The following is a 57,671-nucleotide window of genomic DNA, read 5'->3' as shown; positions in this document are numbered from 1 at the left end:
CACATAGGTAATCTCTGCAAAGTCAACCGCGATAGGATCGGTCACACCACTTTCAGTATCAATACGAATAAGCCCAGCTTCGCCTTCGTGGTTATAGCTTGCGATTAACGTATGTTCATTTTCGAATGCGTAATTGTGATGGCCTAGTTGCCAATCAGCAACGGCAAACTCAGCCTCTTGCGTTAGCACCACCTCAGTTTGCTCAAACTCGTTTAGGCGATAGATATTCCACCAGTTAGTGTAATCCGCGACAAAATAAAGCTGTCCATTAGGGCTAAAAAGAGGTTGCGTGATTGAACCCTTTTGCTCTGTCGCGACTTGTTTGACATTGACTACCGCGCCTTTGTTATCCAGTTCTGCAAGCCATAGTTTGGTGTTATCCCACGGCATGTTTGGGTGATCCCATGTTATCCATGCCAATTTAGTTTGGTCTGGAGAGATCACTGGAGTGGAGTAAAAATCCGCACCAGAAGCGAGTACGCTGCCTTCGTCTGCATAACTTAAGTTAATACCCACCAGCTGATTAACCACTTTGTCTGCATCTCGATGATCTTCCCTGACACAGATTAAACGCGAAGCTTTGGAATTGGATATACAGTCAGCATGTCGGGTGCCTGCAGGGGTTAATGGAAACGGCACTTGATTGGGTGCAATGCGGTACAACAGCTGATCTGATTGCTTGGTGGCAAAGAGGCTGTTTCCTATCGCCACAAAAGGGGCTCCACCATATTCATGTACACGACTGCCAATATCAAAACTGGAAGGAATGGCATCAACAACAGTACCCGCAGCTTCTATTCGTTTGACCCCACGTCGCCCTTCATTGCTCGCATCAAGAATGGTAAAATAGAGGCTGCCAGCAGTGACTTGGATTTCACCTATACTGTCTGACAAATCATAAACATGCTCAGCGGTAACGGGAGAGTTCCAACTACCGAAATCCGCTATCTGTACGCCAGCGGGTAATGATTCAGACACGACTGCGTCCGTATGCTTTGGCTTAGATGCATCGCAGCCAACGGTTATCAATAACGTTGCAAACGTCAGTATCGATGCAATTAAAAATCTCATTAGCGGCCTAAGTATTGTCAGAGTAAAATATAAGTAATCGAATGCCATGATGCTTTAAAGCGCTAATAGCAATGATAAAGCTAACGTGACTATGATATCAACTCCATTAGGTATTGGTGAATCCCCCTTACGCTAAATGCGCTTAATCCAAGGCATATCTGCGGCTATCTCAAATACAGTCACTTAGGTCCGCAGAGAATGGGGAAATTGATATAACACTTTCCGTATAGGTTGCACTAAGCGCTGTGTAAGAGCGGCATTACTTACGCGTAAACTTTTTGATAAACCACTGCATGATCTCAAATTGAATACGTTTGTTTAATCCAAAATAGATGCAAACCCAAGGTGATAGTAATATGTACCAGGGAATAATGGCGGTACTTTTGCCGCTAAACATCAAATAAAAAAAGCCTAAATAGATCACTAACACTCCACAGCAGCCGACCACGAGCATCATCACCTTGGTTATTTTCTCTAACCAGTCCATCGTAACCTTGACTCCTCTTTTAAAATAAACGCAATTTGAAGTACTTAATCTTATAAGTACTATTATGACGTAAATCCTCGCTATTGTTCAAATTCAAACGCTTAATCACTCTCATAAAAAAACGGGCAAAAGCCCGTTAGTTGTTATTGAATGAGTCGATATTACAAACGGATACCGCCATCGATCTCAAACACGCGGCCGTTAACATAATCGTTTTCAATAATAAAACGCACGGTAGACGCTATCTCTTCCGCTTGACCTAAACGTCCGACTGGCACCATTTTTTCAAGACGCTCAAGCGCTTCAGGCTTCATTGCTGCCGTCATTTCAGTTTCAATCACGCCCGGTGCTACCGCTGCGCTACGAATATTGTGACGTGCAAGCTCTTTAGCCCAGCCTACACTCATCGCCGCAACACCCGCTTTAGACGCTGAGTAGTTTGACTGACCCATGTTGCCTGCCCGAGCAACACTAGAGATGTTGATAATCACACCTTGTTGCTTGGTTTCAATCATTGCAGCTGCCGCTTCGCGGCCACACAGAAATGTGCCGGTTAAGTTGACGTTAATAACAGATTGAAACTGCTCATAAGACATACGGTCTGTGACTTGGCCATCTTTGGCTTTTACCATTAAACCATCACGTAGAATACCCGCGTTATTTATCAGTACGTTAACTTGGCCGAAGTCTTCTTTAATAAACTGAAAACCCGCTACGACATCTTCTTCATCTGTAATGTCTAATGCGTAACCTTGTACTTCAGTTGTGTCACCAAGGTTTGCACAGGCTTTTTCCAACTTCTCTTGGTCAACATCGATAAGTGCTAACTTGGCACCTGCTGCCGCTAAATTCTCCGCCATCGCGTAGCCTAGTCCGCCCGCACCACCAGTAATAACAACAACCTTATCTTTTAAATCCATCGAATTACCCTTTGTTTTTTATCTGTTGAGAATTAGCAAACTGCTCAAAAATACTCGAAAAATCGCGTTTACCGTGACCGTGACGTGCATGGTTCACATAAAGACTGCGCGCTAAAGCTCCCATTGGCGTGCTTGAATTTGATAACAAAGCCGCTTCTTGAGAAAGTCCCAAATCCTTCACCATCAAGTCGACCATAAAGCCACCTTGATAATCGTTTGAAGACGGTACCGATTCCATAACACCCGGGCAAGGATTATATTTATCTAATGTCCAATTACCACCACTACTGACTTTCATTATATCTGAAAGCACTTTAGGGTCGAGTCCATGGTCAACGCCCATCTGTAAAGATTCAGATGTGGCTACCATCAACACTGAGAGCAGCATATTATTACAAATCTTAGCGACTTGCCCAGCACCTGGGCCACCAGCATGGAATATATTGCCTCCCATAGCATTCAGTGCATCCTGCGCGCGCGAAAATGCGTTATCACTGCCGCCACAAATAAAGGTCAGCGTGCCTGCTGCTGCGCCTGCGGTGCCGCCCGAGACTGGCGCATCGATAAACTCTAGACCCTTGTCTGTAGCATGCTTTGCCACAAAACGTGCACTGTCGGCATCGATGGTCGAGCAATCAATGAGTAATGTCCCTTTTGCAACCACATCCACGATACCTTTATTATCGGCATCGCCAATGTAGAGGCTACGAACATGTTTGCCCGCTGGCAACATAGTCACCACAATGTCTGCGCTAGCGGCTGCGCCACACGCGCTGGTTGCCGTTAGTGCGCCTTGTTCGGCTAGCGCTTGCATTGCAGCGGGAACCAAATCAAACACTTTAACGGTGAAGCCCGCTTTAATCAGATTAACGGCCATTGGGCCGCCCATGTTTCCTAAACCAATAAATGCAACAGTACTCATCTTTTGCTCCTGTGCACTTTGACAAGTGCGATAACGTATCCGTGTAAACCAGTCGTATTATTTAAAGCATAGCGCTTAAAGGATGCTGACTTTCATCCCAAGGGGAGATCATCAGTGATGACACAAAATCGCTCGGTATTGAAGCCACATCGCTAAATAACCATTTAGGGTCTCTATCTTTATCAATCAGTAACGCGCGCACACCTTCAGCAAAATCAGCGCGAGCACAGCAATTAACACTCAAACCTAATTCAAACTTAAACACCTCAGCTAAACTCATCTGAGTGCCAAGTTGTGACTGTTTGTGCACCAACGCCAGGCTGATAGCGCTACCGGCCAACATCACTTTGCAGGCTTTAGCTAACCAAGGCTGCGCCTGTTTAAGTGTGTCATCTAATGCACTTACCCGCTCAACGATGGCTGTTAACTCGCCGTCCATTAAGTCATCAATCAGTACTTGATGTATTTCAAGCTGACTGGGTGCCAGCGGCGTCTCGCAGTCAAGTTGCATGTCATCGATAAGCGCATGCAGCATTTCATGGTTAAACGCTTTATCGTCTGCCCATGCAAGCGTTGCCATTGCATCAAACAGTAACTCTTTGTCATCGCGATTTAAGTAGTGATTACCGATGCCAACATAGTGTGCATCAGCACCATTCATGTTGTATGCGGTCATCCCCAAAAACAGCCCTGCTTTACCTGGCATACGATTGAGGAAATAACTGCCGCCAACATCAGGGTATAAACCAATAGTGACTTCTGGCATCGCGATACGCGAATGCTCGGTCACGACGCGGTGGCTTGCGCCCGCCATGAGGCCAAGTCCACCGCCCATCACAATGCCATCGCCCCAGACCAATACCGGTTTAGCAAAAGTATGTAACAGATAATCTAACTGGTACTCTTGCTTAAAAAAATCCGTGGCTTGGGCAGTCACTTCACCTGGCGTGGCTAACGCGGCATGATAAATAGCGCGTACATCGCCACCCGCACAGAACGCTTTTTCGCCTGCGCCATCTAACACCACAGCGACGATATTGTTGTCACTGCGCCATGCTGTTAACTGGCTGGTTAACGCCTGCACCATCTCAATATTAAGCGCGTTAAGGGCTTTTTCGATATTAAGTGTTGCTACGCCAATGTGTTTGCCTGATGCGGTGCCCAACGTTTGGAACACCACACTGTTGCTGTTTTCGTTTGTCGTCGTTGCCATTAGCCGTTCTTCCAAACTGCTTTACGCTTATTTAAAAAGGCACTTACGCCCTCGGTTTGATCTTCTGTATCAAACAGGTTAGCAAACTCTTCACGTTCTAGCGGTAATGCTTGCGTTCTTGGCATAGTGCGGCCCGCTTGGATCAAGCGTTTACAAGCAGCAACACTGCTAGGGCTTTGGTTCGCCACTCGCTCTGCCAGTGCCATTGCGGCATTAAAGCTCGTGCCTGTGGCAACCACCTCTTCTACCAGACCTATCGCTTCAGCTTTAGCGGATTTAATACGCTCACCGCATAGGATCATCCGCTTAGTCCAGCCTTCACCCACTAATGCGGTTAAGTTTTGGGTGCCACCCGCACAAGGAAGTAGACCCACCGTTGCTTCTGGTAATGCCAATTGCGCTTGCTCTTCGCAAATACGAAGATCACAGGCTAACGCCACTTCAAGACCGCCACCCATCGCGTAGCCATTGATGGCGGCTATTGATACGCCGCGAAAGGCACTTAACGCCTCAAATGCTTCACCAAAATAACGTGCCATATCTGCTGCATTATTTTTATTACCATCGGCAAATAACTTTAAATCTGCACCTGCGGAAAAGAACTTGTCTCCTTCACCAGTAATCACCAGTGCGTAAACAGCTTTGTTATCATTGAGTTTGAGCACTTTTGCTTTAAGTTCTTGTAAGCTTTCTGCAGTCCATGTATTCGCTGGCGGGTTGTTCATGCTAATAACCGCGGTATGGCCGACGATTTTCTCTAATAGTAGTGACATGGAAACTCCTGTTAAATTATCTTAAATCTGTGATGAAACGGTTTTCAAATAAGCGGCTTATAAAATCGCGCCGGCGTTTTCATCCAATAAACGACGAGAAATAATCAAACGCATAATTTCGTTGGTGCCCTCTAAGATCTGGTGCACACGCACATCACGGACATAACGCTCTAGCGGGTATTCACGGATATAACCATAACCACCGTGGATCTGCAGCGCTGCATCACACACCTGAAAACCGATATCGGTAGCAAAACGTTTTGCCATGGCGCAATACGCGGTTGCTTCAGGATCTTGCTGATCCAGTTTAAATGCCGCCAAACGCACTAATTGTCTGGCCGCCACTAACTCTGTTGCCATATCGGCTAACTTAAACTGCAGTGCTTGAAAGGTCGCTAAAGGCTTACCAAACTGTTTGCGCTCATTCATATATTGGGTGGCACGTTCAAGCGCCGCTTGTGCAGTACCAATCGAACAAGTGGCAATATTAATACGGCCGCCATCAAGTCCTTTCATTGCGAACGTAAAACCTTGGCCCTCTTCACCGAGCAAATTGCTCATGGGTACGCGAACATTGTCAAAAGTAATTTGACGTGTGGGCTGCGCGTTCCAGCCCATTTTATCTTCCGCTTTACCGTAGATAACACCCTCAGCGTCCGCAGGAATAGCGATAGCAGAGATCCCTTTTGGACCCGCTTCGCCTGTACGGCACATCACGATTAGCAGCTCTGTTGCGCCCGCTCCTGAAATAAACACTTTAGAGCCGGAAATAAGATAGTCATCACCATCACGCACCGCTTTGGTTTGCAGTGAAGCAGCGTCGCTGCCTGCGCCTGGCTCTGTTAAACAGTATGACGCTAGATTTTGACCGGTAGTCAATGATTCAGACCATTCGCTGCGCAGCGCTTCTGAGCCAAAGCTGGTGACCATCCAAGTGGCCATATTGTGAATCGTCAACATGGCTGTGGTAGCGGTACATCCCATGGAGAGTTGTTCAAAAATAATGGAAGAGTCTAAACGAGATAAGCCCATGCCCCCTTCAGATTCAGGTGAATACAAAGAGCAAAAACCCAGCTCACCGGCTTTTTGAATAACATCTTTTGGAAAGTGGTGTTCGGCATCCCATTGAGCCGCAAAAGGCGCGAGCTCTTCTTTTGAAAATTGAGCGGCTAAGTCGGCGAATTGGCGTTGATCGTCATTCAGATTGAAATCCATCGGGTGCTCCTGTTGTACTGTCGAGTGCCTCAATATTTTAGCGCTAGCTAGTCACTCTAGGGTGGTCAGCGCTAACAAGGCTGTGGGTCTTTGCATGCGTTTATCGCTGCCGACCTCTATTCGTTATTTGAGCGGGTGCGGTGCTAGCCCCACCCTCATTAAAGCTCATTGCCATCTAACGGTGTTAGATGGCAATCTCTGGCATTACTTAAGCTCAATCGTCATATTGGGTGCTGATGCAACCGCAATATCAGACTCAAACCAACGTGCTGTAATGGTTTTAGTTTCAGTGTAGAAACGCACTGCTTGCTTACCGTATGCATGTTGGTCACCATAGAAACTGCCCTTCCAGCCAGTAAATGAGAAGAAAGGTAGCGGCACTGGAATTGGCACGTTAATACCGACCTGACCCACTTCAATTTCATGCTGGTATTTACGGGCTGCGGCGCCACTGGCAGTGAAGATTGCGGTACCATTTCCGTAGGGGCTACCGTTAACAATCTCAATAGCTTGTTCCAATGATTCGGCATTCATACAACACAGTACCGGACCAAAAATCTCTTCTTTATAGACGCTCATTTCTGTGGTGACTTTGTCGAACATGGTTGGGCCAACCCAGTTACCCGACTCATAGCCCTCAACCGTAAAGTCTGTACCATCGAGTAAGCAGTCAGCGCCCTCTTTAATACCTTGTGCAATGAGGCTCACCACGCGTTGCTTAGCCGCAGGGCTAATGACTGGTCCGTATGCCGCCTCTTTGTCATCCCAAAGACCGGGTTTAACTTTTGCAATCGCTGCTTTAAGTTCAGGGATCCACTCTTTTGCAGCGCCAACAAAAATCGCGACAGACAACGCCATGCAACGTTGACCTGCAGCGCCAACCGATGCGCCCACCAAGTTATTGATCACTTGCTGCTTATTAGCATCAGGCATAATCACGCAGTGGTTTTTAGCCCCTGCAAAAGCTTGGACACGCTTAAGGTTATCGGTACCAGTCTTATAGATGTATTGACCCACATTAACGGAGCCGACAAAAGAGATGGCTTTAATGTCTGGATGACGCAAGACAATATCCACTGCCGTTTTGTCACCATGGACTAGCTGTATAACGCCTTTTGGCGCACCGGCTTCGACAAACAACTCAATAAGGCGTTGCGGTGTCATTGGATCTTGCTCTGACGGCTTAAGCACAAAGGTGTTACCGCAAGCAACGGCAAGTGGGAACATCCATAACGGGATCATCGCAGGGAAGTTAAACGGTGTAATGCCCGCACAAACCCCAAGAGGTTGGATGTAGCTATAAGTGTCGATTGAACGCGCCACGTTTTCAACCGTTTCGCCCATCATCATCGACGCGATAGTACATGCGTGCTCTGCCACTTCGATACCACGCCAAACATCACCCTTGGCATCATCAAATGTCTTACCCGTCTCTTGTGCCAGAATGGTGGCGATCTCATCATGATGCTCTTTTAGCAAGTGCTGATACCTAAGCATCACGCGTGCACGCTCAGAAACAGGCACCTCTTTCCAAGTTTTGAATGCTTTTTTTGCGCTGGCAATTGCCGTTTCAACTTCGCTTGGTAGCGCAGCGTTAACGACGGCAATGGTTTCGTTATTAGCGGGGTTTGTGACGGCTATCTGTTGCTCGCCATTACCTAAGATCCATTCGCCATCGATGTAGTGCTTAACTTGAATAGTCATATCGCTTCCTAAATTTTCATCAACTATCATTGGTAGTGATGAGCAAAATGATGATTTAAGCGCGGCCATTATTATTTTATGTTGCGGAACATCACTGATGTATACCGCTGGCTCACACTTAAATCGAGTCTTGTTGATTACTGTCTATCTATCACTTAATGAATAATTTATAACTCAATTGCCATCGCAGTGGCTTCGCCGCCGCCAATACATAAAGACGCAACACCTTTGTTAAGACCGCGCGCTCTAAGTGCATGGATTAGCGTTACCAGCAAACGTGCTCCAGAGCAGCCGATAGGGTGACCTAAAGCGCATGCACCGCCGTTGACGTTGACCTTTTCAATATCAAGTCCAAGTTCAGACACTGCCAACATGGTGACCATGGCAAACGCTTCGTTTATCTCGAATAGATCAACCTCTTCCTTACTCCAGCTTACTTTTTCTAGCAGCTTGTTCATCGCACTTACTGGCGCCGTAGTAAACATTGATGGCTCTTGAGCATGGGTTGTATGGCCTTTGATCGTTGCCATCACGTCAAGCCCGAGCTCAGTTGCCTGTGCACGTGTCATTAGCATCAATGCTGCGGCACCATCTGAAATTGAACTTGAGTTTGCGGCAGTAATAGTGCCGTCTTTAGCAAATGCAGGGCGTAGTGTCGGTATTTTGTCTGGACGAGCATTACCTGGCTGTTCATCAGTATCTACCACGATATCGCCGCGACGGTTTTCCACAGTCACGGGGGTGATTTCCGCTTCAAAAGCACCGGCATTAATGGCGACATTCGCTTTTTCCAGTGAACTCAGGGCAAAGTCATCCATCTGCTCGCGGGTCAATTTGAAATCATCAGCGGTATTTTGAGCAAAAGTACCCATAGCGCCACCGGTATAAGCGTCTTCTAAACCATCAAGGAACATGTGGTCTAACACTTTGCCATGGCCCATTCGCATACCGCTACGGGCTTTGTCGAGTAGATATGGCGCTTGGCTCATATTTTCCATACCGCCCGCAATGACGATGTTGGCACTGCCGGCTTTAATTAAGTCGTGAGCAAGCATTACGGTTTTCATACCTGAACCACAAACTTTATTGACTGTTGTTGCGGCGACAGAAAGCGGCAAGTCAGCTCCCAAAGTGGCTTGACGGGCAGGCGCTTGACCAAGACCTGCAGGCAATACGCAGCCCATGAGTACTTCATCTACCAGATCAGCATTTAAGCCACTGTGCTGTATTAACCCTTTAATCGCAGTCGCTGCAAGTTTTGGAGAAGCGACGCTTGAAAGTGCACCTTGAAATCCACCCATAGGGGTGCGCTTAGCGGCAACAATAACGATGTCTTGGTTTGACAGTTCTGAACTCATATATACTCCAGTAATACTTTAAGGCTTGTTTTTTGTGCTCGGTCAGCGATGTACTTCAATGGTATAAGGAGACTTTATCTACGCTATTACAGCGACTTACCTTAAGGTGATTCGCTCGGTATAAATACCGCAGTGCCGTAAAACCGCTAACCCATTAAATGTGATCTCGCTCAACATTTTCACACTGTGACGTTTACGCGAACGTAAAGCAAGCCAAGTTAGCCAAACATCTACCAAAGTATAAGGTTGAGATGTCACTTAAAATTTACACAAAGCAGAGCGAGGTAGGGAGCAAAGGGATTAATACTGGCGACAAAGCGTAACGGCGGATAATAGTCGGTGATGATGTTTATCAAAGTCGTAAAATTAAGACTTAAACTTGCCTTATGACCTCTCTACGCTAGCCTATTATTAGGTCATTTTATTATGCAATAAAACGTGACATGACCTTAATGGCTAAAATAACAATCGATTAAGAGTAACGACAGCTCAATCAAAAAAGAGAGGTATTCCTATGAGAAATGTATTTTTGATGAGTTTTATCGCGTTATCATTGTGTGCTTGTATCGCTGTAGGCGCTGCAACATTAGGCGCTGTTACCTATTATAAAAGCGCAAAACATGAAGTTGCCACGGTTAATATTAATGCGACACCGGACAATATTTACCGAGTCGCATTACAAACCATCAAGAGTAATTCGTTGTTGAAAATGGTGTCTCAAGACGAGAATGTTCATTTAATTGAGTTAACTAAAGGTGACCTTAGCGCCAGCCTTAAAGTTTCAAGGATTGATCCACAGGTTTCGCAGTTGCTTATCACCTCTGAAGTAAATGCAGACCAAAGTACTCGACTGGTATTAGACGGTGTATTTAAAATTTGCCAACAGTTAAAAGTGGATTGCACCTTAGTGGTGGATGGCAGTTAATTCCCAGTAATATAAACCGCGCCTTTAGTCTTTAGACTCCAAAGGGGTAATGCCAATCATATCGTCCAAATTGTAAGGCGTTAACTGATAAACATAATAGTTTAGCCAGTTGCTGACTAACAAACTGCCATGGCTATGCCAGCGTGCAATAGGCTGTTGACTAGCATCGTCATTGGGAAAGTAGTTCTGCGGTACCTCAGGTGATAATCCTTGCGACAAGTCTCTAGCGTACTCATCTTTTAATGTCGATTTTTGATACTCTGGGTGACCCATGACAAACAAATTACGGCTATTTTTGCTGAGTACCATATACGCGCCCGCTTGCTCTGACTCTGTTAATACCTGCAACTCTGGATGCTCACGCAGTTGTTCTACATTCATCTCAGCAAATCGAGAATGTGGCGCGTAAAATTCGTCATCAAAGCCACGCAACAATGGAAAATGTTCACTGGTACGCTTATGGACAAAGACCCCTGCACGCTTAGATTTTAGCAGTGTGCGATTGAGTCCAAACAGGTGATAGAGTGCTGCATGAGCCGCCCAGCATAAAAACAGTACCGAGGTGACATGCTGCTGTGACCAGTCAATAATCTCTCGTATGTGATCCCAATATGAGACGTCTTCAAATTCAACCTGACCTAACGGCGCCCCAGTAATGATAAGACCATCATAATTTTTATTTCGTACCTGCTCAAAATCGCGGTAGAAATTATTCATGTGATCAATTGAGGTATGCTTTGACTCTTTGTCATGAATACGCAGCAGATCTACATCAACTTGCAGCGGCGTATTGCCCAATAAACGCAGTAATTGGGTTTCAGTTTCAATCTTGTTTGGCATCAGATTGAGAATAAGCACTTTCATTGGTCGTATGTCCTGATTCGCAGCGCGCGTTTCAGACATAACAAATATATTTTCAGACTCCAAGATCTCTGCCGCTGGCAGATTGTCAGGGATTTTAACCGGCATACAGCGCCTCTTATTCAATGAGAGTAATAACAGAAAGAGGCGCTTGTAACACTAGCTAACTAGTTAATTTAGCGCGCTACTTTCTGTAGCAAAACTGACATAGGCTCGGCAGAGTCTAAATCAATTCTATAAGCTTGTTCGTTGATAAACATAAGTTTATCGTTAAGGCTGATACGAGCCCCAACCGTATAAGTGTGCCCTGCCTCAAACTGATCTCGGTTGATCAAAAACTGAAAAGGCGTAGGCGTACTGATATCACTGCGTTCAAATTCTGCTATCACAACTGCAGGTGCATCCATTAACGACACGTCTTGCACTTTAATGCTGATAACAGCTTCAGCTGGTAATGCTATACGCTCTTTGTACCAAACCTCTCCTTGGATCTCTACCACGGCATTTGAGGTCGCACAGCCCGATAATAATCCCGCTGCGACAACAAAAGATAATAAAGGCTTAAAGCAGTTTTTCATGTTAACACTCCTAATAATACATTAAGACTTCTAGAAGTCTATATGTCCGAACTTGAAATTTATATCACTTTACCATTAATATCACTGTTATTAGCTCGTGATCCTCTATTTCGTTTGGCTGAACTCAGCATCCTTGTCACAGCAACAAACAATTAATCTTGTTCTAATACACTTATGTTCCTATGATAAGTGACCTATTTGAAGTCGAATACTTATATGACACAAGCAACTGCAATAATTGTGGGCGCAAGCTCATTGCTCAGCCGTGAAATAGCAAAACAGCTTGCTGACGATGGTGTAGAGCTCGCCTTATTAGCACAAGATCCACAATCTCTTATTGAGTTTAGCCAATCGCTTCCGACTAAGTCTGAAGTATTTCCACTGCAAATAGATGATCCTCAAGCTATTATTTCAACTCTTACCGCAGTTTGGCACTCTCTAGGCGGTGCTCATCTTGTACTGGTCAATACTGGCTTAAATAGCTACGATCCTGAACTGCCTTGGCAGCCTGAGCAAGATATCATCACCGTTAATGTGCAAGGCTTTTCAGCTATATGCAATACAGCCTTTAGGCTATTTCGCGATCAAGGTTATGGCCAATTAGCGGCAATTAACTCGATTGCAGGCCTAAGAGGCGGACCAAACGTTGCCTATCATGCGTCTAAAAGTTACGCTGAGAACTACTTCGAAGGGTTGAGCATGCATGCTCAGCGACTAAAGCTACCCATTACCCTTACCGACATCCAACTGGGTCTGCTCGATAAAGCTGCCTTGCAGCAAAGCCGTATTTGGCTTTCTCCCCCTGCTGAGGTTGCCAGCCAGGTCATTAAAGCGATGAAAGCCGGTAAACGTAAAGTCTATGTCACTAAGCGCTGGCGCCTCGTGGCATGGCTGACCAAATTGCTACCTGAGTTCGTTTACAATACGCGCCATTGGAAAACCAAAGAACAAAAGCAAGCAGAAAAAGCCGCTAAAAAAGAGTAGTCGAGTCACGGGAAGTTCCGTTAATCGATAAAAAAAGGAGCCTGAAGGCTCCTTTTTTTAAGGGGTAAATCCAAGTCAATCTGCTGACTAGAAGGTATAACCTATGCTGACCATGTAAACCCATGGATCAATGTCAGTTTCAATTTTAACCGCGTCAGCACCTAAGTTAAATTTAACGTCAGTGCTAATTTTCGCATACCAAACCGAAGCGTTCACTAACCAGCTTTTATTGATTTGATAATCGATACCCACTTGGCCAGCAAGACCCCAAGAGCTAGTCATGCTTAGATTGGTTAATGCACCGTCTAAGTCATTGGTAAATTCATTATCGTAAAAGTTGGTGTAGTTAACACCTAAACCAATATAAGGACGTAACTTAGACTCGGCATTTCCAAAATAGTACTGTGCCACAAGTGTTGGCGGTAGCTGCTTAGTTTCCGCAATTTTACCTACGCCTTCAAGCGACACATCATGGCTAAAAGGCGTTGCTGCCAATAATTCAATACCAATATTATCGGTGATCATATAGCCAAAGTTCAAACCTAGTTGAGTGTTACTGCTGACAGCAAACTCACCAAAAGTAGCTACATTTTCGCTAGATTCATTTGGCGCTACGACTGCAACACCTGCTCGTATAATAATATCACCAGCTTGGTGTGCTAGTGCAGAAGAGGTAAAACCGGTAGTCAATAGGGCTGTAGCAATCAATCCAGAAACGATATTTTTGTTCATCATATTACTCCATCAATACAACATGAGCTGCTGTTTTTATTATCAATATCCATACATTTGCGTGTACCCTGCCAGAATAATCGAGCCACGAATTTGATCTAGATCAACGCCGCGGCTGAATACCCAATTAGTGGTACCACCAAGTGATCCGGATCACGCTTTTATAAGATACATTGAAGTTGCAGCTTATAGTTGTGTGACAAAAGACCACTTAGACCGTATATCGCACGAACTAACGCAACCGTTTGGATTAACAATTAATTAACCTTTGAATATTATAATAAGTGATAGATATTGAACCATTGATAAAGGTATTAGGCAGTGAATAGGTACTTAATGATGACACTGTTTTTCATTAGTTTTATGCAGATAATTAGGGGTAGATATTAGCGGTAGCCATTAGTGTTAGTCGTTATAGGTAAGCAACTGTTGCAATTATGGCTTGATTTCAACATTCGCACTCATTCACTGACCACTTGCAGTAGAGGATAATCTTGTAACCAGTGTTTGTTATCCACTCGATGTTGGAAGAGTTGCTTAGATTTTTTAGGATTATGGGTTAACGTCAATTGAAATAATCTTTGGCTACAAAAAGGTGTCACGACTTGCAGCGCTAATGGTAAAGACGCTATTGATACGACTGTATTTTCCGCCATTGTCTGATTGATAGTCACGGCAATAGCCGTTTCTTTTTCTGGCCAAAAACTCATCGCATCTAAACAAGAGGTATAAGCTTGGTCATTATTATTAAGGTGCATTCGAGCTTGATTCTTAACCGACCAAGGGTAGTCGGGTGCAAGCGCACGTAACTGCTCTTCATAATCACGGTCTTGGCTCGCACAGAGATTGTTGGCATCAAAGTAGATAAGGTCAATATCGTTAAGCGGTCTAGGGGCAGTCCCATGCAGCTTGTCCCAAACGAGATTGCGCACAAAACCTGCAGCTAACATCCATTGCGGTAAATGCAGTTTTTCCGCCATCAATAGGGCTTGGTAGCGGTATTTATCCTCGCTAAGCCATTGAGCAATTTGCTGGCTCGGCTCAATCATGGCAAAAGCCTTTTATCATTCAGAGTGAATCCACTTAACACGCTAGCTGTTCAACTATCATCATAATAAAAGGAGCCTAAGCTCCTTTTATTAAATAATCAGTATTATGACTTAGGCGCGGGCACAGCTTTCATCAGTACTTCGGTGGTGAACTTATCATTGCTAATGACAGGGAAGCGATCATAGGTTTGGAAAATAACTTGGTTATTGAATTGGATCATTGCTACCACCCCATAATGAATTGAATCATCAATAGACTCCTCGGGTAACAAGAACTTAAACGGGACTGGCGCCCTTACAATGTTAAAGCTCTTCTGTGCAACAATAACCCCTGGAGTGTCTAAATCGATGATAGCGATCGTAATAGAGCATCCCTCTGGCAACGCTATTTTTTCCAGATATCCTGCGGCACCATTAACCATCACAGGGGGCGCTTCTGTTACTGTTACACATGCGGTTAGTGTTAATAAACACAGTAAAATGGTCCATTTCTTTAATGCTGAAATCATCTTTTTATCCTGAATATTTATCTTTAAAATAGCCTAAATTACGCTTTTTTAGTGGTCATGCGGATCAGGCCTTCTTGGGTAGCGGAAGCCACCAATTGCCCTTGTTGATTAAAAAACTGACCCGTTACAAAACCACGTCCACCACTGGCATTGGGACTCTCAATGCTATAAAGCAGCCACTGACTTAAATCGAACGGACGGTGGAACCACATCGCATGATCGATAGTTGCCATACGCATACCAGGGGTGAGAAATGACACGCCGTGGGGTTGAGCTGCCGTGACCAAGAAATTAAAGTCAGATGCATAAGCCAGCAAATAATCATGTACGCACAGATTCTCTGGTACTTTGCCATTCGCTCTAACCCAAACATGACGTACAGGCTCAGTGGCTTTGCCTGCTAACGGATTGCTAGGATTAACTAAGCGCATCTCGATAGGGGTATCTGCCATAAACTTTTCTAACACATTAGCTGGCACTTTATCTTGCAGCGTCATGGCCAGTTCTTGCTGATTAAGCAAGCCTTCTGGTCCTGGCACATCAGGCATAACGGCTTGATGCTCATAACCCTCTTCATGGGCCTGAAATGAGCACGTCATATAAAATATCGGCCGGCCTTTTTGAATCGCTTTGACACGTCGAGCACTGAAACTGCCGCCATCACGCATATTCTCTACGTCATAGACAATGGGCAATGTCTCATCACCAGCACGTAAGAAATAGGAGTGCAATGAATGCACTTTTCGATCGGGAGAGACGGTTTGTTTAGCGGCGCTTAGGGCTTGGCCCATCACTTGCCCACCAAATACATGGCCAAATCCTATATCTTGGCTTTGTCCGCGGAATAACCCCTCTTCAATTTGCTCTAAAGAAAGTAAGGCGAGTAGTTCATCTAATACTTGACTCATTGGAACCTAAAATGTTGCTACCATTATTGGCTAGCTTAACCCAAGACCCCTGCGCTCGCCAGCTTTACTCTATGTCGATATTACGTTGTTCTGCCGAGGCTTTTGCCCATGCTAACACCTGTGCTTCACCCGATGAACGCCCTCTATAAGGCTTAGAACGGTAGATCTCACTCCAGCGGCTATGAATAATTTCTGGTGTACACTGTTCTGCTGTAAACCGGCTTGCTGCAAATTCAACAACTTCCGCGTGACTGATCCCCCCTGCAGCAGCAAAGAGGTGTTTTCCTGAAGGACACTCGGAACTGCATAGATAGAGCATCGCAGATAGGACCGTGGTCTTGGAAAAAAGCGGTCTAACCGCTGGAGCAAGGTGCTCAGCTGTCATTTGAGTGACAGCATGTGGCGTAATCGTGTTAACGGCAATCCCAAACTCTTCGCCTTCTAGGTGCAGGCTATTGACCAGCCCAATCAACGCCATTTTGCTGGCGCTGAAGCTAGACTCGTACATATCGCCAAATATTGAACTGGCACACGTCATAATCACTCGGCCATAGCCGCTGCGCTTCATACACGGCCATACTGCTTTAGTCATGTTAAAACTGCCATGTACATCGACATCAAACTGACGTTTCCATGTCGCTTCGCTTAAGTGTTCAAACGGACATGAGTGATGTATGCCTGCATTGTTGATTAAAATATCGACTCGCCCCCAAGTTGACAGCACTTCATCAACCATCTGTTGCACCACTGAAGAGTCACTGACGTCTAAGCAAAACACTTGCGCCTCGCCCCCCAGCGCTGTAATAGCGGCAGCGCAACTGCGCAGCCCTGAGTCTTTAGTCGTTAATGCTTCATTGTCTATAATCACAACCCGCGCGCCACGCTCTGCTAACGCTATAGCATAAGCTCGCCCTAAGCCTGAAGCTGCACCAGTAACAATGGCAACTTGCTCTTCAAAACGCATATCCCTAGACCCTCAAACGTTATATTTAAGTTTTAGGTGGTGACTTCCCTGTAACACAATCAACAGCTCCAAGTACTCACAACCTATATATCGATACTGCTATTCAAGCTCGAAGCTCAATATTGCATACAATACTCATCGGAGGGTGTGCGCTAGATCTAAAATTTTAAACCGCTCTGCTCACCTAAGCCTCAAGTTAACGATAATGTTAACTTCGCCGCCATTAGCGACAGAAAATCCACTTTTTAGACGCTGTTAATTTTGCTATGCTATGAGGCCAGCACTCCTTTGTTACGTCGTAATCCTGCGATATATCTCTCTGTAAAGTAATTATAAATAATGAATCCATGGATCCTAGCAATACGCCCTCGTACCTTACCTGCGGCGATTGGGCCATTATTGGTCGGTAATGTTTTAGCACTGCAACTTGAACAATTCAGTGGGTTCATCGCTGTCACTTCGATGATCTGTGCCGTGTTATTGCAAGTTGCTGTTAACCTAGCCAATGACTATTTTGACTTCAAAAGTGGTGTCGATACTGCAGAACGTGTAGGGCCTATTCGAGTGACACAAAGTGGGTTGTTAAGCCCCACAGCGGTGCGTAATGCCATGCTCTTATCCCTTGCGTTAGCCCTCATTGTGGGCTCATTTTTAATCGCCCACGGTGGATGGCCTATTGCCCTGCTCGCGGCGGCAGCGGTTTTAGGTGCATTAGGCTATAGCGGCGGCCCTTACCCGCTAGCCTCACATGGGCTAGGCGAAATCGCTGCATTTGTCTTTTTTGGACTTGTTGCAGTGGTCGGTAGCTACTTTCTGCAAGCCAATACAACCAGTACTAGTGCATGGTTACTCGGCTCGGCTATCGGTTTTCTTAATGCAGCTATTATGCTGGTCAACAACACCCGAGACATGGATACCGATATAAAAGCGGGTAAGAAAACACTCGCTGTGCGCATCGGCTTAGCGCAAGCACGGATTTTTTATCAAAGTTTAGTCTACTTACCTTTTGCCATTATTATTACAGGGTATTTGATGGGAGCACTCGCGGGTTTACCCGTGCTGCTTGCCGGTCTTGGATTTATCTTGGCGCGTAATCTGTGCCGTGATTTTAATGAAGTCACTGGCGCTGCGCTAAACCCTTTACTAGGGCGCACAGCTAAACTCACCATGATTTTTAGTGGTTTGTTTAGCATAGGCCTCATTATTGATTTGCTCTTCTAACCACTGTCTCGTCGTAAAAAAGCCAGCTTATCTAAGCTGGCTTTTTTAACGAACACAATCTCAAGTTAATCAGTAATTGATATCTAATTAACTACTCGTAGCCATGACGACTCACTTCAGACCAATTCTCATCCACTTCCTCTTTGATAAATTTCTTCTTCGCTTCAGTCAGCTTGTCAAGCTCAATGCCTACCGCAGCATGGGCCGATGCTTTCGAGCTAATATCAGGGTAGCTAATACTCTTTACATCAAACTTGTTGAGAATTTCAGCTAACGAAGTACGCGCATATTTAACTTGTTTAAGGGCAGTATCAAGCAGTGCATTACCCTCTTCTGGGTTATGGGCATATAATCCATGAGATGCCATAGCAAAATCCCAGCGCCATTGAGAGTGGCGAATAGCCATGATGGCGTCATTCATTAGAGGCCAAGTTGCACCAGCATCCCACGCCGCACCAGCTTCGTAGTGCGCTTTAACCAATAACCCTTCAACTTCACGCGCCTTGGCGTTAATCGTTGCCTTGTTCTTTGCCAGTGAGCTAATGATTTTTTGCTCACTCTTATGGCAGTTTTGACAAACTTGGTCAAAATGTTCCAATGCCTTACCCACTTTATGACTGGTAAAGGTATTGCCTTGCTCATCTTTGGTTTCAGGCATATGACAAGTAATGCATGTAACACCCGCCTCAGCATGTTTACTGCGACTCCAGTGTTCAAACTCTGGATGACGGGCTTTTAAGATGGGTGTTTGAGAAATAGGATGGATCCATTCATAGAAACGGCGAGTATCGTAATATTTCTCTATATCATCAGCACTATTGCCAAAAATCCAGGGGATATTAACTTTGTTACTGCGTTCTGGCTGAAAGTAGTAAGTCACATGGCACTGGCCACACACTTGAGCACCTTTCATATTGTCATTTTGTTTGTCAAAAGGAAGATGAACTTTCGCCATAGCATCTTGTGCATGCGGGCGCGGTAACGCCAACTCTGCTTTACCGTCGACATGACAATCGGTGCAATACACAACGCTGTTTATTTCAGTACCAAGCTCGGTAAAGTTTTTGGCTGAATAACCTTCGATACCGAGTTCATTCATTAATCGCGGTGCATCTGGCGTTTTACAAGTCCAACAACTTGCAGACAAGCCTTTTTCACCCGCTTTGGGTGGCACACCCGTACGCAAAGTATGAGTCACATCCGCCACGGCAAAATGGTGGCCTCGCGGGCTATGGTACTCTTTGGCAAACGATGAACCGGCCCACAAAATGATGGCTGCTGGATAGCTGGCCAACATATCTTCACGCTCTGTTTGCTCTGAAGTTTCTAGCCAGCTTTGATATTGAACTGGAAACTTCTCTTTTAAGTTTGCATCGCGCGCAGCTTGCTCTTTTGCTGCAACACTGGGCTCTGACGCCAGTGCTAAACTCGCAACGCTGGTCAAGGATATAAACAAAAAAGCACAGACCACTTTACCTAACATTTTTACACTCATCTAATTCTCTACTTACCTTAATTAATATTTGAAATTACATTTATAAATAACACTAAAAATAACAACGCCTAGCCTGGACGACCATCAACTCTTGGTTTTGATAGTATCGAAGCATAATTGACGACAAACATTGCAAACGCTAAAGACCAAAATGCGCCAGCCAACCACAACCATAATTGATAATGCTCAGGTGAAATGATTGGCATTAAAGATCTTAATACCGCAGCAATTGGGATACATAAGAAGGCAACCGTCATATTTGGGCCTTGGTAGATATTTCGGCTAGTGTGGCCAAGCGAAACTCTTGAAATCATCGACAGGCAAATGCCCGCTAATGTACCGATACCAAATAGGTGTATCAAATGATGGTACGCCATGGTGTCGTGAATTTTTGCTGCGAGCGCCAACAAGGCTATCGGCAAAAATAGGTACGCAATGTGTAATGACCACAACATAGGTTCTTTAAGGGTTTTATGTGGAAACCAACGTAACCAACGAATAAGGTGTAACACTGCAGCGATAAGTAAAAGCGCTTGCTCAACAGCCACTGGTAGCACTTTACTCATCGCTTGAATAACTAATACAACCATAGCCACAATAAGGCTTTTTTCAATCAAGGCGATTGGCGTGGGTTTAGTTTGCTTAATTCTTATTGCCGTAAAGAACGGAATAACCCGACCGCCAACAATAGTGATCAGTAGCCCTAACCACCATATCATTGCTTGCCAGATCTGTAGGCTAAGTGAAAAGTCTCTCGTGCTTAGCGCATAATAACTAAGCAGGTTTATCGATAAAGCGGCCACCAGCATGATTGGAAAACCAATATTTTGCCATTGTTTCACTTTATAGATGCAACGCCAAAGTTTTAACGCTGTGAGCCCTAAAAATAATGAGTCAAATATTGCCGGCAGCCAAAGTGGAATAGAAACTGGCAACAGCAACATGATTCTTGCTATCAACCAACAGCCAAAGGTCAACGCCAACGCCCAACCTTTCATCCCCGGTTGGTTAGTCCACGTCTGTACTGACGTCAACAAAAAGCCACACACAATGGCAAGTGCAAAGCCAAACAACATCTCATGCGGATGCCACCAAAGCGGCACCACTTTAACCCAAAAGTCTGTTTGGAATAGGCTATGTTCTGGGAAAAACCATGTCAGTAGCCAAAGCGGTACAAACAACATGGCAACCAAAGCGCCGCCTAGAAAAAAAGGTCTAAAACCTAGCCTAAACAAGGCGGGAATTTTTTCTGTCGCTGCTGGGTCGTCAATATTTAACATCGTTTTGCTTTACCTTAAAAATGCATTTTACATATACCTTATGTAATACCTTTAGTGTATCGACCAACAAATTCGATAACAATTGATATCCATGTTGTTTTTTACTTCTGTGAACTCTGTAGTTATCCCTCTGATTTTATTATTCCTTTAGAGGTATTCATTGGATGTTAATAAACATTAAATGAGTAACTACCAGACTGAACCTTGCTTTACCCGAGAACCACTAACAAGTGATCCTCTGTAACTTTTGATTTTTATTAAAATATCGACTAGTAAAACTCGATAATGCAGCGTAAAAGACCAAATCAGCCTTTCTGTTGAGCCACCCTCCTGCAAATATTAGTCTAAACTAGGAGCAGCAGTTCATATACAAGGATGTATTATGTTAATTCTAACCCGCTCAGTGAACAGTGCGATTATTCTCAGCAATATCTACGATGAATATGGCAACTCTTTAGGCGAAATAGAGATCAATATTTTTAAAGATAACCGCATAGGTGTTAAAGCAGATAAATCAATTGATATCATTCGTGCCGAAACCCTAGAAACAGAACGAAACTTAGGCATATAGCCATCTCTAATAAAGCTCAATTCAATAGCACGCTTATCCACGGACAGGCGTAATAAAAATGACCTAAGTATCAATCTACATTCAAAGTTTGTTAATGCTTCTAGTTCTCTGTGCTAAATTAAATAACAGATAGTTAGGATGATTAAATTGGACAAATAATGGTTGATGCTGCAAAAAAGATCCTCGTACTTTACGCCCACCCCTCTCAAGAGCGTTCTGAGATAAATAAACCACTATTTCGTGCCACTCAACAACAGGAACATGTCACCGCAGTTGATCTATATGCCGAATATCCCACATTTAGGATTAACATCGACAAAGAGCAACAACGACTCCGAGATCACGATGTTATCGTATTCATGTTTCCACTGTATTGGTACTCTACGCCCGCGATTTTGAAAGAGTGGCAAGATCTCGTACTTGAATACAACTTTGCTTATGGTGCAAACGGTAATGCCCTTGAGGGGAAAACATTTTTGTGTGCCATTAGCGCGGGAGGTAGTGAAACTGCTTATCAGGCAGATGGTTATAACCATTTTACCTTAAGGGAATTACTCCATCCGCTAGAACAAACAGCGAGCCTCACAGGGATGACTTACCTCGCCCCTTTTGCCCTTTTTTGTGCCCGCAGTGCTTTTGACGAAAACCGCGTACATTCACATATCGAAGATTGGCTGAGAATCTTATCCGCATTAAGCAATAATACCTTAGATATAGCGCTCGCAAAGTCACTCGAAAAACTAAATGAAAATCTCAATATTTTGATAAGGGACTGATAATGACCGCTTATTTTATACAAGCTTTTATCTACCTAGCGGCCGCCGTTATTGCCGTCCCGCTCGCTAAGCGGTTAGGTTTGGGGTCGGTATTAGGATATTTAATTGCCGGAGTCGTCATTGGACCCATAGCGGGTTTAGTGGGCAATGAAACAAGTACCTTGCAACACTTTGCTGAGTTTGGCGTGGTGATGATGCTATTTTTAGTCGGTTTAGAGCTTGAACCCCGCATGTTGTGGAATATGCGTCATAAACTCATCGGCTTAGGCGGTCTTCAAGTTGGACTATCTACATTGGTGGTTATGGGCATTGCATTTGCTTTCGGCTTTAATTGGAGTATTGCACTTACTATCGGTATGATTTTTTCACTGTCATCAACCGCGATCGTGCTGCAAACCTTTAATGAAAAGAACCTAACCAAAACAGAAGGCGGTAAAAACGCATTCTCTGTACTGCTATTTCAAGATATCGCTGTCATTCCTATGTTGGCGCTAATTCCACTGCTAGCGCTGCCAGAACTCATAGAAAAGGCACAGTCAGCCGCAGCCACCGCGGCAGAACATCATGAACAGATGTCTTTGGTCGCTGGCCTACCGGGTTGGGCGTATGGCATTGTTGTTTTAAGCGCTATCGCTATTGTGGTTGTCGGCGGCAATTACTTAAGCCGGCCATTGTTTCGATACGTTGCCAGTTCTAACTTGCGGGAGATTTTTACTGCGACAGCATTAATGTTGGTCATAGGTATTGCGGCGTTAATGAGCCTTGTTGGATTATCTCCCGCTTTAGGTACCTTCTTGGCCGGCGTCGTATTGGCCAACAGTGAATTTAGACATGAACTTGAGTCCGTCATCGAACCTTTTAAAGGTTTATTGCTCGGCCTGTTTTTTATCACTGTAGGGGCGGGTATCGACTTTGATGTACTGGCCAGCAATATTGGCCCAGTAATGGCGATGACTTTAGGTGTTATTCTCATTAAAGCAACGGTATTGCTGTTACTGGCAATGATCTTTAAGATCAAAAATAGCGACCGCTGGTTATTTGCATTAAGCCTTGCACAAGCTGGTGAATTTGGTTTCGTACTTCTGAGCTATACCGTACAAAACCATGTCATTCCGGTTGATTTAGCCCAAATACTGTCTCTAGTGGTAGCTATATCGATGTTCCTCACGCCTGGACTCTTTATTTTGTTTGATAAAGTCATTTTGCCTCGCTACGAGCAAACAGAAAACATGCGAGAGCCTGATGTTATCGATGAGAAAGGGACGGTCATCATTGCGGGGGTTGGTCGATTTGGTCAGATAGTGAATCGCCTTTTAGTGACTAATGGCTTTAAAACCGTGGTGCTTGATCATGAGGCTCAACAAGTTGAAAACCTCAGAAAGATTAATACCAAGAGTTTTTATGGTGATGCAACTCAACCCGACTTGTTGCATACCGCGGGTATAGCAGAAGCCAAGATGTTGGTGATTGCCATTGATAATCCAGACCGAGCGGTTGAACTCACCGAATACATCAAACATACCTACCCTAACGTAATTATCCTTGCCAGGGCGTTTGATAGAAGTAACCTCTATCGACTGCGTAAAGCGGGTGCCGACTTTATGGTGAGTGAGACCTTCCATTCAGCCCTACAACTGGGTAAACACGCATTAACTCACCTTGGGGTTCACCCTTTTAAAGCTGAACAACAACGCGCGATATTTTTTGAAACTGAAATGGCCCACAAAGACACCCTTTACGAATCATGGAAGCAGGTCACTGGTGATGATAAACACCTAGTCCATTACCGAGACATGTTTATTCAATTGGAAGAGACATTAAGCGCTGCGATGAAAGATGAGCGCTACCGTAGCTTTTCGAAAATGGAACGTGGCTGGACGCCACCGCCTAAAGAAAATCATACCGCTTTTTCAAAATCAGAAGCTGACTAGACATAGCGCTGCTTAGGCATTTTTGCAACTAAGCAGTTGCCCTATCTTGTGTCGTTTTTTGAGTGTTTAATCAAAAGTGTAAGACATAAAAAAGCCCCCGCGCTAATCATTTTTAGCAGCGGGGGCGTTATACTTTAAATCGGCAAAGTTACGTTAAGTTCATCTCTTGAACTTTTTCATGAGCAATCTCAGGAGTAGTAACAACAGGCTTTGAATGTAGATCAGCCTTTAGTTGGCCTTTACGATGCTTTAGTGCCGCATCGAGTTTTCTAGCTGCGCTGGTTATCGCTGGGTACATAATGGTATCGCTACCCGACGATGATATTCGACTTCCCTCATAATTGGTTCTAATTTCAACCTGGAATTCGCTATGCTCTTTAGAAATAATAATATCGAGTGCGATCAGGGTTGGAAAATGACTCTCTATCTTCGAAAACTTCTCTTGGACATGCTGCTTAACAACATCAGTAACATCAACGTGGTGACCAGAAAGATTTATTTTCATAGGTTTTCCTTTTTACAATGACTTCTACCTAATACACTTGGGGTTAGCGCTTTAAATTACAAGCTTTATTAATAAAAATTTATCTAATTAATTGCTCATAAAAAACACATAAACCGCTGTAGCCCAGTATCCATCAGTAAAGTCAAAAAAATAATATTTTCAGTTTTTAATAAATTCGTCATCTAGCTATGGTTAAAACATATACTAACTGGGTAATAAGTGACTCACGCGCCAAAAAGCAATAAATCGCGTACTTGATTACCTTCTACAAATTTAGACAAAAAAACCAGCTTTAGCTGGGTTTTTATCACGCTTTTAGCAAAAAAATTAAAATATATTTTCTGGTTGTTATGACATCAATCACTTAGCGCGACATCTGCGCATTATTTTACCTTGTTCACATTAAACACTGGTGCTTTAGGATCTGGGCGCAATAGCGTAAATCAGCGCCTTTTGAGGCGAGAGTTTGTACCATATCGGGCGCCACATCCTCTTTATTTTCCGTCACCGCTAAGTCGATCGTAGACCACTCTCCTGTGGCAACTTTACACTTATTGTCACCGATATATTGACTACGGAGGTAAGGTGGCATCACTCACTATAATCACTTAATTTTTATCGTAAATAGTCTTTCACAATGAAATTTGATGGTTAGCTATAGGCAGATGATGCAGCATTTTTTGCGACACATATCCCAAGATTGTCACCTTTACAGTTAAATACGAATAAAAATAGTTATCAATTAAGTTTATTAATGTAAAATACAGCCCTATTTTATGAAGATTAGGCGCACGGTTAATGACGCCTAACATGTAGGTGTCTGTCTCAGTGGTCTCAATTAACTCTAATTTCAAGCATTTGATTAGCTTGCAGCTATTCAATATTACTTCGCGTGCTCTAGCCGCTATATTCGGTGGTTACCTCGTCGCTGCAACTGCATGTGGGCTATTTGCCATTATCATTCCACTCATCGCAGTTCAGAGCGCATTAACCGCTATGATGCTGTCATTTGCTGTTTATGCTGCTGCAATCATTTGGGTTTTTAGCGTTAAGCATCACCTATTAGCATGGCGAGATCTACTCGGGTTGAGCAGCCTTTTCTATCTGATTATTTTACTGGTAAGCTAACAATGAAAGAGAATTTTTTCCGCAGCATGACTTGGCTACATACTTGGGTTGGCTTGCTTGTATGTTGGGTGCTATTGCTAATATTTTTCGCGGGTACGATGAGCTATTATCGACATGACATTAGCCTGTGGACTAAGCCTGAGCTGCATCAAAACGTGATTCAAGATTATAATGCCAGCAAAGTTCAGTCTGAGCTGAGTAAGGCACAAGGCTATCTCAGTCAGCACGCGAACAATGCTCGCGAGTGGCGCATCAGCTTTCCGACAGATCGTAAACCTTACCTAAGTTACAGTTGGCAGACTCAGCCTGAAGCGGGACAGCGTCGCGGCAAATTCATTGAACATGCGGTGATGCAAGGACAAGATGAAGTCATAACCGATGTTCGTCAGTCAAAAGGCGGCAACTTTTTCTATCGATTGCATTTTGATCTGCATTACATGCCAGCAAAAATTGCTCGCTGGATTGTCGGGTTTTGTAGCATGTTTATGCTGATTGCGTTAATCAGCGGCATTGTCATTCATAAACGGATCTTCAAAGACTTCTTTAGCTTTAGACGTAACAAAGGCAGTCGCTCTTGGCTCGATGCTCATAATGTCAGTTCTGTACTCGCACTGCCTTATCACTTAATGATCACTTATACCGGGCTAGTGACGCTTATGGCAATGTACATGCCTTGGGCGGCTATCACAGCTTACGACGGTGATACTAAGGCTTTTCGTCAGGAGTTAAAAAACCGTCCAGCACAAGTAATACCACTGGGCGAATCCGCTAAAACTATTCAGTTAACCACCCTACTGCCACAAATTAATCAGTTATTTGACAACAAGCCTATTAGACAGATTGTAGTGACTAACCCCGGTGATAAAAACAGTCGAGTCAGCGTCTATAAAGATACCGGTGAGACGGTGACCGACAGAAGAGTAGCCACAATATTTAACGCGGTAGATGGTACTCTTTTGAATAAAGGGATTGAACCTGATTCTGCCGCTCAAAATACCCATGACACTTTAATAGCGCTGCATACCGGACGTTTTTCAGGGCCTGTATTACGTTTATTTTTCTTCATCTGTGGTGTGATGGGCTGTGCAATGATTGCGACTGGGACACTGCTTTGGGCAAATAAAATTCGCCAAAAACAGCATAAACAGATAAACCAAGGCGAGAAAGCCAGTTTTGGTCTGCGATTAGTCGAAGGGTTAAACCTGACTTTCATTGCAGGTTTACCGCTTGCAGCAAGTGTGTTTTTCTATGCTAACAGGCTGTTACCCATCGATATGATCAACCGTGCTCAATGGGAAGCTAATAGCTTTTTCATCGCCTTAACTATAATTGCTTTAGTCGCCTGCTTTAAGCGGACATTAGCGGTATGGCGTTATGTGTTGGCCTTATCGGGCTCTAGCTTGATTGCGATCCCGCTGCTCAATGCAATGACCTCAAATAGTGATCTGCTAAGAAATATTAACCAAGCACAATGGTCTTTAGTGGGTTTCGACATCATGTGCGTAGTGATAGGAGTTAGCATTTTGTTTGCTCGACGTAAGCTTTTGAGTCAGCAACTTAAACTGCCTACTGGTCGCCGCGCAGCGACTCGTTTGAAAGACCCTATTGTAATACAAACAACAGCCACTACTGGCAAAGAGGCTTAATAGATGATGTTAAGTTTATTGGGATTTAGTTACATCGCATTTGGCTTATTAGCGTTAGCCATGTTCTCTCACCATCGAGAAGTCTTAGGCAAAGCACCAAGCGATAAGCAAAGCCGCAGATTGTCTATCACAGGTTGGCTTGGACTGGCGCTCACTTATTGGGGTTGTACTCTTGACCAAGGTGTTGCTTATGGCAGCATTATCTATTTTGGTTTACTAGCCGCATCGGGGCTACTAGTGATTATGACACTGAGTTACCGCGCGAAATTTATGCCCTATGCTATGGCGTTAAGCGCGATATTTAGCACGACACTGTTTGTGATCCGCTAATTTCCCCGCCAGCTTAAGATCCATACTCCCAGCCAAGATAATTGGCTGGGTTTTACCTCTAAGACAAATTCTTGAGCCCTAAACACATCGTCTCTGTTCGCATAATCACTGAACAATCGGCCTTAAAGTTTCACCGCGAGTTAAACTAATGCCTTGTTATGGGATCAAAAAATTGCCTATCTTCTAACTGGTTCAGTTCACATTCAGCTTTAATCGCTTAAAATCTTGCCTATTAAGACATGTTTTTGATGATTGAGGTTTTATGCAAGTTTCACAATCGCTCTCCAATACTGCGGCTCAGTCCAAAACACTAAACAGTCAAAACCTACAGCAAAGTACTGCGGACAGTCATTCTCAACTTGCCAATACCAGCAGCGCTCAACCAATTTCCCCTGTCGCATCAAGCGATACAGTGACATTATCTGCCAGTGCCATTGAGCTAGCCGCTCAAGGTCGTTCCGCTGAAAAAACGAGTTCAGTCGCCAATGAAGCAGAAATATTACCTGTAACACCAAAGTTACCCAATGAAGGTGAGAAAGTTGACGACTACGTTGACTATAGAAAGGCCAAAGCTCAGTATCAGTTTTATGCAGATATAGCAGGAGTGGCTACAGGCAGCAGCAATCTAACCCCAGCGTCAGCTTATTATCTATCAAACAATGATGATGCACGAGCCGCTGTCGTCAATAATAAAGCCCAACAGCAGCAAGCAGCGGTTATGCAGACCTATGTAGAAACATCGCAAAGTATTAACGTTTACAGCTAACATTTTATTTATAGATAGCAAAGAAGCCGCATTAAGCGGCTTTTTTGCTATCTATAATTTAAGTTGGACAATATGACAAGCAATACAGATTTAAACAGTCTATCAATAACCTAGAAATTTAATCTACTCTTAATCGGTCTTCTCTATATTACCGACTTTGTGAGCTTAATAGCTGCTAATCATTTAAGGGTTAGCCCGCTTTAATACTATCCATGTCATACCATGGCGTTGGGTTAATTGGACATCTAAATCGAACACCTTCAGCGCTGACTTCAACCACGTCGCTACGAAGCGTTTTTCCTGGTTCAATTGGAAACATATCTAACGCTTCATGAGTGGTGAAGTTTTGCAGTTGAAAACCCACCAGCTTGCCAGCCTTATTGGTGATAATAAATTGATACTTTCCGGGCTTTAGTGATGCGAGTGTATCTTTAGCACTGAAATAGCCGCCATGCTGGTCGAGATAGATCTCGACAACCCCATCTGCATTTTGAGTCGGAGTTGCGGCAGAAGTTGCAAAGCTAAACACGAGTGCCGTCATTAGCATTATCTGAGTGATGAACTTATTCATTTTATATTCCTTAATGATGTGTTTGAACTAACAGAATAGGTAAATTAACGTCAGCTTTGTATGCCTTAGCGTCTGCGCTTTATGTCTCATCGTCTAATCTTATCATTAAGGTCTTCTGGCATAGTGCTAACGTCTGTATCAATGGAACAGTCATTCGTTAGTGGGTGAGCTAACAGCACCAAATAACAAGATGAATTGCCACAATAGATGGGGAACCATGTTTAACATTAATAGCTTACTTTCAAATTTTCATCTTCACGCCACGATATTTCATCGTTCGTTACTGTGTAAAACATGGAGTACTGACACCTCAGGAAGCGGTCTGGCGAGTTTTCATTTGGTCAGTCAAGGGCAAGCATTTCTCTATTGCGGTGATATTAAAGCGCTAGAGCTTACCGCTGGTGACTTAGTGGTATTTCCCCATGATGCGCCGCACATTATCAGCAGCAGTAATAGTGAGCAGGCCGCTGCAACCATTAGCCGTTTTGTGGCATATCCTATGGTTGATGAGCCATCAGATTCGACGGGGTTAATCTGTGGTTATTTTGATTTTAGTGAAGACAAAAATCACCCGCTTATTTGCCAGCTACCCGCATGTATGGTGATCCGTAAACAGGAACAAAGCGGTGCACTCACTGGAATTACGCAGAGTTTGATTGAAGAAGCCAAGCTAGGTTCACTCGCTAATGATGTGATTTTGTCTCGTCTTAGTGAGGTATTCTTTCTAAGTTTATTACGGAAGTTATCGAATGATGAACATAGTAATATTGGCTTATTTAAAGCACTACAAGATCCAAAAATGAGTAAAGTACTCAATGCTATTAGCCAAGACTTGTGTCAATCATGGAGTGTAAATACCTTAGCCGAACTGGGTGGTTACTCACGAGCCAGCTTTGCCAGCTATTTCAAAGCCTATCTCGATATGACACCGATAGAGTACATAACTCGTTTACGTTTATCACAAGCGCAAAAACAACTACGCGCTGGGGACAGTGTGTATAAAACAGCGCTTGATGTGGGTTATCAGAGTAATATCACTTTTGCTAAAGCATTTAAACGCTATTTCGGCTATGGCCCAGGCTCTAGCAGAAGAGCCAATACCGAAGCTTAATCGAGAAAAACATCATATTTCAATAATGCTTATTGACCCAACAAGAACGCAGCATTATTTTCATTTTTTATAAGCGAGCAATAAGTATGAGCTTTAATATACACTTAAACTGGAGCAGCGAAGCTGCTGTAAACGAGCCAACTGCATTTTGCCGTGACCATACAATTAACTTTGGTAGTGGCCAACAAGTTAATGCATCATCAGCACCTGAGTACAGTGGTAATAGCCAATTTATTAATCCTGAAGAGAGTCTACTGGCGGCATTATCTTCCTGCCATATGTTGACGTTTTTAACGATTGCTCACTTAAAACGTTTGGCTGTTGTCTCTTATAGTGACCACGCTAAAGCTGAGTTAGGTAAAAATGCACAGGGGAAGTTATTTGTAAATAAAATGACGCTAAACCCCAAAATCGTATTTGCTGCGGGCATTGAAGTCAGTGATGAGGTCATTAAAAAAATCCATGAGAAATCTCATGCCAATTGCTTTATTGCCAATAGCCTTAACAACGAAACCCTTGTAGAGATCACGACCGACAATACCGCAAGTACCGATAACGAGTGAAGATAACGAGTCTTGAGTCATACACAGACCCCACAATTCCCTCAAAAACACTCAACGACTATGACTGATATTATTAAGCTGCTAACGAACAGATTATCGCGTTAGTAGCAGCTCGCGGTGATTCATCATCGCTACTTTCCAGCAGAAAATGACATAATCGACACTTTGATATCCCCCGTTTACTGTTGCCGATATAGCACTCATTCAATTTGTTATTTCCAACTCAACATCAACTTTGACGGTTAATAATTTAAGCTAATTAAACCCATTCCATGTTGTAAAACTCAGCACAACACTCATCACCTCCCTTGATAAAAATGTCTCATCACAGGCTTAATTGGCAATATTGTTATACCCTTTCCTGTCAGAAAACGATCACTAATCATCAAATAATATTGATTTAAATCAATTAATTCATATCACTATGAAAATAATTTAATTCCAGCGTACACGCGTAAGCTTATGAAATTTTTATAGTTAATTTTATTATTTAAATAAAAATCCAAACAAGTGTTTAAATTTATCGTTTGAAAATTTGATCTATGGCGCATTTTGTGACGTAATGTGACTCATACTTCTGGTCGGATGAGCATCAAAATGAGCATAAGAACTAAACTAAAAAAAGTACTACCAAGCATTTCTACCACTGAGCAAGAAGCACTCGACGCTGGTGATGTATGGCTAGAGGGTTCTATCTATCAAGGTGTTCCTGATTTTGCTGCGCTACGTGACATTCCGGTTGCAACACTATCCGCTGATGAGCAAGCCTTTCTCGATGGCCCAGTGCAGACCTTAATTGAAATGGTCGACGACTTTGAAATTCAGCGCAGTAAACATCTACCAGAAAATATTCTTAACTTTTTAAAAGAGAATAAATTTTTCTCTCTTATTATCCCAAAATCATTTGGCGGTCTTGAATTTAGTCCTTATGCCAACTCAACCATTGTTGGCACCATTGCTGCTAAAAGCTCGGCCGTAGCCGTTACCGTTATGGTGCCTAACTCATTAGGCCCTGGCGAATTGTTGATGCATTACGGTACATCACAACAACAAGATTATTGGTTACCCCGCCTTGCTAAAGGCCAAGAGATCCCTTGTTTTGCCCTAACGAGCCCAGAAGCGGGCTCAGACGCTGGCGGTATTCCAGATGTCGGCACTGTGACTATGGGTGAATATGATGGCGAGCAAGTACTCGGTTTGAGTGTTACATGGGACAAGCGCTATATCACGCTAGCCCCTATCGCGAGTGTGTTAGGCCTCGCCTTTAAAGTCGAAGATCCAAACGGAATACTCGGCGGTAAAGAAAACCTTGGTATTACCTGTGCCTTAATCCCTAAGTCTCACCCAGGTGTGCAACTAGGTAATCGTCATGACCCAATGGGGATGAGTTTCTACAACGGTACTACGCGTGGCGAAAATGTCTTTATCCCAATGGATTTCATCATTGGTGGCCAGAAAAATATCGGTCGCGGCTGGGCAATGCTCGTAGCATGTCTAGGTGCTGGTCGCGGTATTTCACTGCCTGCACTGGGTGTCTCTGTTGGCCAGTGCTCATTTAAATCATCGACTGAGTACGCAGCAGTGCGTGAGCAATTTGGTTTATCGATTGGTAAATTTGAAGGTATTCAAGAAAAGCTTGCTGACATTGCTGGCAAGACTTACTTACTAGAATCAATGCGTGTATTAACCACCGAAGGATTAGGTTTAGGCCTGAAGCCATCGGTTGTGACTGCAATTGCAAAATATCACATGACAGAGCTTGGCCGCGACGTACTTGATTCAGCAATGGATATTCAAGCCGGTAAAGCGATTCAAAATGGCCCACAAAATACATTGGCTTCTGGTTATATCGCCCAGCCAATTGCCATTACCGTGGAAGGCGCCAACATTCTTACCCGTAACCTGATGATTTTCGGTCAAGGCGTTATGCGTTGTCATCCTTATTTGCAAAGCATGGTTGAGTCTATTCACTCAAACGAAAAGCATGCAGATAAAGAGTTCAACAGTATTTTACGCAAAACCGTTGGTTACAGTGTTGGCAACAGCCTACGTGCATTCAAATTAGGTTTACTGCCTTTCACTGCTGGCGCGAGTTCTCAACTTGCAGAAGTTAAACCCTATGAGCAATCTGTTCATAAACTGGCATCAAAACTAGCCGTTTATGCAGACTTTTCACTACTGGTGCTTGGCGGAAAGTTAAAGCAAGCAGAGATGCTGTCAGCCCGTTTAGGCGATGTGATGAGCTATCTTTATGCTGCAATGGCTTCTATCCGTTATTACGAGCAAAAGCTACCTGCAGAGCAGCGTGCTGAAGCGGCGCCATACTTCCACTACGCCACTCGCTGGTCACTATGCCAAGCCGAAAAAGCGCTATTGGACTTTTTGGACAACTTCCCATCATCATCGACACGTAAGTTTATGCGCCTGATCACTGTAACTTATTCACCTAAGATGCAGAAAATAAACGATAACTTAGTGCGCGAACTTGCTGAACAAGCACAGCTAAATACAGCGTTTAAGAAAAACCTAACCCACTTGGTTAAACCTGTTGCGGGCGACGGTAACTACATCAATGAACAAGCCTATCTGGCTAAGATGGAATGTTTGCCAATGTTAGCTAAGGTAAAGAAAGCCATTAGAGCACGTACCTTTAAGCCTGGTATCAAGTTCTCGTTAACACTTGATGCAGCGTTAACCGCTAAGGTGATTAATGACAGCGAGCACAAGCAGCTGCAAGACTATAACTTGAAGCGTGAACGTGCTATCCGTGTTGATGAGTTTGATTTTGATATGAACTTAATCACAGAAAAAGCCGACCTAAAAATCGCTAACTAAATCTAAAAAAATCAAAAAAGCGGTTGTATTGCTCATGTAGCAAACAACCGCTTTTTTATATCCGTTATCTAAGTGACTCGCTATACGTACAAATAAGCACCGACACAAACATCTCATTAACCAGAAGTTAGCCGCCAAAGCGGCTAGTATATTGCAGTCCTATTACCCATACATCTTCAGCGTAAGATACCCATTCAAGTGCCAAACCATTATCTTGATTAAATCCATAATATAGCCCAGCACCGGCAGCAAACTGCTGATCACTATTATCATCAATATTGATCGGCCCACTACTTTTAGTATCTAACCAGCTAACTCCAGCCAAACCATAAATTTCAAAGCCTGAGTCAGTAAAGATAGGCATCTGGTACTGAGCAAATAGCGCTACACCTTTATAATCAATCTCAGCACTAACACGGCTATTTTGACTCAAATCCACTTGGCCAAGATCGACACCTCTTAATTTAAGCCACCAGTTTTTTGAAAAACCATAGCCAAGCTCAAGATTGTAAGAGAAGTCGTAATCATTATCTTTGTCTATCTCAGTGTAAAATGTAGGTTCAAGATTAACAGCCCCAAGTCCAGCACCTATCGAGTACTCAGCCTGGGCAGGTAAAGCCACACCCATTGTAATAAGCACAAAAATCGGCACTATTTTTAAAACATATACTTTTCGTTGACGTAGCATCGCAAGCAGAACAAGTACCATAAGACCCGAGTACCCCATAGAACCACCACCGGTAATTGTTTTACCATCGATCCCATTATTATTAGCCAGATCATTAGTATCCTTGATACCGTCGCCATCTGAGTCAATATCTAAATGATCGGCCAAGCCATCATTATCAGTATCTAACATTTCTCTATCATCCCTGACTCCATTACCATCATTATCAGTGCCTGAAATAACACCGTTGACATCATAATCTACCCCATCGTCAATCCCGTCAGCATCTGCATCAAACCCAGTGAAGTACTGCTGTTGTGGATTCTCTTCAATATCAGGGATTCCATCTCCGTCATCATCATCATCAGCATGGTTTGCGTAACCATCGCCATCGAGATCCGGTAAGCTACCAAATGCCCCAACGGCGCCATCAATCACATCCACTAAGCCATCGTTATCCATATCGATGGTGTCATCAAGGATACCATCTTGATTTGTATCTAATGATTCCGGCAAACCCGCATTAATTAAATCAAATTGCTCACCGTCGCTACTCAACTGCAATAGATCCGGATGACTATCGCTATTAGTATCAATCAGCTCGCCTATTGTTTTTATCAGCTGATCAGAATAGTCATTGAAACCATCACTGTCAGCATCTTCTAGCCCTGCTTCTAATACGTCTGCAACACCATCATTATCAGAGTCCAGATCAAGATGATTTGGGCTTAAGTCTATGTCCATATCCAACTTAGCCAACTTTTTAATGACAGCATCAAGTGAGTTTAACCCGTCATCGACGCCATCAAAGTTAATATCCACTCGCCCTTGATCAATGACATTATCGCCATCGACATCCGCATCGAAGAAATCAACAATACCATCTTGATCGCTATCAGATGTTCCACTATTACTTTCTGCTGCCCTTGTACTGGACTGCTGCACTTTTGCTATCGATACAGAACTCGCACTGCTTTGCTCAAGTACCATTACAATCGAAAATTCAACCCCATCACTCACACCATCATTATCTGAATCCTCATCATTAGCATCATCGATTCCATCACCATCGGTATCGACATCTGTTTCCACCAAGTTAGGCATACCGTCACCATCACTATCTTGCCCAAGCATAATAAGCATAATCAGTGCCTCGACTTCAGCCACTTCGTCAATATCTGCTGTTGCATAGTGTGCTACTGCATTATTTAGCAATGCCAAGATTGCATTCAATTGTTCTAGTGAAACACTGCTTACACCTGCATCAATATAAACTTGCGCAATGAGATCTACGGTTTCACCGCCAAGCTCGGCATATTCACTAATCAATGACAATGCATACTCAGGTATCGTTTGCACAATTGTGGATGCCTCCGACATAACAATTTCAGCCCTACCGGCATCATCAACATAATTAGCCTCGACAGATAGGCTACTACCAACATCTTCAATCGATAACACATAGAAATCATCATCGGTGCCTATCAATGATGTCTGTTCATCTGAATGTCTAAACCATTGATAGCTATGTTCTGTTGCTGTCGTTCCATCAATGTCGTCAATCACAGCAGTTATCGTTTGCTCTTCAACCAGATAACCGTCAATACGGACACTACCAGGGCTGTTGGTTGCGTAGGCAAAATTAGTTGATGCCAGATTACCGTTCTCTGCACTATCTTGAACAGCATCAGCAGGTAACTGGACCAGTACATCACGACCAACAGTCAGTACAGAGCCTTTCAGTACATATTCCTGTTCATCACCCGTCAAACTCACTGCCGTACCGTTTTCTACTTGTAGGTCCTCTAGTGTCAATCCTGTAACTGGCTCACTAAAGTGCAGATCTAAAGCAAACTCTTCACGCACCTCCATTTCAAGTATTGCTAATGTCACTTCAGGTTGAACACTATCAAAATTAACTTTAAAAATATCTGAGGCTAAATTGGTTCTACCGCTCTTATCTGTTGCAACACTCTCTTTGACTTGCAATGACACCTCACCTTGCTCTATCGGAGTCACTAGAACGGTAAAGTTTAATCGCTCAGCACTCCACTGAGATAATGTCGCATTGGTAAGTTCAATATCGGTAATATCAAAATCTTCAACGTCCTCGCTAAAGCTAAATGTCGCGATAAACGCCGCATTGATATAACCCGAAGCACCACTAATAGTGAGGCTTGGCTGGCTGGCATCATAGATGGCGGTTAACTGCACAGCTGCGGTATTGCCATTACTGGCTGAATCGACGGCTATATTAGCTGCCACATCGACTGTGACACTGCCTGCTGCACTTGGTGTGATCAGCGCGCTATAAGCTTTACCCGAACCACTGAAGTTTGACACGCCAGCATTGCTGGCAGCGATATCGATAGCATCAAAACCAGTGACCGAGTCACTGAAAGTGAAAGTTGCGGTAAAGGCGGCATTGATATAACCCGAAGCGCCACTAATCGTGACACTTGGTTGACTGGCATCATACGTTGCCGTTAATTGTACCGCTGCGGTATTGCCGTTACTGGCACCATCGATAGCGGCATTAGCTGCCACATCGACCGTGACACTGCCTGCTGCAGTGGGTGTGATCAGCGCTGAATACGTTTTACCACTTCCAGTAAAGCTTGAAATTGTTGCATTGCTCAGCGCAATATCAGTAGCATCAAAACCAGTGACAGACTCACTAAAAGCGAATGTCGCGGTAAAGGCGGAGTTGATATTGCCGCTTGCCCCCGCAATCGTCAGGCTTGGCTGGCTGGCGTCATAGGTGGCGGTGAATTGCACCGCTGCGGTATTGCCGTTACTGGCACCATCGATAGCGGCATTAGCTGCCACATCGACCGTGACACTGCCTGCTGCAGTGGGTGTGATCAGCGCCGAATACGTTTTACCACTTCCAGTAAAGCTTGAAACTGTTGCATTGCTCAGTGCAATATCTGCAGCATCAAAACCAGTCACTGATTCACTAAAGGCGAATGTTGCGGTAAAGGCGGCGTTGATATTACCGCTTGCCCCCGCAATCGTCAGGCTTGGCTTGCTGGCGTCATAAGTGGCGGTGAATTGCACCGCTGCGGTATTGCCGTTACTGGCACCATCGATAGCGGCATTAGCTGCCACATCGACCGTGACACTGCCTGCTGCAGTGGGTGTGATAAGCGCTGAATACGTTTTACCACTTCCAGTAAAGCTTGAAATTGTTGCATTGCTCAGCGCAATATCAGTAGCATCAAAACCAGTGACAGATTCACTGAAAGTGAAGCTCGCAGTAAACTCTGCGTTGATATAACCCGAAGCACCACTAATAGTGAGGCTTGGCTGGCTGGCATCATAGGTGGCGGTGAACTGCGCCGCTGCAGTATTGCCATTACTGGCACCATCGATAGCGGCATTAGCTGCCACATCGACCGTGACACTGCCTGCTGCGGTGGGTGTGATCAGCGCTGAATACGTTTTACCACTTCCAGTAAAGCTTGAAATTGTTGCATTGCTCAGCGCAATGTCAGCAGCATCAAAACCAATGACAGATTCACTGAAAGTGAAGCTCGCAGTAAACTCTGCGTTGATATTACCTGAAGTACCACTAATCAAAACACTCGGCTTACTGGCATCATAGGTGGCGGTGAACTGCACTGCTGCAGTATTGCCGTTACTGGCTAAATCCATTGCGGCATTGGCTGCCACATCGACCGTGACACTGCCTGCTGCGGTGGGTGTGATAAGCGCACTATAACTACCACCCGAACCACTGAAGTTTGAAACACCTGCATTGCTAACAGAAATATCTGCAGCATCAAAACCGGTTACGGATTCACTAAAAGCGAATGTCGCGGTAAAGGCGGCGTTGATATTACCTGAAGCACCACTAATCAAAACACTTGGCTTGCTGGCATCGTAAGTCGCGGTTAATTGCACCGCTGCGGTATTGCCGTTACTGGCAGAATCGATAGCGGCATTGGCTGCCACATCGACCGTGACACTGCCTGCTGCGGTGGGCGTGATAAGCGCACTATAACTGCCACCCGAACCACTGAAGTTTGAAACACCTGCATTGCTAACAGAAATATCTGCAGCATCAAAACCGGTTACGGATTCACTAAAAGCGAATGTCGCGGTAAAGGCGGCGTTGATATTGCCGCTTGCCCCCGCAATCGTCAGGCTTGGCTTGCTGGCGTCATAGGTGGCAGTTAACTGCACTGCTGCAGTATTGCCGTTACTGGCTAAATCCATTGCGGCATTGGCTGCCACATCGACCATGATACTGCCTGCTGCGGTGGGCGTGATAAGCGCACTGTAACTGTCACCCGAACCACTGAAGTTTGAAACACCTGCATTGCTAACAGAAATATCTGCAGCATCAAAACCAGTTACGGATTCACTAAAGGTGAATGTTGCGGTAAAGGCGGCGTTGATATTACCGCTTGCCCCCCCAATCGTCAGGCTTGGCTTGCTGGCGTCATAAGTGGCGGTTAACTGCACTGCTGCAGTATTGCCGTTACTGGCAGAATCGACGGCTATATTAGCAGCCACATCGACCGTAACACTGCCTGCTGCGGTAGGCGTGATAAGCGCACTGTAACTGTCACCCGAACCACTGAAGTTTGATACACCTGCATTGCTAACAGAAATATCTGCAGTATCAAAACCAGTTACGGATTCACTAAAAGCAAAGGTTGCGGTAAAGGCGGCGTTGATATTACCGCTTGCCCCCGCAATCGTCAGGCTTGGCTTGCTGGCGTCATAGGTGGCAGTTAACTGCACTGCTGCAGTATTGCCGTTACTGGCTAAATCCATTGCGGCATTGGCTGCCACATCGACCATGATACTGCCTGCTGCGGTGGGCGTGATAAGCGCACTATAACTGCCACCCGAACCACTGAAGTTTGAAACACCTGCATTGCTAACAGAAATATCTGCAGCATCAAAACCGGTTACGGATTCACTAAAAGCGAATGTCGCGGTAAAGGCGGCGTTGATATTACCGCTTGCCCCCGCAATCGCCAGGCTTGGCTTGCTGGCGTCATAGATGGCGGTTAACTGCACAGCTGCGGTATTGCCGTTACTGGCAGAATCGATAGCGGCATTGGCTGCCACATCGACCGTGACACTGCCTGCTGCGGTGGGCGTGATAAGCGCACTATAACTGCCACCCGAACCACTGAAGTTTGATACACCTGCATTGCTAACAGAAATATCTGCAGCATCAAAACCGGTGACGGATTCACTAAAAGCGAATGTCGCGGTAAAGGCGGCGTTGATATTACCTGAAGCGCCACTAATCAAAACACTTGGCTTGCTGGCATCGTAAGTCGCGGTTAATTGCACCGCTGCGGTATTGCCGTTACTGGCACCATCGATAGCGGCATTAGCTGCCACATCGACTGTGACACTGCCAGCGGCCGTTGGCGTAATGAGCGCACTATAACTTGCGCCACTGCCAGAGAAGTTCGTCACTGAAGCATTACTCACTGCGATATCTGCCGCGTCAAACCCTGTGACTGACTCATTGAATGTGAAACTCGCAGTGAAGGCGGCGTTGATATTACCGCTTGCCCCCGTAATACTGAGACTTGGTGCGCCATCATCATTAACATCAATAGAAAATGCGATTTGGTAAGTAGAAAGAGCATCGCTCACTTGCAGGCACAATTTATAACTGCCTGAATCTACAGCAGCTGCAGTTTCAAGAGCCGTACCCGTAACTTGGAACAAAACGTTATTGACATCATTACCCGTACCACAACTGCCCGAATCCGATACTCCCTGAGCAACCAAACTGTAAATAAAACTGACATCATCAACGTCGACAGCATTGATGGTGCCAATATCTGCACCTGCAGCGGTATCACTTTGGTTGATGCTAGTGCCCGTCAAGCTGATATGAGTCGGTGCATCGTTTACCGCAGTGATGTCTATATTAATGCTGCCAATAGTGATATTGCCACCACCGCCGCTGCCAGTATTACCGCCATCGTTTACCTCGAGGGTTAATACCGCAACATCATTCCCTGCCGCATTCAATATCCCTAAATACTTTAGGTTGCTGGCTGTATCGAGGTAAGTATTAACGTTGGTCGGCGTACCGGTTAACGTTATGATATTTGTACCACTGCCGGTTTCAGTAACACTGCCTGCAGCCCCATCGGCCACTAATAGAGTGCCAGCGTCTGTAGTAAAAATTAACGTCAGACTAGTGCCATCGGCATCGCTTACATTCACAGCGCTTAAATCCAGATTACTGGGCACATCCTCTGTCACGCTAAGATCAGTCGGTAAAGAACCTGTTTGCAGCGGGTCATCATTTTGTGCTGAGACGCTAATAGTGCGGGTAGCACTTGCGGTGCCAGCATTGGTATCGGTGGCGGTTACCGTAATAGTCCGATTATTGGTACTCGGATTATCAGAAACATTACGGTAATGCAGTGATTGCAGTACTTCCTGTACCAGTGTGTTGGTAGCATGACTGTTGAAGGTGATGGTCAAAGCGGCGCCATTATTCACGACCCCTCCAGATACACTCAAACTACCAATGTTTGTACCATTACCCAGTATGTCATAGTCATTAATGGTTATTACGCTGCCATCGCCATCTAAATCACTCACACTAAACTCATCTGCTGACTCAGCGGTAAGCTGTATTTTGAGCGTACCGCCATCCCAATCCGCGTCACCGTCACTGTCTAACACTGTGGCCGCAGGATCGATTTGGGTTACAGAGTCATTTTCAGTGTAACTCAGCGTTGAGCTTGCAAGAGAAATGGTAGGAGGGGTATTACTCACCACAGCAGAGACTATACCGGTTTGAGACAGAGTTGGATTGCTACTACCACCAGGAAATGTGCCGCCATGCCCCCCCGTATCATCGCTATCAACCAAAGGAGCAACGACATCATTCATTTTCCAATAGGAAATTAACCCTGCGGTATCTGCAGCAATTTCTTGTGGATTAGCGCCATTATAGAGCGAGCTAATATCCGCAGCTGATAAAGTGGTGCTGTATATTTGGAAGTCATCAATATCACCGGAAAAACTAGAATACCCCGCTGTAACGCTATAGCTTGACGGCTTACCAAGATGTACAATTTCACTCGCTAAAATGTCTATGAACGTCGCTCGAGAATACTGGCCGTCATCACTTAATAATCCTCCGTTACGATAGATTTTAAAATCTCCGTTTCCAGCTACTTCGAAAGTTATCGCAAATTGGTACCAAGTTCCTACTGCCCAGCTTAGAGCAGGGCTCTTACTTAGAACTCCTGGTTCAGAAACTACGATCGCATTGGCTAAATCATCTTCACCGTTAAAATCGACACACAACTCCAAACCGGCATCCGAACTAGAGAAGAAACACTGTGATTGGCTGACATTATCAAACTTAACCCAAGTCACTATCGATAAACTCGTTACCTCTGTTAACTCCGGAACAATACCAGTCATTTCGACATAATCACCACCATCAAAACTGATAGCCTCCGTTACTGCATGAGCCTGTGTCATTAACATTAACGATAATAATAATAACGCGCAGTGAGCAATAATAAGTTTCATAATTCATTCCGTTGAAAATAGAGTTACATTCCGTTGAGCAATTTGAACCCGTTTAAATCCATTTATTTTTACATTAGTTCAATCAAAACTCATCCCAGCATCAAAGCAAAAGTGCTCAGCAAAATTTAGCCCGCTAAACACTCCCTCTTTCAAATTCATTACATCTAACCGAATAGCCCCATCGAATGTGGCGATAACTAACCCATGAGGTTCACCGACATACACTACCGTTCCGGCATTGACACCAAACGTCGGCAATGCAATCTCAGTGGCTTGATATAGCCCTACCGTGACACCGTTAAAACATAAAAGCGCCCCGCCATACGTGGGATTACAAGCTCTAGCTAACGCACATATTTGTGCACTGCTCATAGTCGCCCAATTGACCTGCACATCTTCAGCCTGAGGCCGGTGCGCGTGGCAACCCCGCCCCAGCTGCAACCTCGCATCAATTGCGCCGTTGGCCAGTTGCTGTAAAAAGCTAACCACCACACTTGGCACTATCGACATCACCCGGCTGGTCAAACTGTTTAAGGTATCTAAAGGGGTTATCACTAGCGGCTGTTGCCAAACAATCGGCCCCTCATCTAACTTTTCCTCCACCTTAATGATGCTTATACCACTGTTAGTTTGCTGATTTTTTAGCTGCCAAAATAGGGGGGCCGATCCCCGATAATCAGGCAACAAGGACGCATGAACATTAAATAATGCCCCTGAAAACAGTGCTATTATTGATGGAGGCAGTCTGTGGGGAAATGAAAAAATGAGACCTATATTGGCTTGCCAGCTCTGTATTGACTTTGCCACTGTGGGATTTGAGCCCTGTACGTAGGCGAGCGTCTGAATATTGGCCTCACTTAATGTGGCCAATAACTGCTGGGCATCGCCGTCCTCACGATTAGACACCACAACACCGACTAACATTTCTAGCTGATGTAATTGTTCTATCAAGGGAAGACTGGCGCAACTTGAAGCAAACAAGACGATACGATAGCGAGGAGAGATAGTCATTGCTAAGCATTACCTTTTGTTGCAAGAAAGCCAGGTAAGCCATTTAAACGGTAGTAAAACTTAATCTGATCACCGCTTTCTAAAAGTAAATCTCCCGCCTTGGGGTCGCTGGGCGTAAAGTTAATGCAGACCTGAGAGTCTGGCAGTGGATGGGTGATCCCAGATTGATATTCATCAACTTTGTCTAAACCAAAGGTAAATACTTGGGTACACACAAGCAGCAGTTGCGGGCCAAGATCCGCGGCGATTATGGGAATGGTCACTTGGTTACAAGTCACTAGCGACGAATCAACGCCCAAATTCAAGGTTTGCAGCTGTAAGACACTCTCTTTAGTGAGACTCAAGATCTCCCCCAGCTCAATCCGCTCCACCGACAAAGGCAGTTCATTAGCACTGCGATTACGCCAGCGCTCGATGAACTCATATTGCCCCACAGCCAACTGCGCTGTGATCAACACCCTCGCAGGGATCATCAAACCATGAGGAGATAATTGCGAGACAAGGTGTTGAACGAGTGGCAAGTGACCTTCTCGGCTAAAGCCGTGTTGCATAGCCTCTACCACGAGCAGGTCAAAAGGTCGTTCACTGTAATAATCACATCCATCCATACACAATATGGACTCGATAAATGACTCAATTTGCAGTTCTTGCACCAAAGTTTGTAAGCTAGCCACAGCCCCAGGTTGCATATCGATAAGGGTAACCTGCAATCGCTGCCGCCCAAAACGCTCGTTAACTCGATAGTAAGTTAACAATGGCAGCAGTAATGGTGCAAATGGGCCACACGCAGGATACAACAACCGCAATGAACCTTCTGGTTGTTCTCGATCCAGTTTGGTCAATGCAGCATCAATACCGCGAATAAATGCCTGCACTCGGTGAGTATCAGTTTGGGTGGTGACACATTGATCCGGCGCCATGACCAAACCGTGGGCTGCAATATACTGTCGTTTGCGATCGGCGATGCTTATATCGGCTTGTTGATATATGACTAATAATTTTTCAAACAGTTGCTGAAGCTGGATTTGCACTTTTTTATCGTCATTGGCCAACAACATTGAAGTGACGACCTCTGTCGCGCAATCGCTTACAGATACCGTGGTTTGGCTGGGCTCCGTAACGACAACCGAAGACGGTGTCGGGGAGGCATCATCTTGAGCGAGCTGCTCACGCAGTAAACGATTGAGTTCAGCCATGGAGTCCATTGGACTCAATAACGTAGCAGGTCCACTTTGAGCCAATATCAACTCACCATTCTGCCGTGTATCTTTTTCCATCATCTTTGATTGTCATCCTTGACTTGAAGATCCATTTTTAAATTGCTTCACGGCTTAAACAGCAAGCGAAATTTAAACGACCTTGTATAAAACGATTTTTAGTGCCAAATTTAACGAACTGACAACATTATCGTCTAAGAATTCATCATTAGCCAGTGGGGAATCAAACTGAATTATTATAAAGTTCAAACGAGCCTGCCCTTTAAGCGACTGTTCCTAGAAAGTTTTCCAAATGGGTTGGCAACAGATATTGCCCGCATAACCCATGAGCATTGGCACTGTCATGTTAATAAAAGGCAATATCAAGGCCAATGGCAGGCCATCGCTCTGCGGTGCCAACAGCAACATCAGCAAGCACACCCATTGTTGCAAAACTTTTCGATCGAGGCTGATAACGAAAACTGGGTCAACTTGCCAGCTTTAAAAAATAGTCCCAATGTCTTAGCTCTTCTTAACGCTATTACAGCGCCTATTCGAAGCGTTCGACTGATGAAATTAGCGCCTAACAGCAGTATTTTGCCTCATTGTGACTCTGAGTTAGGTGCTCAATTTGGTGCTGCACGATTACATGTGCCGATTAGCGGACAACTGGGAGTAGAGTTTTGGTTAGAGGGGGAGTTAGTCCCCATGCGCACCAATGAATTGTGGTACCTCGATACGAATAGACCTCATTGGGTCGACCACAGAGGTTCAGAACCACGCATTAATTTAGTTATCGATTGTTTGATGTCTCCTTGGTTGCAACGTCAACTCGATGGGTCAAAGACAATCTCCCCCACAGTGCCTTAGGCACTTTTAAACAAGGAACGTTTATGGAAATCATGTTAGGCACCAGTATGATCTTCGCTGGCAATTTTGTCCCAAGGGGCTGGGTTGGATGTAATGGACAAATGCTGTCCATTTCCGATAACCAAGCGATATTCTCAGTACTGAGTAACACCTATGGTGGCGATGCCCGCACCACATTTGGCATTCCGGATCTTCGTGGCCGAGCCCCTGTGGGTACGGGACGAGGACCAGGCGCACAAGTAACGGTTAATTTAGGTGACAAACTAGGCCGCGACACCATTGCGCTCGACCTACAGCATATGCCTACCCACAACCATAGCGCATCGTTTAATCCTCAAACCTCACCAGGATCAAAGCTCTCCGCTACGGCAACTACCACTGTCAATGCCGCAAATGGCAAGGGCAGCCAAGATGATGCAGAAGGCGCCTACTGGGCGACGCCTCAAGTTTCAGGTAGGCCTGCTACCGATACTTATGCTGCCACAAAAACCACCCGGATGGCGAGTGATGCCGTTGAAGTTGACGTACAGATCACAGGCTCTGGAGCAGGTATAACAGGTGGAACTGTTACCGTCGAGAATAATGGCAGCAGTGTGCCATTCCCGGTTTGGCAGCCCACATTAGGGCTTCAGTACATTATGTCGATAACGGGTATTTACCCCAGTCGCAACTAAGCGCTTCCAACACATAAACGCCGCTCTATCTGCGGCGTTTATGTGTTTATATAGACACGTTGTTAAGGGGCAATACAGCCTTGACGGCACCTATCACTAGTGATTAATCGTCGCGTCTTACAGCTTGCTCAATGTCCGCTCTTCACTGCTCCAGTTAAGATGATATTTCTCACCGACAGGTTTATCGGTACGCTCAAAGGTGTGTGCACCGAAAAAATCGCGTTGACCTTGAAGCAGACTCGCCGGCAGGGTCGCACAGCGATAACTATCGTAATAACCCAATGCAGAACTTATACAAGGCGTTGGAATACCACTTAATACCGCGTGAGATACTGCAATGCGCCATTCGCCTTGCTTACGCGAAAGAGCCTCAGCAAACACATCTGCCATCAGTAAGTTTTCAAGATCAGATTCTTGCTCATAGGCTTTAGTGATTGACTGTAAGAAGGTCGCTCGAATAATACAACCGGCACGCCAAATCTTAGCGATGGCAGCAAAATCTAACGTCCAATTTTGCTCTTTTGCCATCATCGTCATCAGTTGGAAACCTTGCGCATAACTCGATATTTTGGCGCAGTAGAGTGCACTTTCAAGTTGGTCGATGAAGGTCTGCTTATCAACCGCTTGTAACTGTGTCTTGCTCGGCCCTGCAAGTATTTTACTCAGTGCAACGCGCTGTGTTTTTTGAGTGCTCACCGCGCGGGCGTAAACCGCTTCTGCGATTGTTGGCGCTGGGCAGCCTATTTGTAGGCTACTAACCGCCGTCCAAAGCCCAGTGCCTTTCTGCCCCGCTTTATCTAAAATCATATCCACTAACGGTGCCCCGGTTAATGGATCGGCTTGCTTTAGCACATCGGCGCTAATTTCCATTAGATAGCTATTAAGCTCGCCTTTATTCCAGCGTTCAAACACCTCACCCACTTCAGCGGGGGTGAAGCCAAGTCCATCTCGAAGTAACTGGTAAGCTTCACAGATCAACTGCATGTCGGCGTATTCAATGCCGTTATGAACCATTTTCACATAATGACCGGCGCCAGCAGGACCGATGTAAGTAGTACAAGGTTCACCCTCTTTAACAGGGTTGCCGGGTTCAAAACGCTCTATAGGTAAACCCGTTTCAGCATCGACTTTGGCCGCGATTGCTTGCCAAATAGGCTCGATACGGTCCCATGCCTTTAAACTGCCGCTTGGCATTAATGAGGGGCCAAAACGCGCACCGACTTCACCGCCAGACACGGCGCAGCTAAAAAAGAGGAAATCGTCTGCGTAACGCTTTTCACGCTCGACCGTATCAGTCCAAAGACTATTACCTGTATCGATAACGATATCATCGGACTCTATGCCCGCTTCGATTAATGATTTACACACGCCGTCGACTGGAGCGCCTGCGGGAACAGAGAGTAAAACAATCCGTGGTTTTTCTAATTTAGACAACATTTCAGAAAGATTATTACAGCCATCGATACGTGCCTTGACTGTACTGTCTAAATATTTAACGCGTTCTAATTCTTCTTGCCCTACAACGTCTTGTACTTTGGCAGTATCAAGGTCGAATGCTGCAACTCGGTATTGGTTATCCGCTATATTGAGCGCTAGGTTCTTACCCATAACACCTAAGCCAATCACACCAATATCGTAAAGCTCGTTTTGGTTATTCATTTAAGTTTTATTCCGCAGGTCACAGAGGATTTTCCTATCTATTTTAGTCGTAAATTCAAACTATTTTACTCACTTGATAGGGTTTGTTTTGTTGTAGATTATACAGACTTTGGTAAGTAAATTACTAGCAACCTTAATCTTAGTCACGAGAAATTTACGATGTTGACGCTATCAACTTTGTACAAACCGCAGTCATACTTTATTGTTCACGAGTAAAAAATTACCGCAATAAGATACTGTTCCTTCGCATTCTCCGTCTGATAACACAACAAAAACGTTCTATTGATAAAATTTAAAATTTACAGAAGTGGGTTCTGGGAATAAGTACAAGCATGAACATAAAAAATGGCAAAGCCGTTTAACGACTTTGCCATAGAGTTTACTATTTAAATACCCATCCGCTTATATGTGCGCGTCGGCATACCCCATACGAGTCAAGGTGTTACGAACAATATCTAATGTGGCTGGATCTTCAATTGTGGCAGGCACATTGTATTTTTTGTTGTCGGCAATATTTCGCATTGTACCTCGCAAAATTTTACCTGAGCGTGTTTTAGGTAACTTTTGTACCGCGCTGACTAACCTAAAGGCGGCAACGGGGCCAATTTCTTGCCGTACTAGCGCCCTTAATTGTTGATTCAGTTCAGCTTCATTTAGGGTGACACCTTTTTTTAGTACCACTAATCCTAACGGCACCTGGCCTTTAAGCTCATCAGCGACGCCAATCACTGCAGCCTCGGCAACCGCCTCATGCTGGCATAACACCTCTTCAAATCGACCCGTCGATAAACGATGTCCAGCCACATTAATGATGTCGTCAATGCGACTCATGATATAAAGATAACCATCCTCATCTTTATATCCTGCATCTCCAGTGAGGTAATAACCCGGATACATCGACAAATAACTGTCTTTATAGCGCTGCTCGTTTTGCCAAAGCGTGGTTAAAGTACCTGGGGGCAATGGCAGCTTAATCACCACATTACCAGACTCGTTCGAGGCGACTTGGTCACCCATCATATCAACCACTTCAATTTGATAGCCAGGTACGGCCAGTGCAGGTGAACCCGCTTTTACCTCAACAGGCGCATATCCCATCAAGTTTGCCGCAACAGGCCAACCCGTTTCTGTTTGCCACCAATGATCGATAATCGGTTTTTTAAGCTTTTCTTCTGACCAATGCAGAGTGTCTGGATCGCAGCGCTCACCGGCCAGAAACACATATTTCAGACAGGATAAATCAATACCTTCAAGGTACTCGCCATCAGGGTCGTCTCGCTTAATGGCTCTTATTGCGGTCGGCGCTGTAAAAAAGCTTTTCACATTGTAGTTTGCAATCGTGCGCCAAAATGCTCCAGGATCGGGCGTACCAATCGGCTTACCTTCATACATTAAGGTCGTAGCGCCTACCAGCAATGGCCCATAAACAATATAAGAGTGACCCACTACCCAGCCCACATCTGATGCCGCCCAAAAGCTATCACCAACGCCAATGTCATAAATATTTTTCATCGACCAAGCAAGCGCTACACTGTGGCCGCCATTGTCGCGAACAACACCTTTAGGTTGCCCCGTCGTCCCCGAGGTATAGAGGATGTAGAGTGGATCGGTGGCCTCTAACACCACGCAGTCGATGTTTGGCGCTGCAGCAACGCCTAGCTGCCAGTCAACATCTCGGCCTTGCTGTAATGAAGCTTCTAACTGGCTGCGGTTTAAGATTAAGCAGTGCCCTACTTTATGAGTCGCCTGCTCAAGCGCGTTATCCAGTAGCGGTTTATAAGCAACAACGCCTGACGGCTCAATACCGCACGACGCTGACAAAATCAGTTTAGGTTTGGCGTCGTTTATCCGCGTCGCCAGTTCATTGGCAGCAAAGCCCCCAAACACCACTGAGTGAATAGCACCAATGCGCGCACACGCCAGCATCGCATAGGCCGTTTCAGGCACCATCGGCATATAAATCAGCACTCGGTCGCCCTTTTTAACGCCGATAGAATCCATATAGCCTGCTAAGCGGCTGACTTGAGCTTGTAGCTCTAGATAAGTAATCCCATATTCAGTCTCTGTCACAGGGCTGACGTACTGAATAGCAATTTGAGATCCGCGCCCGGCAATCACGTGTCTATCAACCGCATTGAAGCAAGTATTCATCTTGCCGCCTTTAAACCAATGGTAAAAAGGCGCTTCGCTGTCATCAAGGATGACATCCCAAGGTGATATCCAATCAATTGCTTGTGCAGCTTGCCCCCAAAACTGTTGTGGATTTGAGATTGAACTTGCATGTAATTGCGTGTTTTTATCTTTCACTATGCATACTCCAGTTAACGTCACCGCAGCGTAAACGTTGCCACATCGCGATGAGCCTTGTCCTTTTATTGCCTTTGAAACATTATGCTCCGCCGCTCATAAAATCCCCATTAGACCTTAGAATGAGTGGGTAAAAGAGTCATCCACAGCAATTTAAAGCAAATATAAAAATAGTTAACAACATGTTAACTAAGGGTTTACCGAGCGATAAACCCACTTAAAATCAAACGTATGTTTATCGAATGTGACTGTTATGGCACGCACAATTGACATGAAAACAGCGGTTACACCGCACCGCAAACTTTACCTTTACGTAAACTTCCTATATCGTGCAAGAAAAGTTAATAAATATGGTGTTATTAATGACTGAAAAACAGTTACCCCAAACGACGTACTCAATTAGTGATCTATCAAAAGAGTTTGATATCACGACTCGTAGTATTCGTTTTTACGAAGATCAAGGTCTTCTAAAACCTAAACGTCGTGGTCAAACTCGGATCTACAATTTGACCGAACGGGTCAGACTCAAACTCATTTTACGAGGTAAGCGTTTAGGTTTTTCATTAGCAGAAACAAGACGCTTATTCGAACTATACGATGCAGACAAAAACAGCAGCACACAGCTGCACACCATGCTCGAATTAGTGGAAGACAAAAAAGTCGCCCTACAGCAGCAAATGGACGATATAAAAGTGGTATTGATGGAGCTCAACTCGGCAGAACAGCAATGCCGTGATGCACTCGTGAACAATAGTCAGTAAAAACAGCACTTGATAACACCAACAAAATAACAAGCCTACGAGTATCACGACATAGATCAGTGAACTTGAATAAATGGACACATTGACAGGACACAAGCACATGACTCAACTCTACTCATCTCTAAATTTCGACCTTGGCGAAGACGTCGACATGCTACGCGACGCGGTACAAAATTTTGCTGCTAACGAAATAGCACCAATAGCCGCCAAAACGGATATCGATAACGCGTTTCCTAACGAGCTTTGGCCAGTACTCGGTGATATGGGTCTGTTAGGGGTCACCGTTGCAGAAGAGTACGGTGGTGCTAACATGGGCTACCTAGCGCATGTCGTTGCCATGGAAGAGATTTCACGCGCATCAGCTTCTATCGGGCTCAGCTACGGCGCTCACTCAAATCTTTGTGTTAACCAGATAAACCGTAACGGTAGTAAAGAGCAAAAAGACAAGTACCTACCAAAACTGGTGACAGGTGAACACATTGGCGCCTTAGCCATGAGTGAGCCCAATGCCGGTTCAGATGTGGTTTCAATGAAACTGCATGCACGTAAAGAGGGTGACAGATACATTCTCAACGGCAACAAGATGTGGATCACTAACGGCCCAGATGCCCACACCTATGTTATCTACGCAAAAACGGACCTCGATAAAGGTGCACACGGAATTACCGCTTTTATTGTCGAACGCGGCTCTAAAGGCTTTAGCCAAGCACAAAAACTCGACAAGCTCGGCATGCGTGGTTCAAACACTTGTGAGCTTGTTTTTGAAGATTGTGAAGTCCCAGCAGAAAACATTCTTGGCGGCCTAAACAATGGCGTTAAAGTGTTAATGAGTGGGCTTGATTATGAGCGTGTGGTGTTGTCTGGTGGCCCACTTGGGATCATGACGGCGTGTATGGATATCGTCATACCTTACGTTCACGAGCGTGAGCAGTTTGGTAAATCTATTGGTCAGTTCCAGCTAGTACAAGGCAAACTTGCCGATATGTACACTGGCATGAACGCCGCAAAATCTTATATCTACAACGTCGCTAAATCATGTGACCGCGGTGAAACAACCCGTAAAGATGCCGCCGGCGCTATTTTGTATTCTGCGGAACTGGCGACCAAAATGGCACTCGATGCGATTCAACTGCTCGGCGGTAACGGTTACGTCAATGACTACGCCACTGGCCGCTTGCTGCGTGACGCTAAGCTTTATGAAATTGGCGCAGGTACATCAGAAATTCGCCGTATGCTCATTGGCCGCGAACTGTTTAACGAGTCAAAATAAACCAATAATAAGACTCGTTTAGCGAGTCATTAGAGCCCTAATTTGGAATACGGGCGACAGCCACAACGTCGCTCTGGTTCCAACTTCAAAAGGATTGAAATTGTGACTCAACTCAGCAGTCGTATTAATTCCCGCAGCGATGAATTCAAAGCCAAATTTGATGACATGGCCGCCGTCGTTCAAGACCTAAAATCAAAACTACATCAAATTGAACAAGGTGGCGGCGACGTTGCTCGTGAACGTCACCTTTCACGTGGAAAGCTACTGCCGCGTCAACGTGTTGAGAAACTACTCGATCCTGGTTCTCCTTTTTTAGAAATATCACAGTTTGCCGCTTTCGAACTCTATGAAGACCTCGTCCCTGCTGCCGGCATTATTGCCGGTATAGGCCGAGTGAGTGGTGTTGAATGCATGATTATCGCCAACGATGCCACAGTTAAAGGCGGTACTTACTACCCTGTGACGGTGAAAAAGCATCTGCGAGCGCAAGAGATTGCCAGCCGTTGTCACCTACCCTGTATTTACCTTGTCGATTCAGGCGGCGCAAACTTACCCCGTCAAGATGAAGTGTTTCCAGACCGAGAGCATTTCGGGCGCATTTTTTATAACCAAGCGAAAATGTCGGCTAAAGGTATTCCGCAAATTGCCGTGGTGATGGGGCTTTGTACCGCAGGTGGTGCGTATGTTCCCGCGATGGCAGACGAGTCAATTATCGTTAAAGAGCAAGGCACCATCTTCCTAGCAGGTCCTCCACTGGTAAAGGCTGCCACCGGCGAAGAGGTCACTGCTGAAGAACTTGGCGGCGCTGAAGTACACACTAAAATATCGGGCGTTGCCGATCATTTGGCCCAAAACGATGACCATGCTTTAGAGCTTGCTCGCAAAGCCGTCACTCGACTCAATCATCAAAAACGGATTGAAGCACTACTGACACCAACCAAACCACCAAAATTCGATATTAACGAACTTTATGGCATTGTCGGGACTGATCTTAAAAAGCCATTCGATGTTAAAGAGGTCATTGCACGTGTTGTCGATGATTCTGACTTTGACGAATTTAAGGCTAATTATGGCGCCACCTTGGTGTGTGGTTTCGCGCGTATTCATGGCTACCCCGTCGGCATCATCGCTAACAATGGCATCTTGTTCTCTGAGTCTGCACAAAAAGGCGCCCACTTTATTGAGCTTTGCTGTCAACGCAAAATACCACTGTTGTTTCTACAAAATATTACTGGCTTTATGGTCGGTAAAAAGTACGAACATGAAGGTATCGCCAAGCATGGTGCCAAGATGGTGACCGCAGTGTCATGTGCCAATGTGCCTAAGTTCACTGTCATCATCGGCGGCAGCTATGGCGCCGGTAACTACGGCATGTGCGGCAGAGCGTTTGATCCAACCATGATGTGGATGTGGCCCAATGCGCGCATATCGGTCATGGGCGGCGAACAAGCTGCCGGGGTGCTAGCCACCGTTAAACGTGATGGTCTTAAACGGAAAGGCATGGATTGGTCAGCTGAAGATGAGCAAAACTTCCGCAAGCCCATCGTTGAGCAATACGATAAAGAGGGTCACCCGTATCATGCCAGCGCGCGTTTATGGGACGACGGTATTATTGACCCAGCACAAACTCGAGATGTTGTTGGTTTAGCCCTTTCTGCCGCATTAAATGCGCCAGTAGAAGACACTAAATTTGGGGTGTTCCGTATGTAATGGCTCGGCCATTGCTGCGACAGAAAGCAGAAGCTAAACCTTGGACCTAAACTGGGAACAACACAATGACTAATGAAACCCTACAAATGACCACTGAAAGACTTGCGCAGCAATGTCAGTATGTCAGCTGCACACTCGATAATGGCGTCGCTGAGCTTATCCTTGATCGCCCCGACAAACATAATGCGTTTGACGAAGTGATGATAAGCGAGATGATCCAAGTGCTTGAATACTTCGCTCACACTCCGCAATGCCAAGTGCTTGTCGTTAAAGCCAATGGTAAAAACTTCAGTGCTGGCGCCGATCTAAATTGGATGCGCAAACAAGCAAAAATGGATTTCGCGCAGAACCTTAGCGATGCCAACGAGCTCGCCAAGTTAATGTCAGTACTCGACAAATTCCCTAAGCCGACTATCGCTAAAGTACAAGGCGTCGCTTTTGGTGGCGCACTTGGCCTCATTTGTTGCTGCGATATCGCCATTGCCAATCCACGAGCCAGTTTTTGCTTAAGCGAAGTGAAGCTTGGACTCATGCCTGCAGTGATCAGCCCTTATGTCACTCGCGCCATGGGTCAACGTGCAGCGCGTCGCTATATGCTGACCGCCGAGCGATTCAACGTACAAAAAGCCATTGAGCTGCAAGTGATCCACGAAGTGGAAGATGACTTAGATGCTGCAGCAGCCCCTATCATTGCTGCGCTGCTCAGTAATAGCCCCCAGGGGATGGCATGGGCTAAGCGCTTACTGTCAACACTTGAAGACGGCGTAATAGATCAAACCACACTCGATTACACCAGTGAGCGTATTGCTAGCATTCGAGTTTCCATTGAGGCTCAAGAAGGCCTCAATGCATTCTTTGAAAAGCGCAGTCCCGACTGGTCTATCAGTCAAAAAGATGTACTCGATAACGCTGCTACCGCGCCAGGAGCCAAATAATATGTTTACCAAATTGCTAATTGCCAACCGTGGTGAAATTGCTTGCCGTATCATTAAAACAGCTCAAGTAATGGGCGTACGCACTGTGGCGCTGTATTCAGATGCCGACATTGACGCTCGTCATGTTGCCATGGCCGATGAGTCATTTTATCTCGGTGGCAGTGCGCCAGCGGATTCGTACTTAAAAGCAGATCTGATTATCGAGATTGCCAAGAAATCTGGCGCTCAAGCTATCCACCCAGGTTATGGTTTTCTATCTGAAAACGCCGAGTTCGCTTTAAAATGTGAACAAAGTGGTATTGCGTTTGTGGGCCCAAGTGCCGCAGCCATTGATTCTATGGGCAGTAAAAGCGCGGCAAAAGAGATTATGGGTGCCGCAAATGTGCCGTTAGTGCCGGGTTATCATGGCGATGCACAAGATGATGCCTTACTGATCGCCGAAGCCAACAAAATGGGATTTCCGCTGCTTATTAAAGCGGCCTATGGGGGTGGCGGTAAAGGCATGCGCATTGTTGAAAACAGTGGTGAAGTGCTTGAAGCAATTCAATCAGCAAGGCGCGAAGCCATAAGCTCATTTGGCAACGACAAGCTATTAATGGAGCGTTATTTACGCCAACCTCGCCATGTTGAAGTACAAGTGTTTGCCGACAGCCAAGGTGACTGTATCTACTTATCCGATCGCGACTGCTCCATTCAACGTCGCCATCAAAAAGTCGTCGAAGAAGCGCCCGCACCAGGCCTTAGCGATGCACTGCGCGTCAGCATGGGCGAAGCCGCCGTTGCTGCAGCAAAAGCCATTAATTACGAGGGTGCAGGCACGGTCGAGTTCCTACTGGATACCGACGGCAGCTTCTACTTTATGGAGATGAACACTCGTCTGCAAGTAGAACACCCAGTCACCGAAATGGTCACCGGCCAAGACCTCGTCAAATGGCAGTTGATGGTCGCCAGTGGCAGTAAGCTGCCGTTAACACAAGATGAAGTGCGTATTCACGGCCACGCGTTTGAAGTGCGTATTTACGCCGAAGATCCACAAAATGACTTTTTGCCAGCCAGTGGCAAACTCAACTTTTTACGTGAGCCAGAGCAGAGCAAGTTTGTCCGTATTGACTCAGGTGTACGTGAAAATGATGTGATCAGTAACTTTTACGACCCGATGATCTCAAAGCTTATCACTTGGGATGAATCGCGCCCGCGTGCACTACAGCGCCTTGTTCATGCCCTTGCCTCATATCAAATTAGCGGCTTAAAACACAATATCGAGTTTCTGGCCAACATTGCTGAGCATGACGCCTTTAGTGACGCCAATTTTAGCACCGACTTTATTGCGCGTTATGGCGATGCATTAATTGGTCATGGTCTTAGCAACACTAAAACCAATGAACGCCAAACAGCCTTGGCATTAGCCGCGCTTTATCAGTTATGCGCCCGTAAAGAGGACGCTAAACGCTGTGCTATCAATAGTCACGACCCTTATTCACCTTGGGGAGCCGTCAGTGGCTTTAGACTCAATAGTGCCAGTGTGCATCAAGTCGCCTTGCTCGATGATGAGCAACAAGTTAATCACCTTGAGCTCACTGAAACTCAGCTCGGCGGTCAATCGGTCTACCAGCTCAATTTGAATGATAGCCAGTTAACGCTATCTGGTGAGCTCATCGGCGAAACCCTGCATGCTGAAATAGCCCTGAGCAGCAACTGCGCTCAAGCCATTAAGCGCACAGGGCATAAGATAAAAGTGCCCGTCAGCCAAGTAAGTGAAGACTTTACCCTATTTATCAACTCAAGCAGTTATCACTACCGCGCCATTCAGTCTGAAGTGGTCGAAGAGCAAGACAACTTAGAAGATAAGCTCAAAGCACCAATGAACGGCACTATCGTGACCCACCTAGTTGAAATGGGTGATAGCGTGGTTGCCGGACAAGGCATTATGGTGATGGAAGCGATGAAGATGGAATATACCATTGAAGCGCCATTTGATGGCACCGTCAGTGCGTTCTTCTTTAAAGCCGGAGAGCTGGTCAGTGACGGCATGTTACTCGCCGAAGTTGAGCCCACCTTTGTTGAATCGTCTTTAGCAGAGGAGCCAGCGTAAATGGCCTCTAATTCATACGCTAAACAAGTCAGCATATTTGAAGTCGGCGCCCGTGACGGTTTGCAAAACGAAAAGCCCGTCACCACGGCAGATAAGATTGTCTTGATTGAAGGTTTAGCCGCAGCGGGTGTAAAACGCATCGAGGCCGCAAGTTTTGTGTCGCCTAAATGGGTACCGCAAATGGCCGACTCGGCTGATGTGCTTAAAGGAATTACCCGTAACACTGGCGTGACCTACAGTGCCCTCACCCCTAATCTTAAAGGCTTGGAACTTGCACTTGCCGCCGGCGCCGACGAAGTTGCCATTTTTGGCGCGGCGTCAGAAAGCTTTAGCCAGCGCAATATTAACTGCTCGATAGAGGAATCAATTGAGCGCTTTATCCCAGTAATGGAGCTGGCTAAAGCCAATAATATCAGGGTGCGCGGTTATGTATCGTGCGTGCTGGGTTGCCCTTACGAAGGTCATATCGCCGTGAGTGAAGTGGCTCGGGTGTCTGAATTACTTTACAAAATGGGCTGTTATGAAATTTCGCTCGGCGACACCATAGGTGTTGGTACTGCGCATAATGCCCGGAAGATGGTGGAAGCAGTCGCCACTGTTGTGCCCGTTTCGCAACTGGCGCTGCATTTCCATGACACCTACGGTCAAGCACTCGCTAACATATTGGCCTGTTTAGAGACTGGCGTCAGCGTCATTGACTCATCGGTGGCAGGTCTTGGCGGTTGTCCTTATGCCAAAGGGGCATCGGGTAATTTAGCCACCGAAGACCTCGTCTATATGCTCCATGGTCTCGGTATTGAAACCGGTATCGATCTAAACAAACTTGCACTTGCAGGTAACAAAATTAGCCAAGCACTTGGGCGCACGAATGGCGCCAAGGTCGCACAAGCACTCGCCGTTTAACGCAGAGTTGCTTACATATTTTAAAGAACTAGATTTTAGAGAACTAGATTTTAGAGAATAGTTTTAGAGAGCCGCCTACCCTACAGGTTTTAAAAGTGGCTCTTTTAATAAGGAGATTATAACAATGGCAGGACTAAACAAGGTTGTCGGTAGTTATGAAGAGGCATTAAAAGGC

48 protein-coding genes (2 of these 48 only partly in view) are annotated in these 57,671 nt (G+C 45.2%); 22 read left to right on the top strand and 26 right to left on the bottom strand.

Annotated features, from left to right (window positions below; translation table 11 throughout):
- The 9 genes from CXF86_RS15320 to CXF86_RS15280 form a co-directional block, all read right to left on the bottom strand.
- On the bottom strand, window positions 1–1,071 hold the 5' portion of the coding sequence (locus CXF86_RS15320; protein WP_102039415.1) for a S9 family peptidase. The gene continues 966 nt to the left of window position 1, outside the view; 1,071 of the gene's 2,037 nt are visible here — the first part of the coding sequence; the start codon lies at window positions 1,069–1,071; its stop codon lies beyond the left edge, outside the window.
- A 259-nt stretch (window positions 1,072–1,330) separates the two neighbouring features.
- Window positions 1,331–1,558 carry a hypothetical protein gene (locus CXF86_RS15315; RefSeq protein WP_101092263.1) on the bottom strand — a complete coding sequence of 76 codons (228 nt, stop codon included), beginning with the start codon at window positions 1,556–1,558 and terminating at the stop codon, window positions 1,331–1,333.
- A gap of 161 nt (window positions 1,559–1,719) precedes the next feature.
- On the bottom strand, window positions 1,720–2,478 hold the full coding sequence (locus CXF86_RS15310) for an SDR family oxidoreductase (RefSeq protein WP_102039414.1): 759 nt from the start codon (window positions 2,476–2,478) through the stop codon (window positions 1,720–1,722).
- Window positions 2,479–2,482: 4 nt separating this feature from the next.
- Window positions 2,483–3,400 carry a 3-hydroxyisobutyrate dehydrogenase gene (gene mmsB / locus CXF86_RS15305; RefSeq protein ID WP_102039413.1) on the bottom strand — a complete coding sequence of 306 codons (918 nt, stop codon included), beginning with the start codon at window positions 3,398–3,400 and terminating at the stop codon, window positions 2,483–2,485.
- 61 nt (window positions 3,401–3,461) lie between these two features.
- The gene (locus tag CXF86_RS15300; protein WP_102039412.1) at window positions 3,462–4,613 is read right to left on the bottom strand and encodes an enoyl-CoA hydratase/isomerase family protein; all 1,152 of its coding nucleotides are present in this window, start codon (window positions 4,611–4,613) and stop codon (window positions 3,462–3,464) included.
- Window positions 4,613–5,386: an enoyl-CoA hydratase gene (locus CXF86_RS15295; RefSeq protein ID WP_101092267.1), complete on the bottom strand. Its 774-nt coding sequence runs from the start codon at window positions 5,384–5,386 to the stop codon at window positions 4,613–4,615. The genes CXF86_RS15300 and CXF86_RS15295 overlap by 1 nt, the downstream gene beginning before the upstream one ends.
- Before the next feature lie 57 nt (window positions 5,387–5,443).
- The gene (locus CXF86_RS15290) at window positions 5,444–6,601 is read right to left on the bottom strand and encodes an acyl-CoA dehydrogenase family protein (protein WP_101092268.1); all 1,158 of its coding nucleotides are present in this window, start codon (window positions 6,599–6,601) and stop codon (window positions 5,444–5,446) included.
- A 204-nt stretch (window positions 6,602–6,805) separates the two neighbouring features.
- Complete coding sequence (locus tag CXF86_RS15285) at window positions 6,806–8,305, bottom strand: CoA-acylating methylmalonate-semialdehyde dehydrogenase (RefSeq protein WP_102039411.1); 1,500 nt, start codon at window positions 8,303–8,305, stop codon at window positions 6,806–6,808.
- A gap of 167 nt (window positions 8,306–8,472) precedes the next feature.
- Window positions 8,473–9,663, bottom strand: a complete 1,191-nt coding sequence (locus tag CXF86_RS15280) for a thiolase family protein (RefSeq protein WP_102039410.1) — start codon at window positions 9,661–9,663, stop codon at window positions 8,473–8,475.
- Between the two features lie 514 nt (window positions 9,664–10,177).
- Here CXF86_RS15280 and CXF86_RS15275 point away from each other — a divergent pair.
- The gene (locus CXF86_RS15275) at window positions 10,178–10,588 is read left to right on the top strand and encodes a DUF3568 domain-containing protein (protein ID WP_102039409.1); all 411 of its coding nucleotides are present in this window, start codon (window positions 10,178–10,180) and stop codon (window positions 10,586–10,588) included.
- Between the two features lie 24 nt (window positions 10,589–10,612).
- On the opposite strand, the gene metA is transcribed toward CXF86_RS15275, so the two are convergent.
- A complete protein-coding gene (gene metA / locus CXF86_RS15270) occupies window positions 10,613–11,557 on the bottom strand; it encodes a homoserine O-acetyltransferase MetA (protein WP_102039408.1) in 945 nt (314 codons plus the stop codon).
- Window positions 11,558–11,625: 68 nt separating this feature from the next.
- Complete coding sequence (locus tag CXF86_RS15265; RefSeq protein ID WP_102039407.1) at window positions 11,626–12,027, bottom strand: YbaY family lipoprotein; 402 nt, start codon at window positions 12,025–12,027, stop codon at window positions 11,626–11,628.
- A 216-nt stretch (window positions 12,028–12,243) separates the two neighbouring features.
- On the opposite strand from CXF86_RS15265, the gene CXF86_RS15260 reads away from it, so the two are divergent.
- The gene (locus CXF86_RS15260; protein ID WP_102039406.1) at window positions 12,244–13,011 is read left to right on the top strand and encodes an SDR family NAD(P)-dependent oxidoreductase; all 768 of its coding nucleotides are present in this window, start codon (window positions 12,244–12,246) and stop codon (window positions 13,009–13,011) included.
- Window positions 13,012–13,098: 87 nt separating this feature from the next.
- On the opposite strand, the gene ompW is transcribed toward CXF86_RS15260, so the two are convergent.
- The 5 genes from ompW to CXF86_RS15235 all read right to left on the bottom strand — a co-directional run bounded on the left by ompW (window position 13,099) and on the right by CXF86_RS15235 (window position 17,173).
- Window positions 13,099–13,746, bottom strand: coding sequence for an outer membrane protein OmpW (gene ompW, locus CXF86_RS15255; protein WP_180961081.1), 648 nt, complete (start codon window positions 13,744–13,746; stop codon window positions 13,099–13,101).
- A 458-nt stretch (window positions 13,747–14,204) separates the two neighbouring features.
- Window positions 14,205–14,792, bottom strand: coding sequence for a nucleotidyltransferase family protein (locus CXF86_RS15250; RefSeq protein ID WP_102039404.1), 588 nt, complete (start codon window positions 14,790–14,792; stop codon window positions 14,205–14,207).
- Between the two features lie 104 nt (window positions 14,793–14,896).
- A complete protein-coding gene (locus CXF86_RS15245; RefSeq protein ID WP_102039403.1) occupies window positions 14,897–15,301 on the bottom strand; it encodes a YbaY family lipoprotein in 405 nt (134 codons plus the stop codon).
- A 38-nt stretch (window positions 15,302–15,339) separates the two neighbouring features.
- The gene (gene tesB, locus CXF86_RS15240; RefSeq protein WP_102039402.1) at window positions 15,340–16,209 is read right to left on the bottom strand and encodes an acyl-CoA thioesterase II; all 870 of its coding nucleotides are present in this window, start codon (window positions 16,207–16,209) and stop codon (window positions 15,340–15,342) included.
- A 64-nt stretch (window positions 16,210–16,273) separates the two neighbouring features.
- On the bottom strand, window positions 16,274–17,173 hold the full coding sequence (locus CXF86_RS15235) for an SDR family NAD(P)-dependent oxidoreductase (protein ID WP_102039401.1): 900 nt from the start codon (window positions 17,171–17,173) through the stop codon (window positions 16,274–16,276).
- Between the two features lie 339 nt (window positions 17,174–17,512).
- On the opposite strand from CXF86_RS15235, the gene CXF86_RS15230 reads away from it, so the two are divergent.
- Window positions 17,513–18,394, top strand: coding sequence for a 1,4-dihydroxy-2-naphthoate polyprenyltransferase (locus CXF86_RS15230; RefSeq protein ID WP_101092280.1), 882 nt, complete (start codon window positions 17,513–17,515; stop codon window positions 18,392–18,394).
- A gap of 91 nt (window positions 18,395–18,485) precedes the next feature.
- Here the strand turns inward: CXF86_RS15230 and CXF86_RS15225 are convergent, their stop codons facing one another.
- On the bottom strand, window positions 18,486–19,889 hold the full coding sequence (locus CXF86_RS15225; protein WP_102039400.1) for an ammonia-forming cytochrome c nitrite reductase subunit c552: 1,404 nt from the start codon (window positions 19,887–19,889) through the stop codon (window positions 18,486–18,488).
- Window positions 19,890–19,957: 68 nt separating this feature from the next.
- A complete protein-coding gene (locus CXF86_RS15220) occupies window positions 19,958–21,169 on the bottom strand; it encodes an NnrS family protein (RefSeq protein WP_102039399.1) in 1,212 nt (403 codons plus the stop codon).
- Between the two features lie 382 nt (window positions 21,170–21,551).
- On the opposite strand from CXF86_RS15220, the gene CXF86_RS15215 reads away from it, so the two are divergent.
- From CXF86_RS15215 to CXF86_RS15205, 3 genes are all read left to right on the top strand, one after another.
- Window positions 21,552–21,740 carry a carbon storage regulator gene (locus CXF86_RS15215; RefSeq protein WP_101092283.1) on the top strand — a complete coding sequence of 63 codons (189 nt, stop codon included), beginning with the start codon at window positions 21,552–21,554 and terminating at the stop codon, window positions 21,738–21,740.
- Between the two features lie 158 nt (window positions 21,741–21,898).
- The gene (locus CXF86_RS15210) at window positions 21,899–22,516 is read left to right on the top strand and encodes an NAD(P)H-dependent oxidoreductase (protein WP_102039398.1); all 618 of its coding nucleotides are present in this window, start codon (window positions 21,899–21,901) and stop codon (window positions 22,514–22,516) included.
- A gap of 2 nt (window positions 22,517–22,518) precedes the next feature.
- Window positions 22,519–24,447, top strand: coding sequence for a monovalent cation:proton antiporter-2 (CPA2) family protein (locus tag CXF86_RS15205; protein ID WP_102039397.1), 1,929 nt, complete (start codon window positions 22,519–22,521; stop codon window positions 24,445–24,447).
- 148 nt (window positions 24,448–24,595) lie between these two features.
- Here the strand turns inward: CXF86_RS15205 and hpf are convergent, their stop codons facing one another.
- Window positions 24,596–24,952 carry a ribosome hibernation-promoting factor, HPF/YfiA family gene (hpf, locus tag CXF86_RS15200; protein WP_101092286.1) on the bottom strand — a complete coding sequence of 119 codons (357 nt, stop codon included), beginning with the start codon at window positions 24,950–24,952 and terminating at the stop codon, window positions 24,596–24,598.
- Between the two features lie 397 nt (window positions 24,953–25,349).
- Window positions 25,350–25,544, bottom strand: coding sequence for an early set domain-containing protein (locus tag CXF86_RS15195; protein WP_102039396.1), 195 nt, complete (start codon window positions 25,542–25,544; stop codon window positions 25,350–25,352).
- Window positions 25,545–25,780: 236 nt separating this feature from the next.
- Here CXF86_RS15195 and CXF86_RS15190 point away from each other — a divergent pair, with 236 nt between their 5' ends.
- The 4 genes from CXF86_RS15190 (at window position 25,781) to CXF86_RS15175 (ending at window position 28,822) form a co-directional block, all read left to right on the top strand.
- Window positions 25,781–26,080: a hypothetical protein gene (locus tag CXF86_RS15190; RefSeq protein ID WP_102039395.1), complete on the top strand. Its 300-nt coding sequence runs from the start codon at window positions 25,781–25,783 to the stop codon at window positions 26,078–26,080.
- A 2-nt stretch (window positions 26,081–26,082) separates the two neighbouring features.
- Window positions 26,083–27,726: a PepSY-associated TM helix domain-containing protein gene (locus CXF86_RS15185; RefSeq protein ID WP_102039394.1), complete on the top strand. Its 1,644-nt coding sequence runs from the start codon at window positions 26,083–26,085 to the stop codon at window positions 27,724–27,726.
- A 3-nt stretch (window positions 27,727–27,729) separates the two neighbouring features.
- Window positions 27,730–28,056: a DUF3325 domain-containing protein gene (locus tag CXF86_RS15180; RefSeq protein WP_101092290.1), complete on the top strand. Its 327-nt coding sequence runs from the start codon at window positions 27,730–27,732 to the stop codon at window positions 28,054–28,056.
- A 262-nt stretch (window positions 28,057–28,318) separates the two neighbouring features.
- Window positions 28,319–28,822 carry a hypothetical protein gene (locus CXF86_RS15175; protein ID WP_102039393.1) on the top strand — a complete coding sequence of 168 codons (504 nt, stop codon included), beginning with the start codon at window positions 28,319–28,321 and terminating at the stop codon, window positions 28,820–28,822.
- A gap of 190 nt (window positions 28,823–29,012) precedes the next feature.
- Here the strand turns inward: CXF86_RS15175 and CXF86_RS15170 are convergent, their stop codons facing one another.
- Window positions 29,013–29,393 carry a hypothetical protein gene (locus CXF86_RS15170; protein ID WP_101092292.1) on the bottom strand — a complete coding sequence of 127 codons (381 nt, stop codon included), beginning with the start codon at window positions 29,391–29,393 and terminating at the stop codon, window positions 29,013–29,015.
- A gap of 217 nt (window positions 29,394–29,610) precedes the next feature.
- Here CXF86_RS15170 and CXF86_RS15165 point away from each other — a divergent pair, with 217 nt between their 5' ends.
- From CXF86_RS15165 to CXF86_RS15155, 3 genes are all read left to right on the top strand, one after another.
- The gene (locus tag CXF86_RS15165) at window positions 29,611–30,504 is read left to right on the top strand and encodes an AraC family transcriptional regulator (protein WP_180961080.1); all 894 of its coding nucleotides are present in this window, start codon (window positions 29,611–29,613) and stop codon (window positions 30,502–30,504) included.
- Window positions 30,505–30,590: 86 nt separating this feature from the next.
- On the top strand, window positions 30,591–31,067 hold the full coding sequence (locus CXF86_RS15160; RefSeq protein WP_101092294.1) for an OsmC family protein: 477 nt from the start codon (window positions 30,591–30,593) through the stop codon (window positions 31,065–31,067).
- Window positions 31,068–31,664: 597 nt separating this feature from the next.
- On the top strand, window positions 31,665–33,902 hold the full coding sequence (locus CXF86_RS15155; RefSeq protein WP_101092295.1) for an acyl-CoA dehydrogenase: 2,238 nt from the start codon (window positions 31,665–31,667) through the stop codon (window positions 33,900–33,902).
- 127 nt (window positions 33,903–34,029) lie between these two features.
- Here the strand turns inward: CXF86_RS15155 and CXF86_RS15150 are convergent, their stop codons facing one another.
- From CXF86_RS15150 to CXF86_RS15140, 3 genes are all read right to left on the bottom strand, one after another.
- Entirely contained in the window at window positions 34,030–42,108 is an 8,079-nt protein-coding gene (locus CXF86_RS15150; RefSeq protein ID WP_102039391.1) for an Ig-like domain-containing protein, read from the bottom strand.
- Window positions 42,109–42,186: 78 nt separating this feature from the next.
- Window positions 42,187–43,119, bottom strand: a complete 933-nt coding sequence (locus tag CXF86_RS15145) for a methionyl-tRNA formyltransferase (protein ID WP_102039390.1) — start codon at window positions 43,117–43,119, stop codon at window positions 42,187–42,189.
- 2 nt (window positions 43,120–43,121) lie between these two features.
- Complete coding sequence (locus CXF86_RS15140) at window positions 43,122–44,399, bottom strand: SAM-dependent methyltransferase (protein ID WP_102039389.1); 1,278 nt, start codon at window positions 44,397–44,399, stop codon at window positions 43,122–43,124.
- Between the two features lie 234 nt (window positions 44,400–44,633).
- Here CXF86_RS15140 and CXF86_RS15135 point away from each other — a divergent pair, with 234 nt between their 5' ends.
- Window positions 44,634–45,185, top strand: a complete 552-nt coding sequence (locus CXF86_RS15135; RefSeq protein ID WP_157822933.1) for an aspartyl/asparaginyl beta-hydroxylase domain-containing protein — start codon at window positions 44,634–44,636, stop codon at window positions 45,183–45,185.
- 23 nt (window positions 45,186–45,208) lie between these two features.
- Window positions 45,209–45,859, top strand: coding sequence for a phage tail protein (locus tag CXF86_RS15130; protein WP_102039387.1), 651 nt, complete (start codon window positions 45,209–45,211; stop codon window positions 45,857–45,859).
- Between the two features lie 117 nt (window positions 45,860–45,976).
- Here the strand turns inward: CXF86_RS15130 and gndA are convergent, their stop codons facing one another.
- Both gndA and CXF86_RS15120 read right to left on the bottom strand, forming a co-directional pair.
- Window positions 45,977–47,518: an NADP-dependent phosphogluconate dehydrogenase gene (gndA, locus tag CXF86_RS15125; RefSeq protein WP_101092301.1), complete on the bottom strand. Its 1,542-nt coding sequence runs from the start codon at window positions 47,516–47,518 to the stop codon at window positions 45,977–45,979.
- A gap of 402 nt (window positions 47,519–47,920) precedes the next feature.
- Window positions 47,921–49,825, bottom strand: a complete 1,905-nt coding sequence (locus CXF86_RS15120; protein WP_102039386.1) for a propionyl-CoA synthetase — start codon at window positions 49,823–49,825, stop codon at window positions 47,921–47,923.
- A gap of 362 nt (window positions 49,826–50,187) precedes the next feature.
- Here CXF86_RS15120 and CXF86_RS15115 point away from each other — a divergent pair, with 362 nt between their 5' ends.
- The 7 genes from CXF86_RS15115 to CXF86_RS15085 form a co-directional block, all read left to right on the top strand.
- On the top strand, window positions 50,188–50,586 hold the full coding sequence (locus CXF86_RS15115; protein WP_101092303.1) for a MerR family transcriptional regulator: 399 nt from the start codon (window positions 50,188–50,190) through the stop codon (window positions 50,584–50,586).
- Window positions 50,587–50,686: 100 nt separating this feature from the next.
- The gene (locus CXF86_RS15110; RefSeq protein ID WP_101092304.1) at window positions 50,687–51,856 is read left to right on the top strand and encodes an isovaleryl-CoA dehydrogenase; all 1,170 of its coding nucleotides are present in this window, start codon (window positions 50,687–50,689) and stop codon (window positions 51,854–51,856) included.
- Window positions 51,857–51,958: 102 nt separating this feature from the next.
- A complete protein-coding gene (locus CXF86_RS15105; RefSeq protein ID WP_101092305.1) occupies window positions 51,959–53,566 on the top strand; it encodes a carboxyl transferase domain-containing protein in 1,608 nt (535 codons plus the stop codon).
- Between the two features lie 86 nt (window positions 53,567–53,652).
- A complete protein-coding gene (locus tag CXF86_RS15100) occupies window positions 53,653–54,501 on the top strand; it encodes an enoyl-CoA hydratase-related protein (RefSeq protein WP_101092313.1) in 849 nt (282 codons plus the stop codon).
- A gap of 1 nt (window position 54,502) precedes the next feature.
- A complete protein-coding gene (locus CXF86_RS15095) occupies window positions 54,503–56,593 on the top strand; it encodes an acetyl/propionyl/methylcrotonyl-CoA carboxylase subunit alpha (RefSeq protein WP_102039385.1) in 2,091 nt (696 codons plus the stop codon).
- The gene (locus tag CXF86_RS15090) at window positions 56,594–57,496 is read left to right on the top strand and encodes a hydroxymethylglutaryl-CoA lyase (protein WP_101092307.1); all 903 of its coding nucleotides are present in this window, start codon (window positions 56,594–56,596) and stop codon (window positions 57,494–57,496) included.
- Between the two features lie 124 nt (window positions 57,497–57,620).
- On the top strand, window positions 57,621–57,671 hold the 5' end (the start) of the coding sequence (locus tag CXF86_RS15085; protein ID WP_101092308.1) for a CoA transferase subunit A. The gene runs 666 nt beyond the window's last position; 51 of the gene's 717 nt are visible here — the first part of the coding sequence; its start codon is at window positions 57,621–57,623; the stop codon falls past the right edge of the window.

Source organism: Shewanella sp. GutCb (assembly GCF_002836135.1).
Classification (GTDB): domain Bacteria; phylum Pseudomonadota; class Gammaproteobacteria; order Enterobacterales; family Shewanellaceae; genus Shewanella.
The sequence above is the reverse complement of the archived record's forward strand: the minus strand, read 5'-3'. Positions and strand labels throughout refer to the sequence as shown.

Bases quoted from the DNA above. Each gene is read 5' to 3' on its own strand.
- CXF86_RS15315 (WP_101092263.1), bottom strand. From the start codon at position 1,558: ATGGACTGGTTAGAGAAAATAACCAAGGTGATGATGCTCGTGGTCGGC.
- CXF86_RS15310 (WP_102039414.1), bottom strand. From the start codon at position 2,478: ATGGATTTAAAAGATAAGGTTGTTGTTATTACTGGTGGTGCGGGCGGA.
- mmsB (WP_102039413.1), bottom strand. From the start codon at position 3,400: ATGAGTACTGTTGCATTTATTGGTTTAGGAAACATGGGCGGCCCAATG.
- CXF86_RS15300 (WP_102039412.1), bottom strand. From the start codon at position 4,613: ATGGCAACGACGACAAACGAAAACAGCAACAGTGTGGTGTTCCAAACG.
- CXF86_RS15295 (WP_101092267.1), bottom strand. From the start codon at position 5,386: ATGTCACTACTATTAGAGAAAATCGTCGGCCATACCGCGGTTATTAGC.
- CXF86_RS15290 (WP_101092268.1), bottom strand. From the start codon at position 6,601: ATGGATTTCAATCTGAATGACGATCAACGCCAATTCGCCGACTTAGCC.
- CXF86_RS15285 (WP_102039411.1), bottom strand. From the start codon at position 8,305: ATGACTATTCAAGTTAAGCACTACATCGATGGCGAATGGATCTTAGGT.
- CXF86_RS15280 (WP_102039410.1), bottom strand. From the start codon at position 9,663: ATGAGTTCAGAACTGTCAAACCAAGACATCGTTATTGTTGCCGCTAAG.
- CXF86_RS15275 (WP_102039409.1), top strand. From the start codon at position 10,178: ATGAGAAATGTATTTTTGATGAGTTTTATCGCGTTATCATTGTGTGCT.
- metA (WP_102039408.1), bottom strand. From the start codon at position 11,557: ATGCCGGTTAAAATCCCTGACAATCTGCCAGCGGCAGAGATCTTGGAG.
- CXF86_RS15265 (WP_102039407.1), bottom strand. From the start codon at position 12,027: ATGAAAAACTGCTTTAAGCCTTTATTATCTTTTGTTGTCGCAGCGGGA.
- CXF86_RS15260 (WP_102039406.1), top strand. From the start codon at position 12,244: ATGACACAAGCAACTGCAATAATTGTGGGCGCAAGCTCATTGCTCAGC.
- ompW (WP_180961081.1), bottom strand. From the start codon at position 13,746: ATGATGAACAAAAATATCGTTTCTGGATTGATTGCTACAGCCCTATTG.
- CXF86_RS15250 (WP_102039404.1), bottom strand. From the start codon at position 14,792: ATGATTGAGCCGAGCCAGCAAATTGCTCAATGGCTTAGCGAGGATAAA.
- CXF86_RS15245 (WP_102039403.1), bottom strand. From the start codon at position 15,301: ATGATTTCAGCATTAAAGAAATGGACCATTTTACTGTGTTTATTAACA.
- tesB (WP_102039402.1), bottom strand. From the start codon at position 16,209: ATGAGTCAAGTATTAGATGAACTACTCGCCTTACTTTCTTTAGAGCAA.
- CXF86_RS15235 (WP_102039401.1), bottom strand. From the start codon at position 17,173: ATGCGTTTTGAAGAGCAAGTTGCCATTGTTACTGGTGCAGCTTCAGGC.
- CXF86_RS15230 (WP_101092280.1), top strand. From the start codon at position 17,513: ATGAATCCATGGATCCTAGCAATACGCCCTCGTACCTTACCTGCGGCG.
- CXF86_RS15225 (WP_102039400.1), bottom strand. From the start codon at position 19,889: ATGAGTGTAAAAATGTTAGGTAAAGTGGTCTGTGCTTTTTTGTTTATA.
- CXF86_RS15220 (WP_102039399.1), bottom strand. From the start codon at position 21,169: ATGTTAAATATTGACGACCCAGCAGCGACAGAAAAAATTCCCGCCTTG.
- CXF86_RS15215 (WP_101092283.1), top strand. From the start codon at position 21,552: ATGTTAATTCTAACCCGCTCAGTGAACAGTGCGATTATTCTCAGCAAT.
- CXF86_RS15210 (WP_102039398.1), top strand. From the start codon at position 21,899: ATGGTTGATGCTGCAAAAAAGATCCTCGTACTTTACGCCCACCCCTCT.
- CXF86_RS15205 (WP_102039397.1), top strand. From the start codon at position 22,519: ATGACCGCTTATTTTATACAAGCTTTTATCTACCTAGCGGCCGCCGTT.
- hpf (WP_101092286.1), bottom strand. From the start codon at position 24,952: ATGAAAATAAATCTTTCTGGTCACCACGTTGATGTTACTGATGTTGTT.
- CXF86_RS15195 (WP_102039396.1), bottom strand. From the start codon at position 25,544: ATGCCACCTTACCTCCGTAGTCAATATATCGGTGACAATAAGTGTAAA.
- CXF86_RS15185 (WP_102039394.1), top strand. From the start codon at position 26,083: ATGAAAGAGAATTTTTTCCGCAGCATGACTTGGCTACATACTTGGGTT.
- CXF86_RS15180 (WP_101092290.1), top strand. From the start codon at position 27,730: ATGATGTTAAGTTTATTGGGATTTAGTTACATCGCATTTGGCTTATTA.
- CXF86_RS15175 (WP_102039393.1), top strand. From the start codon at position 28,319: ATGCAAGTTTCACAATCGCTCTCCAATACTGCGGCTCAGTCCAAAACA.
- CXF86_RS15170 (WP_101092292.1), bottom strand. From the start codon at position 29,393: ATGAATAAGTTCATCACTCAGATAATGCTAATGACGGCACTCGTGTTT.
- CXF86_RS15165 (WP_180961080.1), top strand. From the start codon at position 29,611: ATGTTTAACATTAATAGCTTACTTTCAAATTTTCATCTTCACGCCACG.
- CXF86_RS15160 (WP_101092294.1), top strand. From the start codon at position 30,591: ATGAGCTTTAATATACACTTAAACTGGAGCAGCGAAGCTGCTGTAAAC.
- CXF86_RS15155 (WP_101092295.1), top strand. From the start codon at position 31,665: ATGAGCATAAGAACTAAACTAAAAAAAGTACTACCAAGCATTTCTACC.
- CXF86_RS15150 (WP_102039391.1), bottom strand. From the start codon at position 42,108: ATGAAACTTATTATTGCTCACTGCGCGTTATTATTATTATCGTTAATG.
- CXF86_RS15145 (WP_102039390.1), bottom strand. From the start codon at position 43,119: ATGACTATCTCTCCTCGCTATCGTATCGTCTTGTTTGCTTCAAGTTGC.
- CXF86_RS15140 (WP_102039389.1), bottom strand. From the start codon at position 44,399: ATGATGGAAAAAGATACACGGCAGAATGGTGAGTTGATATTGGCTCAA.
- CXF86_RS15130 (WP_102039387.1), top strand. From the start codon at position 45,209: ATGGAAATCATGTTAGGCACCAGTATGATCTTCGCTGGCAATTTTGTC.
- gndA (WP_101092301.1), bottom strand. From the start codon at position 47,518: ATGAATAACCAAAACGAGCTTTACGATATTGGTGTGATTGGCTTAGGT.
- CXF86_RS15115 (WP_101092303.1), top strand. From the start codon at position 50,188: ATGACTGAAAAACAGTTACCCCAAACGACGTACTCAATTAGTGATCTA.
- CXF86_RS15110 (WP_101092304.1), top strand. From the start codon at position 50,687: ATGACTCAACTCTACTCATCTCTAAATTTCGACCTTGGCGAAGACGTC.
- CXF86_RS15100 (WP_101092313.1), top strand. From the start codon at position 53,653: ATGACCACTGAAAGACTTGCGCAGCAATGTCAGTATGTCAGCTGCACA.
- CXF86_RS15095 (WP_102039385.1), top strand. From the start codon at position 54,503: ATGTTTACCAAATTGCTAATTGCCAACCGTGGTGAAATTGCTTGCCGT.
- CXF86_RS15090 (WP_101092307.1), top strand. From the start codon at position 56,594: ATGGCCTCTAATTCATACGCTAAACAAGTCAGCATATTTGAAGTCGGC.